The 57,671-nt window shown below is 71.5% G+C and carries 31 protein-coding genes and 1 pseudogene; 6 read left to right on the top strand and 26 right to left on the bottom strand.

Going from position 1 to position 57,671, the window contains the following annotated elements; all coding sequences use genetic code 11:
- Positions 1 to 990: 990 nt before the first annotated feature.
- The 3 genes from ACIRB1_RS36405 (at position 991) to mscL (ending at position 5,515) form a co-directional block, all read left to right on the top strand.
- Positions 991 to 1,878, top strand: a complete 888-nt coding sequence (locus tag ACIRB1_RS36405; RefSeq protein WP_403468519.1) for an RNA polymerase sigma factor — start codon at positions 991 to 993, stop codon at positions 1,876 to 1,878.
- A 479-nt stretch (positions 1,879 to 2,357) separates the two neighbouring features.
- On the top strand, positions 2,358 to 4,706 hold the full coding sequence (locus tag ACIRB1_RS36400; protein ID WP_403468518.1) for an ATP-binding protein: 2,349 nt from the start codon (positions 2,358 to 2,360) through the stop codon (positions 4,704 to 4,706).
- 362 nt (positions 4,707 to 5,068) lie between these two features.
- On the top strand, positions 5,069 to 5,515 hold the full coding sequence (gene mscL, locus ACIRB1_RS36395) for a large conductance mechanosensitive channel protein MscL (RefSeq protein ID WP_352178963.1): 447 nt from the start codon (positions 5,069 to 5,071) through the stop codon (positions 5,513 to 5,515).
- A gap of 426 nt (positions 5,516 to 5,941) precedes the next feature.
- On the opposite strand, the gene ACIRB1_RS36390 is transcribed toward mscL, so the two are convergent.
- The 14 genes from ACIRB1_RS36390 to eccCa all read right to left on the bottom strand — a co-directional run bounded on the left by ACIRB1_RS36390 (position 5,942) and on the right by eccCa (position 39,647).
- Positions 5,942 to 7,678 (bottom strand): AAA family ATPase, encoded by a 1,737-nt coding sequence (locus ACIRB1_RS36390; RefSeq protein ID WP_403468517.1) that lies wholly within the window; start codon positions 7,676 to 7,678, stop codon positions 5,942 to 5,944.
- A gap of 462 nt (positions 7,679 to 8,140) precedes the next feature.
- Positions 8,141 to 21,214: a hypothetical protein gene (locus ACIRB1_RS36385; RefSeq protein ID WP_403468516.1), complete on the bottom strand. Its 13,074-nt coding sequence runs from the start codon at positions 21,212 to 21,214 to the stop codon at positions 8,141 to 8,143.
- Positions 21,215 to 21,230: 16 nt separating this feature from the next.
- On the bottom strand, positions 21,231 to 22,655 hold the full coding sequence (locus ACIRB1_RS36380) for a hypothetical protein (RefSeq protein ID WP_403468515.1): 1,425 nt from the start codon (positions 22,653 to 22,655) through the stop codon (positions 21,231 to 21,233).
- A gap of 7 nt (positions 22,656 to 22,662) precedes the next feature.
- Positions 22,663 to 23,034 carry a WXG100 family type VII secretion target gene (locus ACIRB1_RS36375; protein ID WP_328826148.1) on the bottom strand — a complete coding sequence of 124 codons (372 nt, stop codon included), beginning with the start codon at positions 23,032 to 23,034 and terminating at the stop codon, positions 22,663 to 22,665.
- Positions 23,027 to 23,458: a YbaB/EbfC family nucleoid-associated protein gene (locus ACIRB1_RS36370; protein WP_403468514.1), complete on the bottom strand. Its 432-nt coding sequence runs from the start codon at positions 23,456 to 23,458 to the stop codon at positions 23,027 to 23,029. Before ACIRB1_RS36370 ends, ACIRB1_RS36375 begins: the two co-directional genes overlap by 8 nt.
- A gap of 47 nt (positions 23,459 to 23,505) precedes the next feature.
- Positions 23,506 to 25,752: a hypothetical protein gene (locus ACIRB1_RS36365; protein ID WP_403468513.1), complete on the bottom strand. Its 2,247-nt coding sequence runs from the start codon at positions 25,750 to 25,752 to the stop codon at positions 23,506 to 23,508.
- A 23-nt stretch (positions 25,753 to 25,775) separates the two neighbouring features.
- The gene (locus tag ACIRB1_RS36360) at positions 25,776 to 26,375 is read right to left on the bottom strand and encodes a hypothetical protein (protein ID WP_352178783.1); all 600 of its coding nucleotides are present in this window, start codon (positions 26,373 to 26,375) and stop codon (positions 25,776 to 25,778) included.
- Position 26,376: 1 nt separating this feature from the next.
- Positions 26,377 to 26,667: a WXG100 family type VII secretion target gene (locus ACIRB1_RS36355; RefSeq protein WP_403468512.1), complete on the bottom strand. Its 291-nt coding sequence runs from the start codon at positions 26,665 to 26,667 to the stop codon at positions 26,377 to 26,379.
- A gap of 41 nt (positions 26,668 to 26,708) precedes the next feature.
- Positions 26,709 to 27,044, bottom strand: a complete 336-nt coding sequence (locus tag ACIRB1_RS36350; RefSeq protein WP_328826151.1) for a WXG100 family type VII secretion target — start codon at positions 27,042 to 27,044, stop codon at positions 26,709 to 26,711.
- Positions 27,045 to 27,258: 214 nt separating this feature from the next.
- Positions 27,259 to 30,447: a right-handed parallel beta-helix repeat-containing protein gene (locus ACIRB1_RS36345; RefSeq protein ID WP_403468511.1), complete on the bottom strand. Its 3,189-nt coding sequence runs from the start codon at positions 30,445 to 30,447 to the stop codon at positions 27,259 to 27,261.
- Complete coding sequence (locus tag ACIRB1_RS36340) at positions 30,444 to 32,867, bottom strand: hypothetical protein (RefSeq protein ID WP_403468510.1); 2,424 nt, start codon at positions 32,865 to 32,867, stop codon at positions 30,444 to 30,446. Before ACIRB1_RS36340 ends, ACIRB1_RS36345 begins: the two co-directional genes overlap by 4 nt.
- Positions 32,868 to 32,872: 5 nt before the next feature.
- Complete coding sequence (gene eccB / locus ACIRB1_RS36335) at positions 32,873 to 34,210, bottom strand: type VII secretion protein EccB (protein WP_403468509.1); 1,338 nt, start codon at positions 34,208 to 34,210, stop codon at positions 32,873 to 32,875.
- A gap of 11 nt (positions 34,211 to 34,221) precedes the next feature.
- A complete protein-coding gene (gene eccD, locus ACIRB1_RS36330; protein WP_403468508.1) occupies positions 34,222 to 35,619 on the bottom strand; it encodes a type VII secretion integral membrane protein EccD in 1,398 nt (465 codons plus the stop codon).
- A complete protein-coding gene (eccCa, locus tag ACIRB1_RS36325; protein ID WP_403468507.1) occupies positions 35,616 to 39,647 on the bottom strand; it encodes a type VII secretion protein EccCa in 4,032 nt (1,343 codons plus the stop codon). The genes eccD and eccCa overlap by 4 nt, the downstream gene beginning before the upstream one ends.
- A gap of 250 nt (positions 39,648 to 39,897) precedes the next feature.
- On the opposite strand from eccCa, the gene ACIRB1_RS36320 reads away from it, so the two are divergent.
- Complete coding sequence (locus tag ACIRB1_RS36320; protein WP_403468506.1) at positions 39,898 to 40,530, top strand: response regulator transcription factor; 633 nt, start codon at positions 39,898 to 39,900, stop codon at positions 40,528 to 40,530.
- Positions 40,531 to 40,646: 116 nt separating this feature from the next.
- On the opposite strand, the gene ACIRB1_RS36315 is transcribed toward ACIRB1_RS36320, so the two are convergent.
- A complete protein-coding gene (locus ACIRB1_RS36315; protein ID WP_403468505.1) occupies positions 40,647 to 40,979 on the bottom strand; it encodes a hypothetical protein in 333 nt (110 codons plus the stop codon).
- Between the two features lie 316 nt (positions 40,980 to 41,295).
- On the opposite strand from ACIRB1_RS36315, the gene ACIRB1_RS36310 reads away from it, so the two are divergent.
- The gene (locus ACIRB1_RS36310) at positions 41,296 to 42,186 is read left to right on the top strand and encodes a ricin-type beta-trefoil lectin domain protein (protein WP_403468504.1); all 891 of its coding nucleotides are present in this window, start codon (positions 41,296 to 41,298) and stop codon (positions 42,184 to 42,186) included.
- Between the two features lie 17 nt (positions 42,187 to 42,203).
- Here ACIRB1_RS36310 and ACIRB1_RS36305 read toward each other — a convergent pair whose 3' ends face one another.
- The 3 genes from ACIRB1_RS36305 to ACIRB1_RS36295 form a co-directional block, all read right to left on the bottom strand.
- The gene (locus ACIRB1_RS36305; RefSeq protein WP_403468503.1) at positions 42,204 to 45,818 is read right to left on the bottom strand and encodes a BTAD domain-containing putative transcriptional regulator; all 3,615 of its coding nucleotides are present in this window, start codon (positions 45,816 to 45,818) and stop codon (positions 42,204 to 42,206) included.
- Positions 45,819 to 46,114: 296 nt separating this feature from the next.
- The gene (locus tag ACIRB1_RS36300; protein ID WP_403468502.1) at positions 46,115 to 46,360 is read right to left on the bottom strand and encodes a hypothetical protein; all 246 of its coding nucleotides are present in this window, start codon (positions 46,358 to 46,360) and stop codon (positions 46,115 to 46,117) included.
- A gap of 463 nt (positions 46,361 to 46,823) precedes the next feature.
- Complete coding sequence (locus tag ACIRB1_RS36295) at positions 46,824 to 47,537, bottom strand: TetR/AcrR family transcriptional regulator (protein ID WP_403468501.1); 714 nt, start codon at positions 47,535 to 47,537, stop codon at positions 46,824 to 46,826.
- 129 nt (positions 47,538 to 47,666) lie between these two features.
- Between ACIRB1_RS36295 and ACIRB1_RS36290 the strand changes: the two genes are divergently transcribed.
- A complete protein-coding gene (locus tag ACIRB1_RS36290; protein ID WP_403468500.1) occupies positions 47,667 to 48,341 on the top strand; it encodes an SDR family NAD(P)-dependent oxidoreductase in 675 nt (224 codons plus the stop codon).
- Between the two features lie 303 nt (positions 48,342 to 48,644).
- Here ACIRB1_RS36290 and ACIRB1_RS36285 read toward each other — a convergent pair whose 3' ends face one another.
- From ACIRB1_RS36285 to ACIRB1_RS36250, 8 genes and pseudogenes are all read right to left on the bottom strand, one after another.
- Positions 48,645 to 49,445, bottom strand: coding sequence for a hypothetical protein (locus ACIRB1_RS36285; RefSeq protein WP_403468499.1), 801 nt, complete (start codon positions 49,443 to 49,445; stop codon positions 48,645 to 48,647).
- 220 nt (positions 49,446 to 49,665) lie between these two features.
- A pseudogene (locus ACIRB1_RS36280) lies at positions 49,666 to 50,013 on the bottom strand (dihydrofolate reductase family protein); the annotation flags it as partial.
- Between the two features lie 256 nt (positions 50,014 to 50,269).
- Positions 50,270 to 50,968, bottom strand: coding sequence for a response regulator (locus ACIRB1_RS36275; RefSeq protein ID WP_403468498.1), 699 nt, complete (start codon positions 50,966 to 50,968; stop codon positions 50,270 to 50,272).
- Positions 50,965 to 52,170 carry a sensor histidine kinase gene (locus tag ACIRB1_RS36270; protein WP_403468497.1) on the bottom strand — a complete coding sequence of 402 codons (1,206 nt, stop codon included), beginning with the start codon at positions 52,168 to 52,170 and terminating at the stop codon, positions 50,965 to 50,967. Before ACIRB1_RS36270 ends, ACIRB1_RS36275 begins: the two co-directional genes overlap by 4 nt.
- An 89-nt stretch (positions 52,171 to 52,259) precedes the next feature.
- Positions 52,260 to 54,464 (bottom strand): MMPL family transporter, encoded by a 2,205-nt coding sequence (locus tag ACIRB1_RS36265; protein ID WP_403468496.1) that lies wholly within the window; start codon positions 54,462 to 54,464, stop codon positions 52,260 to 52,262.
- Positions 54,465 to 55,088: 624 nt separating this feature from the next.
- Positions 55,089 to 55,424: an STAS domain-containing protein gene (locus ACIRB1_RS36260; RefSeq protein WP_403468495.1), complete on the bottom strand. Its 336-nt coding sequence runs from the start codon at positions 55,422 to 55,424 to the stop codon at positions 55,089 to 55,091.
- Positions 55,425 to 55,435: 11 nt separating this feature from the next.
- Entirely contained in the window at positions 55,436 to 56,716 is a 1,281-nt protein-coding gene (locus tag ACIRB1_RS36255) for a PP2C family protein-serine/threonine phosphatase (protein WP_403468494.1), read from the bottom strand.
- On the bottom strand, positions 56,713 to 57,516 hold the full coding sequence (locus ACIRB1_RS36250; protein ID WP_352178761.1) for an alpha/beta hydrolase: 804 nt from the start codon (positions 57,514 to 57,516) through the stop codon (positions 56,713 to 56,715). Before ACIRB1_RS36250 ends, ACIRB1_RS36255 begins: the two co-directional genes overlap by 4 nt.
- Between the last annotated feature and the right edge of the window lie 155 nt (positions 57,517 to 57,671).

The raw sequence follows: 57,671 nt of genomic DNA, 5'->3' as shown, positions 1-57,671 counted from the left end.
CCGCAGTCGCCCCGTTCTTGCCCATGGCCGTCCGACAGCCGCTGTGCCCCGCATTCTCGCCCAGGCATACCGCTGACGCTGCCACCACGGTTCAGACGCAGGCAGAGTCAAACGCCTCGCTGCTGTGGTTGGCGGCATGGCTGCGCGCGGAGACCGAGCCGCTTGTGACACGCCAGTTCCGCGCACGGGCCTGGGCCGCCACCTTGTCGGCCGGTGATGAGGCGAGTGTGTGCCGTCGCGTCGCCCACGTCGAAGGCCTGCTGGCCCCGGGCGACCGTGACCTGCGTAGCGCAGCCAGACACTTCACAAAGGCAGCGAAAAGCATCCCGGCCTACGCCCCTTGCAGCCAACCGGCATCCGCCACTCTTGCCGCCCACGCCGCCCACGCCGCCCAAGTCCAGGTCAACCTCGCACTGGTAACAGCCGTGCGCGGCGGACTCCCTCCGGGGCCCTCAGCCCGCCCCCGTAACGACGTCTGGGCCGGACTGCTCATGGGGCACACGCGGACGGCCGTGAAGCACCAGCAGGGTCCTGTCGGCCGGGTCTGGAGGAGAACCCGCGGCACCCCGGCCGCCCTGGATAACAATCATGACCGAATGCCTCCTCCCCTGGGCCCACGCGAACGTTTGCGGCCTGGTCACCGACCTCTGTGCCGACGGCCTGGCCACGCGGCCCACAGCACGGAGCCTCCCTCATCTGTTCGTGCCGCGGGCAGCACCACCGCGCCACCACACGAGGCGACGCTCATGCCAGCCAGGTGTCGCATCTCTGCCAACTCGTCGGCTCATCGCCCAGAGAGTCCACACGCACTCGCTCACGGCTGATCTGAACAACAGAGGACATCCCTTCATGTACGGGAACCCACAGGGGACCTGGGACTGCCGCACCGCTACGTCGAGCACCTCGCGCCGGGCGATCCTGCGCGCGCTGGACCTGCCATGCGCCACCGCCGTATCTCGCAGCCTTCACGTGGCCGGTCCCCCTACAGCAGTGGCGCCGCCTCTGACCGCCGGCGCTGCATTCGACGCGCTCTACATCTATGCCGCCCCGTCCCTGGTTCAGCAGGCATATCTGCTGACAGGCTGCCGCCGACTGGCGTTCGAATCCACCGAGCACGCCTTCCGCCGAGCCTGGGAACACTGGCCCGAAGTGGCCCGCGACCCTGACCCCGTGGCGTGGGTACGGGAGCACGCCCACGAGTACGCCCTCTCCCCCTGGCACCGCTTCCGCCCGGCCGTCACCCAGCCGGTTCCGGGCTTCATCGATCCTCTTCTGCGCGCGCTGTCGCAGATTCCGCCCTTTGCGCGCCGCGCTGTCCTGCTCTGCGACGGAGTGGGTTTGAGCGTCTCCGAAGCCGCCGCCGAAACCCAGGCCAGCACCGCCGCCACCCAGAACAGACTGTTCAATGCCCGCACGATATTGGACGGTTGTCTTCCAGAGGGTGATCCCACGGCACGGGACCGGCTCAAGCAGCGTCTGGAGCCGGCGCAAACAGCCACCCTGGCGCGGCCTGCCTCCGTACGTGACGACAGCGAACGGCGGGTTCGCGCACTCACTCTTCTCGTTGCCGCCGTGACGGCAGCGCTTGTCGGCCTGATTGTCTTCACCGTGGCCACCAGCGCCGGGCACTACGAGGTCCCCGCCCGCCATGGCGCCGCGGCCAGCGGGCCGAGCCCCGTCGATACCTTTCGCCGTGCAAGTCATCCTGAGCAGCGCGGCATGCCGCACGTGACCAGGCGGCCGCTCGCCGCAGGACGGCCGTACGACCAAACAGCGTGCTGCCTCGTGGAGTTGGTGGACCGCGCCACACCAAGCACCGCTCTATCTCCGACCCTGCCATCCGCGAGCGGGGAGAGCCCGAGCGGCCCCGCGCACTGAACCGGAGCCGGAGTCAGGCCACCGGAGAAGTCGGAAGGGACAAAAGGGACTCCGCCAACACGCTGTCACCCGACGCAGATGCGCACTCTCGGGAACGGGGGCAGGAGGCGCGTGCGGCCTGCCTCCTGCACCCTTCAAGCCTCGTTGCGCTCCCCTCACTTCGGTTCGCCAGGATCCGGCACGACACGAGAGGGGCAGTGATGAGCACCACGGAGAAAAGGTTTCTTCAGATGCCCGATCGACAGCGACACGAAGGACGGCAGCATGCCTCGCCACGTCACCAGACCCAGCGCTGGGCTGAAACGATGGCTTTGCACGGAAATCGACCCCGCAGGCCCGCGGCCCCTGCAGGATGCACCGAGGAGTCAGGTCTCCCTTGCCGTCTCACACCCCTGCCGGGCCAGGGCCATGCCATGCTCCCGCTGCCGGAGGCGACAGGTCCCTCCGCGAGGGGACGTAGACCCAGCGCCTGCCTTGGCGTGCAGGGCGGCATCAATACACTGCTGTCGGAACAAGTGAATGCGGGGCAATCGGTGGGCTTCTTATCCTCATGGCGCCGACCAGGCCGTCTGCCGACGGAACTGACCAGTTTCGTCGGGCGGGAGTACGAACTGCGCCAACTGGCACAGTTGTTCAAGCAGACACGGCTCGTGACCCTTGTGGGACCCGGCGGCGTCGGTAAGACCCGTCTCGCCCTGCGTGCTGCGGCTCAGGCGGCACCGGGCTTCGCCGACGGAGTGCGGCTGGCCGAGCTGTCGGGGCTGCGCGGCCCGGAGCGGCTGCCCGAAGTCGTCGCCGATGCCCTCGAACTAGCGGATCGGACACGCCCTTTCGCCTTCGACGCCGTCGTGGACCATGTCGCCGACCGAGAGCTGCTGCTTGTGCTCGACACATGCGAGCACATGGTCGACACCTGCGCCCTGCTGGCCGACGCACTGCTGACCCGATCACCCCGGCTGAAGATCCTCACCACCAGCCGCCAACCCCTCGGTATCCCCGCGGAGTACGTCATGGCCGTACAGCCGCTCGACCTGGCAAAAGGCGAGAACAGCGAGGCGCTCCAACTCTTCGAGCATCGTGCGGCATCCGCCGTTCCCGGCCTGGTCCTCACGCCCGAAGAGCGCACCACGGCAGCGGCCCTCTGTCGCCGCCTCGACGGCGTTCCGCTGGCGATCGAGTTGGCCGCGGTCCGCCTGCGCGCGCTGCCCATCGCCACCCTGACCGCCCGGCTCACCGAGAGTTTCGCCGTACTCGGCACCGGCCGCGCGACCGCTCATGCACGCCATCAAAGCCTTGCCGCCACGATCGGTTGGAGCCACGACCTCTGCTCCCCAGACGAGCGACTGCTGTGGGCACGGCTGTCGGTTTTCGGCGGTGATTTCGACCTGGCCGCGATCGACGCCGTGTGCACGGACACCCGGCTGCCGACAGGGTCGGTACTGGAACCCATAGTCGGTCTGGTCGACAAGTCCGTGCTCCTCCGGGAAGGGGACCGGTACCGCTTCTTGGACGTCATCCGTGACTTCGGCGCCCAGCAGTTGGACAGGATCGGTGAAACGGTCCCGATACGACGCCGGCTGATCGACTACTTCCACACGCGGCTGAGCGACTTCGAGAAGAAGTTCTTCACCTCCGCGCAAGTGCCCTTGTACACAGCCCTGCTTTCCGACTACCGCAACCTCACCGCCGCCCTGGAGTATGCCGACGCCGACGGCACACTGCTCGCTCTGGCCGCTGCCGTGTGGCCATACAAACTCTGCGCCAGCCATTCGGCGCAGGCGCTCTATTGGATGAATCGTGCCCTCGCCCAACAGCCAGAGATCACCGAAGACCGCGTCAAGGCCCTGGTATGGGCCACCACCTTCGCCGTGATCCAGGGCGACGCGGAGGCCGCTTCACGACTCTCCGCCGTACTTCAGGAGCAGGCCGCACTACTCGCCGATCGCAGACTCAACGCCCTCGCCCTGATGTGTCACGGCATGGCCTACGGCGTCACCGGCGAACACCACAAAGCAGTGGAACAACTCCGTCTGGCCCTGGAACGGCTCAAGAAGGATGGAACCGACCTCGACGTAGCGCTGGCTAGTCTGCGGCTAGGCATCGTCTACGCCCTCCATGACCGGGCCGATGCGGCGCTCAGCGCGTTCGAGGAGGTTCTCCGCCTCCTCGGCAACGACAGCCGTGAGAGTTACGTCCAAGGGCACACCTACGGCTTCATGGCGGTCGCCCAGCTGCAAGCCGGTCGCGCCGACGCTGCCGAACGGGCCGCGCGCCAGGCCCTGGAACTGCATGACTGCCGGGGAGACATCCTGGGCGTGGCAGTCTGTCTCGACTTCCTTGCCTGGGCCACGACCGAGCGCGGGTGCCACCAGCGCGCCGCCATCATCCTCGGAGGCGCGGACGCACTGTTCCGGCTCCTGGGCCGGGGGCGGGCCATGGAAAATGCCCAATTGATCCGTGTCCACGAACTCACTCTCGACGAATTGGATCGATCTCTGGGTGCGGCTACGAGACAAGAGCTGCATCGGACAGGGGCGGCCCTGCCACACGAACGACTCATGGCTTTCGCACTGTCGGACGACAACGGACTGTCCGTGCAACCCGACCCCCCAGCCTCTGGCTGCCTCACCCGTCGCGAGCGCGAAGTCGCCTGCCTGATCACTGAAGGAATGACGAACAGGGAAATCGCCGAACGTCTTGTCATTTCAAAACGAACGGCCGACACCCATGTCGAACACATCCTCACAAAACTTGGCGTCTCCTCCCGAACGCAGGTCGCGGCACTCTTTCCAGCGGAACAGCAACGGGAAGCAGAGAAAAGGAATTGAGCGCCCTGGATTCCGACGGAGATACACCCCCCACACGATCGGCCCGGAACCCGGACAGAGCTCACTCACCTGATACATGAGACACCCCCCTGCAGCCCTTCTCTATGCAGTGAGCACGGTCCGGACCGTCGACCTGCCCACGTCAAAATTCGATGCATCCTCACAGCTCCGAGCAGATACATTCACAACTTCCCCTAAAGCACCGGGACATATCCGCCTCGAAGGTGCGGTACTTCACCTGTTTCACTTGAACGAGTGAGCAAATTGGACGCCGGGCAGGTCGCCCGGCAAAATTGTCCGCCGACGGCCACACGGCCGCCGCGACTTCAGTGCCTCGGCACGCGTTATATCAGGAGTTTTTGGTGTTCAAAGGATTTCGCTCGTTTCTTCTGCGTGGAAACGTCGTAGATCTCGCGGTCGGTATCGTTATCGGCGCCGCATTCACCGCTGTCGTCACCGGCTTCGTCACCGCCTTCCTCACGCCGCTCATCGGGGTGGCAACCGGAGCGGTCGGCGACTTCAGCAAGCAGAAATTCACGGTCGCGGGAACCGTTTTTCCCTACGGCGCCTTCCTGAACGCCCTCATCAGCTTCGTACTTGTCGCCGCCGTGATCTACTTCGTTGTCGTGCTGCCCGTCGGCCGACTCCAGGAGCGCTTCAACCCGGTCAAGGATCACCCCGTCGCCAAGGTCGACTGCCCGGACTGCCTGAGCAGCGTGCCCGCGGCTGCCGTACGGTGCGCCTTCTGCACTTCCGAACTCGCCGGCCGGCCCGGATTCCCCGCGCAAGCGACCGCGTCCCTCCGCTGACGAAGCCGAGGCACGGTCCGCAAGTCGACGCTGCCCCGCAGTGCTGCCCGGCAGAACCAAGAGGCAGGCTGGAGCGGTCCCCGCGCGTTGCCCAGCGCGCAGGGACCGCGCTTCGCGCGCGCCTGCTCACCTCCGTCGTGCCTGTCCCGTGGAAGTGGGTGACCAGCCCCTGCGGCGCGGACGCCCAAGAACCCTCCCAGCGCATCAAGTTGCTGATCGATCGACGCGGCAGCGCGGAGCAGGCGGGGCAGGCAGGGCAATCCACTGTTCAGGACCCTCGCAGTACCAGGACGTCGCGCCACAACCGGGCACAGATGTGACGGGCTCCCACCACGGACGACGCACTGCTCGACGAGCTTCCTGACCATGAGGAACGCGATCCGCACGCCGGTCAGCGACGCCTCGACGACCTCCGCAGAGGGAGGCTCATCGCGATGTCGGGCGGGTCAGCTCACGCGGGTAGCGTGGCGCGGGGAGTAGTCCGTTCAGGCGAGGCAACACCTGAGCCAGGGAGACAGACAGGTCACCCAACGCTTCGGACAGGTCGGCGAAGCCGTGATGCCGGACGGCTTCCAGTGCTGTGTGGCACGCCCTCCACGAAGCAGCAACCCGGCCGTGCGCTTGATGCCGGACGGCCTGAGCGTAGAGCAGGTGGGTATGGGCCCATGCGTCCCGCTCGGTGTCGGTGGCGTCCTGGGCCCGATCGGCCGCGTACGCGGCTGGTGCGAGGTGCCCGCTGCGGGTTAGTTCGGCGGCGAGGTGGGACCACCCTTGTCCGGTCGACGGGCCGGCGGTCCAGTCAAGGTCCGAGCTGCCGATCAACAGGTCGGCGGTACGCAGCAGTTGGCGTGCCTGATCCCAGTCCTTGCGGGCGGTGGCCTGATACGCGTGAATGGTCAGTGAGGCGCTGAAGAGCGAGTCTGAGCCGTGGGCAGTCGCCGCGTCCCAGGAGTCTTGTAGCAGAGTCCCGGAAGCCTCATCTCCGCAGGCGAAGGCGAGATGGGCCGCCAAGGTCACCGCCTCTGTGTACGCGATGGACAGTGGCTCGACGTGCGGAAGGTGACGGCGGATCAGGTTCAACCCTGTCGCACACTGAGCGTGCGTCGCCCACCAGAACCACAGATTTACGCAGGTGCCGAGTTGCTTCTCGCAGGAGTGCGCCTCAAGGCATGGTGTCTCCATCTGGGCCTCCAGCAGCGGCCAGTTGTCCTCCACCGTGTCCAGTGCCTGGCGCTGGTGGCCCTGGTGCCACAGCTTGCGTGCCTCGGCGGCGATGATCTGCGCGTGCAGATTCATCCGGTGCAGCGCTTCATCTCGCTCGCCGAGCTCCTGGAGATGGTGCATTCCCCAGATGCGAGGGGAGGAGGTGAGACGGAATCGTGGCGGCCGTACCGCGCCAGGGTCGTGATCGGCCGCCAGTACGGAGTGCTGAAGGAGAGTGGAGACAGCACCATCCACGTTGATCTTCGAGGCACGGCCGGCCTGAGCGGACACTGCATGCGCCGTGGCCAGATCGAACGACGCAGGCAGTACAGCCAGCCGTGCCCACACGGCTCGCTCGGTCTCCTTCAGTAGATGGGCGCCTGCGTCTTCCGCCTGGTACATCGAGGTGTGACGTTTCTGCATCCCGGTGAAGTCCGTCCCGGCGGCGAGGACGATCGCCAGGGGATTGTTGTCCAATGCCGTGCACAGCCCCGCTACGCCGGAATCGTCCTCCTCGTACTGACCGCTGGGTAGCCGCGACTGGTACAGCAGGACGGCGTCCTCGGTGGCCAGAGGCCCTAGTCGAAGGATCGTTTCCTCGCCGAGTCCGAGCGGCGCACGAGAGGTGGCGAGCACCTGGATCCGCGGTTGCACCATCAGTAGATGCTGTACCAGTCGCGCCACCGACGTCCGGCACGGGTCCACGTCGTCGAAGAGCAGTAAGGTCCGCTCCTGGCTCAGATACGCGCCGATGTCCTCCAGCGCTGTAGAGTCCGGCAGACCGGCCGCCTCGCACAGCCGCTGCCGGATGCCACGAGCGGAACCTGACTGCCAGCACTGGGCGATGATCAGCCGACCCTGCCACAGCCGGGCCGTATGCGTCAGGGTGTGCGCAGCGAGCATGCTCTTGCCGATTCCTGCGGGACCTGTGATGGTCGTCAGACGGCCCTCAGCCAGCATCCGTCGAAGGATTCTCTGTTCGGCCACCCGCCCGATCAACTGTTCCGGGTGTGCTGCCGCTGTATGTGTTCCGTGGCTCGTCATGGTTCCCCCGTGGACAGCTGTAGTACGAAAAGCGCAGGAATCAGCGGACACACCGCAGATGCGGTGCTCCGATGAGGGGCGCTGGCCGGTCCCTCTTTGAGCAACCTCACCCTGCCTACGCTTCGGTGGGCTTGATGTACGCCCGCCGGCCGAAGAACGGCTCCCTTCACATCAAGCAAACGAGCCGAACGCCCCTCCGTCCGAGGCCCTCAACGGTTCTTCACTGATCCTTTACGCCACGCGCGCATCCGCTGGTGGACGGGGCCAGGAAGCCACAGCGCGGGCATTTTTGTCCGGGAGGGGACGCGGCGATGCACGGAACGCCACACGAGTGAATCCCGTGAATCCTGGGCCGGTCACCGTTTTCCGCGTCCGGCTTCACCGGTCCTGAGACGCGGCGTCGTCGTCCTGGAGGTTGCGCCAGTGGTCGACCTCGAACGTGACCTGAGGGCTACGGGTCTGGTGGTCGGCGCGGTGGACGGCGGCGGCGATGTTGATCGTGAAGGCGTCGGCGGTGGTGGTCGCGCCACGGTCGTGGAGGAGGGTGGCGATGCGACTGCGCAGTTCGTCGCGGATCCTGCCGGCCATGGTGAGGTCACGGTCGAGGTTCGTCGCGCCGCCGCCGTGGCCAGCCAGCCTGACGGACGGCAGCCGCAGCCCGTGTGCCAGGTTCCAGAGGCCGGTGCGGACGATGTGCTCGGCGAGATGGTCGAGCTTGTAGCCCGCGCTGTCCGCCAGTGCGCCGGACTCCTCGAACGGGATGAAACGGTGCTCGGGCGCGGACACGGCGTGGCCGTGGAGGACGACCAAGGTGAGCGGATTCGCCTCGGCCGAGGCGTGGTCGTCGGAGAGCAGTTCCGCGTGGGACTCGTGCATCGACTCCCCGGGGCGTCTGCTGTACGAACGGAAGTACCACTGGTGCTTTCCGTCGATCATGGAGGCGGCCTGCGGCACGGCTCTGGCGGCCTGCTGGAACGTGCGGTTCTGCTCCTCCTCGGGGGCGCCCCGGTCGCGGGCCTCCCTCGCGGTGACCAACAACTCGGCGAGCCGGGCCCTGGACTTGAGTGCGTCCTGCCACGCCGGGTCCGCTCCCACCCGTTCGGCGAAGCGCGCGCGCTCGCGCAGCCGGGTGGCGAGCGCGCGCAGACGGGGAGCGGTGCTGCGCAGGTTCGCCTCGACGGCGGCGTTCATCTCCGCCTTGTTCCTGCTGACCCGGGCGTGGTTCTCCAGGGTGAGCTGGGACTGGCCGTCCTCGCTGGCCAGGACGACGGTCGCGAAGTGGTAGCCGAAGTGCGAGCTGTTGCTCGCGGTGGGCTTGGCGTAGTTGACCGCCAGGGTCGGCTTTCCCTCGGGGTCGGCCGCGCTGATCGACTGGACCAGGTAGCCCTCGCCGACCTCGGCCCAGGCTCCCTCGTTGATCCCGGTCTGCCGCGCCGCCCGCGTCACGGCGTCGCGGCGCGGGTCGTCGACGTACTCGTAGCTGAGCGCACTGCCGTACTCCCGTCCGGGCAGCGGTGCGCCGCCCTGACCGCCGACGCCCCGGTTGTCCCGGGCGATCTGCGCGGCCGCCCAGGAGGGGCCGGTGACGGCCGGGTCGGTCAGCCCGTCGGCGACCTCGGCCAGGGACTGGGCGAGGTGGTGTGTGCCGGTGACCTCGGCTGTGTCCAGGGCGCTGATCCGGCCGGTCGAGACTCGTCCCGGCACCCTGAACACCACGTGCGAGGCCCGGAGTTGGCCGGACACCATCTGCGCGAAGTCGCGGCAGGTCTCCTCCTCGGACTTCTTGGACCGGGTCAGGAACTGCGGGGTGACCTGAAGGAGCGGCGGAGTGGGCAGTGTGTCGCCCCGGGTGAAGGTGAGGGAGATCTCCGGATCGGCTTTCAGCCGCACGCTGCTGCCCGCGGCCGCCAGCTTGGCGTTGGCCTGGTCGACGGCCTGCTCGGTGGCGTACGCGTGCTGGCTGAGCCCGCCGGCGTCGATGGCCAGCGTGTGATCCTGCGAGACGTGGATCGTGGGAAAGTCCCTGACGGGGACCATGCCGAGTTCCTGGGTGGGCAGGTACAGCGGAGCCGCCCCGGAGTCGACAGGGTCGGCCGTGAACTGCGTCGCGGGCAGCCGGTGGAAGAGCACGGCCGCGTCGTCGGTGAACCGGACGGAGTAATCGTCGGTGGTCAGGCGCTGCGGCCGCAGGTGCGCGAAGGGGTCGGGGGCCGCCACCGAGGGGGTCGCGGCCCAGTGCGGGTCGCGGCCGGACAGTCGGAGACGCTCCATCTTCACCTTCCCGCTCACCACCCGGGTCAGGTCGACGTCCCCGCCCGACGGTGACCAGACTCGGTTGCCCGTGGCGGCGGAAACGGCTTCCGGAAGGCCGAAGCCGTCCGGTGAGAGGCCGCGCACGGCCAGCACGATGTCGGCCTCCGGCGGACGGTGCGGATCGTTCACCAACAGGTGGACGAAGTCCTCGACGTGCTCCAGCCGGAAGTTTCCGCCCGGGGTCTCCAGGGTGATGTGGCCGTTTCCGGCCCGGGCCAGGACGACGTAGGAGCCCTCGGCCCACGGCATGGCGTGCCGTGTCCGTTCCCCGCCGTCCTGCTGGACGTGGTAGTAGGTGGGGTCGAACGCGGGCCGCCCGATGCCCCGCCAGTTCCGGCCACCGCCGGTCAACTCGGTTGCCTCGCCCCAGACTTGACGGGTCAGCTCCCTGACCTCCGCGTCGGAGAGGCCGGCGAACGGCGCGGCGGCGGGGGGCCGGGCCGGGGCCGACGTATCTGTCTCCACCGCGAGCAGTGCCTCTCGGGCGGCGGCTCCGGTCAGCCCCGGCGCGGCGACGCCCAGCTTCCCGTCCTCGCCGGTGTACGGCAGGTCACGCAGGACCGGCCCCGATTCGGTGACCTCGGCGATCGTCCGAAGGTACGTGTCGGGTACGTCGATGGTGTCTATGTCCGCCATGAGGCCGGTCCGGTCGGTCTGCCCTTCGAGGCGGCGGAAGAGCGTGGTGACGTCGTGGTAGCGGTCGGGCAGACCGCTGTAGTGCAGTAGTTCGTGGAGGGCGCGGGCATCGTCCCGGACGCCTTCGTGATCGCCCAGCGGGAAGGTGAACTGGTCCCACGCGCTCAGCGGCGCTTCGCTCCGGCTGATCTCGACGGCCTCGGGATGGTCCGGGCGGTGCTCCAGGTCCACGTCGATGTGCAACTGGTCGCCCGAGCCGGGCAGTCGGCGCCCGTCGTTGACGTGGGTGTCGAGCAGCGACTGGAGCCGTTCGCGGTAGGAGGCCAGGTCAGCGGGGCCGAATCCGTGGCCGAAGCGCACCGGGAGGTGCAGGGAGAGGTTGCGGACCCAGCGGCCGTCGTCCGCCTGGATCCGGGCGACGGCCGCGCGGACCACGACGTCTCGTCCGGCCAGCAGCCCGGGACCGGGGCGGTCCGCCAGGGGGTCGCGGGCGGGGTCGTACTGCTCGGTCCTGAGCACGGCCCAGGCAGCTTGCGCGCGCCGGGCTCGCCACTGCTCGGGGCGCAGGGGCGGCCGTCCGTCTGCGGGCGGTGCGGCGGATGCGGGGGCCTGCGCCGCGCGGGACGGAACGGGGGACGCCGTGCCGTGGTCCGCCGGATGTTCGCCGGCGACGGACGGCTCGTGTTCCGTGGCCTGGGGGTGGGTGACCGTGATGACCGCCCGGCGGCGGGCCTCCGGAGTGTCCTGGTCCGTGCCGTGCGGGAGGTCCGGGCCACGGGACTCGGCGGTGATCGTGAACGCGTCCGACGTCAGCGGGGAGCCCAGGTCCCGCAGGTGGGCGTCGAGTCGCCGTGCGAAGAGGGCGCGGACGCTCTCGGCCCGCTCGGCGCCGACCTGGACCGCCCTGCCGAAGTGGGGCAGGCCGGATACGGATGCGGTGCCGTGCCCGGTGACCAGAACCGCCGGCAGGCCGAGCCCGCTCGCCACCCGCCGTACCGCATCGTCCGCCACCTCGGCGGCCAGCGCGCCGACGTGGGCGGTCTCGGCGGGGCCGGGCGTGGTGACGTCCTCGGCGGAGAACGCGATGCCGCGTGTGAGCGCGGGCGCGGCGGCAGGAGCCATTGGCTCGGTGTGGGCGGTGGCCGTGGGCTCGGTGTGGGAGGGGTGCGGTGCGGCTGGCACGGCACCGGGGCGGGGGGCGCGGGGGACGAACTCGGGAGAGCTGGCTTCGGCCGGACGAGACACACGGGAGGCCGATTCGGAAGAGGTGGCCTCTGTGGGGCGGGAGTTGGGCGGAGAGAGGCGGGAGGTTGGAGCGGCGGCGGGTGCGCGGCGGGGCGGGCCGAGGGGGGACGGGGTATCGGAGTTGTGCGTGGATCCGGAAGGAGACGGAGCGTCGAGACGGCGGGACGCGCCGAGAGGGGACGGAACACCGGGGCGGTGCAGGGAGCCGGCGTGGGACGAGGCGGCGGGACGGCGCGGTACGCCAAGGGGCAACCGGTCGACAGAACTTGAGGCCGACGAGGCAGCGGTACGGCGAGCCGATGCCGGAGTCGGCGGGACCACCGAGCTTGAAGCCGACGACGCGCCCGGACGGCGAGTCGACCCCGAAGCGAACGCGGTCGCCGAACCCGAACCCGACGCCGAGGCCGACGCCGACGCCGACGCCGACGCCGACGCCGACGGTGTGGCCCGGTCGCGGGGTGTCGTCCAGTGGAAGACGTGGCCGGTGACGGTGCGCGGGGTGCCGTAGGGGCCGGAGTCGTCGTGGGCTCGGACGGTGAATCTGACGGGCTGGCGCATCAGCGAGGCCGCGCCGGTGAGCTTGGCCTTGCCGGGTTCCGTGGCCGCGATGCCGTGCGGCGGCTCCACGTTGGGGGTGGGCCTGCTCGGTGTGCCGGGTGCACGGGTGACGGGGCGGGTGGAGTCGAAGGTCGCGTCCCGGGTCATGCGCGCGGTGGACAGGGGGATGCTGCCCACCGGGTCCTCGGTGAGGACGGCGAGGTCGAGCGGGGAGACGGACCAGTTGTAGGTGTTGGTGGCGGCGGTGGCGGACTCGCCCGTGACGGCGACGGAGAGTTCGTCGTCGGCGGTGTCACGGTGGCCGACCTCCTGCGGGGGCCCGATGGCCTCCATCGACAGGGCGACCGAGGTTCCGGGCACCCGGTACTCGGCGCCCGGCGTGTTGAGCCGGTGGAACAGGGCGGGCAGCGACTGCCCGGAGAACACCTGCCGGATCGCGAACTGCTCCTCCAGGGAGAGGCGTTGCTCCTGGCTCAGATCGTGCTCGTGTCCCAGCCGGGGATCGGCCGTGAAGGTGTCCACGAAGCGGGAGGCGGTGTCGGTCAGCTGCGCGGGCAGGGTGGAGCGAGCCGCCCACCGGGTCAGGTCCGCCCCTTGGGAGAGAGCCCACGAGTAGTACGAGCCCAGGTGTCCGAGCACTCCGTCGCCCCAGGGGCGTGGGGTCGCCTGGATCTGGACGGCGGTGTCGCGCAGGGACTTGGCGTTGTCGAAGCCGACCAGGTCGTGCCCCTCGCGCAGGGCGTTGTGCCAGCCGGCGCGCTCGGCCGGGCCCGTTCCGGGCCTCGGGTCGAGCTCGATGGCGAAGGGGTGCTCGGCCAAGGGGGCGGGGCGGGGGGCGTCGCCGGGGGCGTGCGGGTGGGGCGGGGCGGTCGCGCTCTCTGTGAGGGACTCGGGCACCCAGGCGCTCGCGCCGTAGGGACCGATGGTCCGCGGCTCCTCCGGGAGGTGGACGAAGCGGCCCGTCTCGGTGCGCCGGGTGACCGTCACCTCGTAGCTCAGGCCGGTGGTGAACCGGGCGTTGGTGTCGCCGTAGCCGGACGTCTTGTGGCCGACGGTGGTGGTCACGCCGGATTCGGCGCTGCTGCCCCGGCCGCCTTCGAGTCCGGCGGCGGGGGTGATGGAGATCGAGTTGAGGTGGGGCACCGCCGGGGGGCGCACGGAGGCCCTCAGGTTGGCCTCGACGCCGAGGCTGTTCTTGGCGCCGGCCTTGCCCTTGACGGTGTGGGCGGCGGTGACGTCACGGGTCAGGGGGCGATCCGAGCGGGAACCGTCGTCGCGCCAGCCGTCGGTGATCCCGCGCACCAGGACCTCGGTGACGACGTGTCCGGCGCGCGTCACCTCGACGTGCCGTTCCAGGATGCCGGGGCCGACGAGTTCGTCGTACCGGGCGGCGAGCGTGTCCGGTGAGTAGGTGTCGGCGAACGGGAGGGCCGAGAGCGGGACGGTGCCGGCGTCCGGCCCGCGCAACTGCCGGTCGATCTCCTGGAGGACGGCATCGGTGCCGGCCAGCTCCACCAGGGCGCCGCCCGAGATGCCGAGGTCCAGCAGGGTGGCACGGCGCTCCGGAGGCAGGGCGGCCGGGTCGGTGAGGGCCGCGCCGCGCAGGCGGGTCACGTCCTCGTCGGAGAGGAGGACGTGGAGGTCGTGGTGGTGACGGATCGGGCGGCCCACGTGCGAGGCTCCGGACGCCTCGGTGAGGCGTCCGGCGATGCTCACCTCGGCCGTGGCGCGGTAGACGTGCCAGGTTCCGGTGTGGCTGACCTTGCGTGTGGTGGCGGTCTGCTGCTTGAGGGTGTCGGCCTGGTCCCACTGGCGCCCGATCTTGCCCTTGCCGCCGCCGCGCACCTGGAACGTGGTGGTCAGCGCGCCGGTCGCGGTCTCGGGGAACAGACCGAAGTCGGGTCCGAGGCTGCCCTTGAGGGACGACGACGTCTGGTCGGCGACGGTGGTGGCTCCGCTCGCCTTCAGCTCCAGGTCGAGGGTGTTGTCCCCGGACAGCGTCTCCTCGTAGTGCAGGTCGATCAGCCTGGTGCGCACCGACAGGCCCACGGTGTCGGGGGCCCGCCCGGTGCCGACGTGCCGGTCGAGCGTGTTGGCCCAGCCGGAGTGCGAGGCGGACACCAGACCGGGCAGCTGGGCGCGGCCGGCCAGTGACGTCACGGTCTCGTCGAGTTCGGGGACCCGCGGTGGTTCGACATCGGGCTCACGGGACCGGTACGCGGCCTCCAGCGCGGCCCGCGCCTGCCGTTGGAAGCCGGCCTCGTCGGTGACATGGGTGACGGCGTGCGACTGCGGCAGCCGGGCAGGCCGCAGATGGCGGGGTGCGGAGGCCGACCGCTCCGACCGGCGCACCTCGACCCGCAGCCTGTCGTCGCCCGCGAGGGGCACCTCGCGCACGGTGTCCGGTCCCTGGCCGGGGGCCGGGCGTTCGGCGGGCAGGGTGCTGTGCGGGGTTCCCTCCCGGTGCGGGGCGACCAGGACCCGGTACGTCACGGGGTAACTGAAGGCGTCCGCGGGCCCCTTGTGCTGGAACGTCCGCTTGGCCTGGGTCTCACCGGACGCGACGGTCTGCCGGGACGGGCCGTAGGAGCCGTCGAAACCGAGGTTGCCGAACGCCCGGACGGTGTCCGGCGGGTTCAGCGCTCGGCGCAGATTGCCCGCGAAGCCCAGGGTGTGCTTGCTGCCCCGGGTCACCGCCTTGTCGGCGGCATGGCCGCGCACCACCGTGTCCTTCGCGGTGCCCGCCGCCCCGTCGTGGCGGCCCGCGCCGATGTCGGCCCGCACGACCACCTCGTACGTACGACCGGGCAGCCCCGGCAGGTGAGAGGTGTCCAGGGTGATGCGGAAGGTGCCGTCGAGGAGTTGTCCGCCGTCGGCGCGCAGCCCGGACCGGGAGAGGCGCTCGCGCAGCAGGCGCTGGTTCTCCATGGCCTGCGGAGTGATCCGTCCCGCCGCCGCGCCGTCGGGCGGTGGCAGGGTGCCGGGGGCCAGTTCGTGCAGCCGGTCGGTGATGTGCCGCTCCAACTGCCGGGCGCCGGGCAGGTCGACGAAGGCGGTGCGCGCGGCGGTCAGGGGTCGCCGCAGGCTGTCGGCGGCCGGGGCGGGAGTGCGGCTCCCGGGGGCGTCCGCGGCGGGTGCGGACGGGTGGTGAACGACCCGGACGACCGTGCCGGTGCGTGGGGCGGGCGGATTCTCCGCGTCGCGCGGGGCCTCGTCACGGGCGGGCGCGGGGGTGGGTTCCGCACGGACCGCGTGCAGGCCGTCGGTGCCCGGGGAGAGCCGCTCGCGGAGTACTTCGAGCCGGAACCGTACGTCCGTCCTGACCAGGTCGCCCGTGCCCTGGTGCTCCAGGCTCCGCTCCAGGGAGAAGGTCTGCTTGCCCTTCTCCTGGTGGGCCTGGCTGTACGCGTAGGAGTAGCCGCCGGTGGCCGTCAGCCAGGACGACTCCTTCGTCGTGCTGCTCTGCCACACCCGTCGTGCGCCGCCGCCGTTCAGACCGAGGCCCCAGCCGGAGGTGTCGGTGCGGCCCGTGGCGTGCTCGCCGGTCTCCGCGCTGGTGACGGTGTCCTTGTCGGCGACCGTGCCCTCGCGTGTCGACGCGCCGGGTTCCAGGGTGAGCCGGAGCCAGGCGTGTCCGCGGTCGCTGAGGTCGAGCCGTTTGGAGGTCAGACCCCAGCCGGCGGCGTGCTCGAATCCGTCGACGACGTTCTTCGGGGACAGGAACTCCAGGATGTCGTTGTGCGCGGTGCCGTTGGGGCCGCGCTCGTCGGGCAGAAAGCGGAAGACATCCTCGTGCAGTGCGTCCAGCCCGGTGATGTCGAGCGGGCTGCCCTGCGCACGGTCGGGGTGGTCGCTCTCCCAGCCGTTCCAGCGGGCGGCACGACCGTCCGCGGGGGCCGGGTCCGTGCGGGTGACCTCGGCGGTCACGTCGGCGATGAGCGGCGCGCCGGCGGGGCGAGGCCGCGGGCGGCCGTCGGGGCCGGTGACGGTCGACTCGTAGTGGAAGGCGGAGACATAGGTGTCGGTGGGGCCGGTGAGCGAGGTCTTGGTGCCCGTCTCGGTGCCAGTGTTCACCGAGGTGTCGGTCGCGTGGGTGCTGCCGCCCGCCTTGATGGAAGGGGTGATCAGGCCCAGCCGGTCGCCCCCGGAACCGTCCGGGAGGATCACGGTCGGTGCCAGGTCGAGGCCCGCCTTCGAGGTGGTCAGCGCGGTCTTCCTCGGCTCGGCCACGCGCTTGGCCCCGGCGGACCGGTCGAAGGTCTTTCCCTCCTTCTCCTCGGCCGGTGCCTGGTCCGCGCGCAGCAGCCAGGGTCCGGGGCGGGCCGTGAGGACCACGTCGTGCAGGGCGCCGCCCGCCCGGAGCTGGAAGCGCCAGCCGCCGTTGACCATCTGCTCGTGCCGGGTGCGGAAGGTGGCCGGATCGAACTCGACGTCGAGCTTCTGGACGACCTGGCGGTCGGTGCGGTGCGCGGCGGGCAGGGACGCCACCACCTGTGCGCGCAGGGCGTCGGGGCCGGGGGCGTCGGTGATCCGGATGCCGGCCAGCGACCGCTGGTGCCGGCCGCCCAGCCGAGCGGGCGGGCCAGGCGGCTCGGGCGGCGGCGCGGGAAGGTCCGCGGGCTCCGGGTCACCGGCCCGGTGCTGGTGGTCGACGGGCGGAGGCGGTGACAGCGGGTCTCCCTCCGGCTCCACGGTCTTCGGCTCCGCCTCCGCGGCCTTGACCGGAGCCGCGGGCTTGACCTGCTCAGCGGGCGGCTCCGTGTGAGGTTCCGCAAAAGGCTCTGCCAGGTGATCCGCGAGGGGGTCCCGGGCGGGCGGTGTCCCGGGCCGTACCTCGGGCAGCGCCTCGGGGTGGCCGAGGCGCGCACCGGGCGCCGGCTCGGACTCCGGTGCGCGCAGGGCGGGTTGTTCGACACGGGGGTGCGACGACGTGTGCGTGACCGGCGCGCCGGAGCGGACCAGCGAAGGCTCGGCGAGGGTGGTCGCGGACTCGGCGGCCGTGGACACGGACGGCCCGGCCGGTCGCGGAACGGATTCCTCGGCGGGCCGAAGGACGGAGCCGGAACGCGCGGGGGCGATGTCGGGGCGTGGGAGAGGCGAGCCGTCGTGCCGGGTGCCGGGCTCGTCGGGCCGCGCCGGTTGCGGGCCCTTGATGAGGAACTCCGCGGGGGCATGGACGAGTTCGGCGTCGTTGATGCCGGGACGGAAGCGCAGGAGGGGTTCGCCGCCCTCCTGGTGCGACTCCACGATCTTGCTGAAGATGCCCTTGCTGAAGGGCGTGGTCGGCTCCCAGTCCATGTGCGCGCCGTGCATGACGGCCATGTCGGTGGTCACCATGGTGTTGACGACCTCGTCGTACGGCTCCCCCGCCAGCCGGGTGCCGCCCGGCGTGTTGATGTCGAAGACGTCGTGATCGCCGGTGATCTCGGTCCACTCGTCCTGACCGTTCCGGCCGTACACCAGGCCGTCCTCGACCTTGAACCGGTCCTCGGCCACGAGGCGGGCCATCACCGGTGCCAGTGTCTCGAACTCCTCGGCGCGCTGCGCGAACCGTCTTTCGAGCCGCTCCCACGTCAGGTCGTCGAGGTTCCCGCGTTCGGGCCGGACCGGCTCGAAGTACCCGATCAGACCGCGGTGTTCGGCCTTCGCACCCAGCAGCACGTCCAGGTCGTTGACGGACTTCGCCTTGATGTCCTTGGGCTTCGGCAGCTTCCCCTGATCGAGCCATGCCGGGGCGGCCGTGTTCGTCGGCCGGACGTCGATGACGAGATTGCGCGTCCGCGCCAGATCCCTGAACCTGTCGAAGTTCTTCTCCGGCATCCCGTACTGCGACCGGGCCACGGACGGGGCCACCGTCCGCGAGGAGCCGGCTGCCAGGTCCGCGTCCGTGTCCGACGGCGCGTGCGCGGAGGGCGGTGCCTGATGCAGTGCCTGATGCGGCAGGGCGTCCGAAGAGCTCGACGGGCTCGTCCGGCGGCTGGTTCCGTCGGCCACCGGGGCACGGGGGACGAACTCGTCGGAGCGCGGAGCGGACGCCTCACGGGTCACGTTCAGCACGGGCGGCAGGTCCGTTCCGTAGAAGACGGCCTTCACATCGTCCGACATCGCGAGGAACTCGTTCTCGGTCTCGTACAGGAAGAGGGTGTGTTCGGGCTCGTCGGGGATCGGTGCCCTGCGCTGGAGGTACGTTCCGAAGACCTGGTGCAGCGGGATCTCCTGCGAGGTGACCCAGAACGCTCCCAGCGTGTGGTTCTCGGTGTCGTTCTGGTCCTTGTACGGTGCCAGCAGGCTGTACGAATCCGCGGGCCCGCGCCGCAGATTGATCTCGGCGCCGATGTCCGGCGGGTGCCCGTTGTTCGTTTCGTCGACGACGGATCGCTTGTCCAGGCGCAGGAGTCGGACGACGCCTCGCCCCGGGTCCACGTTCGGCATCTTCACCCGGTTGAGGATCTCGTGGGTGAAGACGTGCTGGGCCACGATGCTCCGCACGTATTCCGGGCCGAAGTTCAGTACCGGCATCGGGTCGTCCTGACCCGGGAAGTGGGCCTCGTCGTCCTTCACCCGCGGGCCGTCCAGGCGAGCCATGTAGAAGCCGCCCTCACCCCGTGCCGGACGGAAATGGCTCATCAGCACCTTGAAGCGCTGCGCCGGCCTGGTGTTGGAGCCTGCCGACTGGCCGGTGGCCCAGTCGGCGAGCCAGTCGCTGTCGCCGCCGTTCTCGTTCAGCCAGGTGTGGAACCGCGCCGACACGCCGTGCGGGCCACCCAGCGAACCGCCGATCCGTCCCATCGGATCGTCAGGGGAGACCAGGGCCCACGACGTGACGGCGTCCGCGTCGCCCCCGGTGCGGTCCCCCCATTGCTCGTTCACGACCAACTCCGGCGGCAGCTGGTCCAGGAAGTCGCTCTCCCCCATCAGCATCTGTACGCGGAGGAACTCGCTGCGGTACTCGGGCCTCCAACCGCCGCCCTTCAGGGACCTCTCGGTCTTCAGCAGGCGCACGGCGCGCTCTCGTTCCCGAACGCTCGTCTCCTTCGAGCCGATGACCTCCTGCGCGCGTTCGGTGATCAGGCGAAGCCGGTGGTCTGCCGCACGCGCCATGGCCTCATGGGCCCTGTTCCGGAATGCCCAGAGATCCTCGTTGCCTCTCTCGCCGTCCGTCGGGAGGCGCGTCGCATCGCCTTCGTGCGAGTAGGCCGCCGGCAACGTGACGATCTTCTGGGACCGGTCCTCGTGCACGACCAGCCCGAGGGGGAAGGAGGGCTCGTCGGACCACAGGGTGTGTGCCTCGAACGGCCCGGCGGGCAACGCCTCCAGCAGCGGTACGGACGGGGGCGGCACTGGCGCCTCGTCCGCCTCCGTCTGCTGTCCGGTGGCGTCGGTGTGACCCGTCAGCTCCTCGGGCTCGGGCGACGCGGAACGGTCCGGGCTCCCCGCCCAGGCGTCCGTCCCGTTGCCGTGCCCCGCCGTGTCGTGGGCCGGAGCCGGTGCGGGGGCCGCGCCCATCCAACGGGACGGTCCGGGCAGAGCGGTGGGGACACGCCTGGCCGGCGTGTCACTCTCCGCCTCGCTCCACTCCGACTCCACCTCCTCGTCGGAGTCCTGCTGCTGCCGCCTGTCCAGGGCGGCTTTGAGCGCACTGGCGAGGTCCGCCGCGGTCGTGGTGCGCGGTTCCACATCCGCCGACGCCTTCTCCCCGGGGCCGTCGAGCGGCTCATAGCGCGAGGGCTCGGAGACCGGGTCGACCCAGGTGTGAGCGCGCTTGTGGGGCGTCGCGGCGAGGCGCACCTGTTCCCATTCGGCGTCGTGCGAAAGTCCCGGGTGCTCAAGGCGGAGGTCACCGACGACGGCGGCGCTCAGCTGTAGATGGCGGTCACCCAGGCCGCCCCTGCGCAGCCCCTCGGGCGATGCGGTGTGGAAGTCGCCCATCAGACCGCCCTTGACATCGGGGCGGTGCGGCACAGCCTGGTCACGGTATTCGTCACGCAGGTTGAGCACCTGATGCCCCAGCTCGTGCGCGTACACGATGGGCTCCGCGTCCGTCCGCCATCTGCGCTGGTCCATGACCCCGTCGCCGTCGACGAGGTCGACCGTCAGGTGCGCCTCCTCGCCGGGCGTCGCACGCACCACGGTGACATGCAGCCGGTCACCGGTACCTGGACGGTGGTCCGGGCCGGGCAGGTGGTACTCCGGCGCGTTGAAGTACGCCTCGACACCGGCCGTCACCTTGGCCCAGACCGAGTCCGTGTCGTGCCTTGCACCGCCGTTCCGGAAGGCGATCCTGACCGTCAGATCGGTGACCGGCTCGCCCCGGTACAGGAACCGCCGGGCCTCGAAGGCGGACCGGACGACGATGCGCGGTGTGCGGTCGAGCTTCATCCGAGGGGGCGGCGCCGATCCGGCGGGGTGTCCGCCGGGGGGCGGGGTGGGGTCCGGGACAGGCGCGGCGGCCTCCTGGCGGGGTCGGCCGGCGGGCGCAGCGGTCTCCGACTCCCTTACGGGGGCGGCGGTTTCGTGCGCGGTGGCCCCGGCGCCCTCCTCGGGTTCCGTGACACTCGCGGTGGCGGTGGACTCCGTCGGCCCGGCAATTTCCGGTCCGGCGTGCGTGCGCGTGTCAGCGGCTGACGGAGTGCCGGATTCCGCGCGGACGGATGACGCCGGGCCGGTCGCGCCGGTGCCGCGGTCGGTGCTGGTGCTCACCGTCGACGGACGTGTATCAGCGGCCGACGGAGGGGCCGGACTCCGAACGGACAGACGGTGCCGGACCAGTGGCGCCGGTGGCGCGGTCGGTGCCCGTGCTCACCGTGGACGGACGTGCGGAAACGGTGGGGGTGGCGGTGCCGGAACCGCCGGTGGTCGTAGGACGGCCCACGTTCGCGGCCGTGGTGCCGGTGCCTACCGCGCTGCCGCCGCCCGTCGTGACGCGGGTCGGTGTGACGCCGCCCGTCCCGGTGCGGGTGACGGTCGAACCACCGGCGCTGGGCGTCGTGTTCGACGCGGAGATGACGGTGGTGGTGAATCCCGGCAGGCCGTTCTCGTGCCCGGCGGTGACCGGAGTGGACGCGGCATGGGTCGTCTCGTGCACGGCGGCGGAGCTGCCGGTGCGGAAGGCACCTTGCTCCATCCCGGCGGTGGCGGTGCCCGTGCTGGTCGTGGCCGCGGTACCGGTCGTGTGTCCGGTCCCGTTCGTGCCGGCCGTCGCCGTGCTCCCCGCCGGTTCCTTGAAGGTGTCCGTGCCGGGCAGGTCGGTCTTGGCGGCCGACACCACTCCGGGCAGGTCGATTTCCAGCGCCTTCGGCAGGTTCACGTGGACGGGGTCCACCGTCACCGTGTCGCCCTTGCCGCCGAACCGCCGTTTGCCTCCGCCGCCCAGCGCGCCCAGCGCACCCGCGCTGATGGACGTGCCGAACTCGTCCTCCCCGCTGTGGTAGACGCCGTACATGATCCCGGAGGTGCCGATGCCGGTGGCCGCGCCGAGGAGGCCCTTGCCGAGCAGCGAGTGCGCGAACTTCGGTGCGAGGACGCTGCCGACGCCGAAGAAGAGGCCGCCCACGGCGCCGCCGATGGCGCCCGACACCACGGCGGAGACGGTGTTGTCGGTGGACCACTCGGTGCGGTCGCCCTTGAGGAACTGGATGGTCTGGACGGCGACGTCGAGGCCGACGTTCATGGCGACGCCGGTCGCGACCGAGATGAGCAGCCGGCGCAGGATCATCTTCACCGCGACCCGTGCGGCGGTGATGGCCAGCGGGATGACCTCGGGCGCGAAGAAGATCCACTCCGCGATCTGCGCGGCCAGCAGGATGAGCTGGCCGATGATCATGTACTTGGAGTACTCGACCTGTACGGCGGTGTGCTTGCCGAGCTTGCCCAACTGGTTCGCGGACTCGGCCATCTCCGGGAGGCTGGACTCCAGTTGGGTCACGAAGGCCTGGAACTCGTCCGCGACCTGCCCGCCCACGCTCTCCAGGACCCCGTTGCCCGACGCGCCGATCTGCCCGCTGATGCCCTTGAGTTCCTGGGCCGCGTCGTTCCACGCCTGGCCGAGGGCGTGCAGGTTGTCCTCGTCGCCCTTGGGCCAGGCCTGACCGACGGCGAGCCGGGCGACCCAGGCCAGCTCGGGGGGCATCTCGACGCTCATACGGGGCTCAGCGCCGGGTGTGGTGCGACGACGAGCCGCTCGTCGTCACGGAGTCGGCCGCGGGTGTGACGGCGCGCAGGGTCTCCACGTTCTGTTCCTCGGTCCGCGCGAATCCCCTGGCCATGGTCCGGACGCCGTCGACGGTGCTGTCGAGCACGTTGCCCGCGCCGGTGATGCCGGCGCTGAGCTGCCGCTTGGGCTCGGCGTACTGCTCGAGGAACTGACGTCCGCTCTCGTCGTCGCCCCAGCACGCGCCGAGGGCCTCCAGGCGGCCGTCGAGCTTCGTCGCGATGGACCTGATGCGTCCGGCCAGCTCCTGCATCTGCGGGGCGGCCTGCTCAAGCCGTTCGGTGTCGACGGAGAAGGTGCCGTCACTCATCGGGGCCTCCCTTGAAGCCGTGGTCCACGTAGTCGCGTACGGAGTCCGGCATGGCCGGGTCTTCGGGCAGTACGGCGGCCGGGTCGACCCGGCCCTGGAGTAGGTCGGGCACGGTCACCCCGGGCGGCAGCCGGTCGGCGAGCACGCCGGAGACGCCCTCCAGCGCCTCGGCCCTGGCCTGCCGCAGGGTGGTGAGCAGCACGTCGGCCAGTTCCTTGGGCGCCATCCGCCGGTAGGCGCCGGTGGGGAACTCGATGGCGGTGACCTCCCCCTGGGCGCCGACGGTGATCTTCACCGTCTGCCGGGGGGCGGTCACGGTCGACGTCGTCTGGTTGATCCGGCGCCGGGTCTCGGCGGCCTCGTCGCGCTGGCGGCGGTACTGCTCCAGCAGGTCCTCGATCTGCTGGTCGTACGGACCGGGCATGTGAACTCCTCTCCTTTCAGGCAGTGTTGGGCAGACGCGTGGGCCGGTCAGAGGGTGGCGGCGGAGTCGCCGGGTGCGGTGCCCCAGGTGCTCTCCGGCTGGACCAGCAGGTCTGCGATGCCTCGGGGTGCCGACTCCTCCTCGGGCTCTTCGGGCTCCTCGGTCTCCTCCGACGACTCCTCCAACTCGGGGCCGCCGTCGCCGCAGAACGCCTCACCCAGGGCGCCGGTGCCCACTCCGGCCACCGCCACGGCGCCGGTGCGGTCCGGCTGCCACGTACTGCGCGGCTCAGCGGACTCGCCCGGCGCCGTCGCGACGTTCTCCGCCTCCCCCTCGTGATCTCCGCGCACTGCCCACAGCAGCGGTACGAACGCGCCCGCACCGGCCTCCCACGCGGAGAAGTCCTCCTCGCCGTCATCGGCCGACGGTTGCGGGGCTACGACGCTGTCGGGAGCCGGCAACGGCATGCCGTCGGACCCGACCGCGACCGGGGCCTCGGCCGTGGTCGCGCCGTGTTCCGCCGAGCCCTCTTCCGTCGTGCCTTCCTCCGCCGGGACCGCCTCTCCCGTCTCTCCCGTACGTTCGCCGCTCCGGGCGTCCGTGCGACGCGTCGCGGCGCCGCTCGTCCCGGGTCCGGCCGTACCGAATCCGGGCAGGAAGGGCACCCCGGGCAGAGCCCCTGTCTCCGAGCCCGCCTCGTCGTCGCCGGCCTCGTCGTCGCCGGTCCAGGGCTCGGTGCTCGGGTCGAGCAGCCCGGATGCGTCGGTACGTTCGTTCGTGCCGTCCCGGCCCGCGCCGGAGGCGCCCGCACCTCCCATTCCCGGCATATAGGGCATCCCGGCCGCGCCCAGGCCCTCGCCGCCGGCCGCCGTGCCCAGTTCCGAGCCGACCTCGTCGCCGCCGGGAATCTCCTCGCCGTCCCAGGGGTCCGCACTCGCGTCGAGCAGCCCGGAGGCGTCCGTCGGCTCGGCCGTCTGACCGCCTGCGCCGGCCCCTGAGCCGCCCATCCCCGGCATGTACGGCATCCCGGAAGACGTCGCGAGCTGTGAGGGCGCGAGCGAGCCGGCGGACAGGCCGTCGCCGAGGCCGCTGTCCAGTCCGCCGGTGAGGCCGTCGGCGATGCCGTCGCCGAGCCCGGTGTCACCGAAGGCGGCCGGGTCGGCCGTGGACAGGCCGCCGAGGGAACTCTCTCCCTCGGACCCCAGACCGCCGGTGCCGAGACCGGCCAGGCTGCCGAGTCCGGGGAAGGAGAGGGGGTTCAGCGCGCTGTCCATGGCCGACGGGTCCAGGCCGTCGAGGCCGAGGTCCCCGAGTCCCGTGCCGTCGAGGGCGGACGGGTCGAGGCCGGTCCCGCCGAGGTCGGAGAGGTCACCGGGAAAGGCGGTCGGGTCGGCGGACCCGTCCAGGCCTGCGAGGTCTCCGACGTCACCGATGCCGTCACCGGTACCGGCTCCGCTGTCCAGGCCCGTGTCGGGATAGCCGGACAGGTCCGACAGGCTTCCGGTGTCACCGATGCCGTCGCCGATCCCACCGTCGGACCCGCCGAGACCGGGATCGTTCACACCGGCGTTCGGGTCCGGGAGGCCTTCGTCGTTCCCCGACCCGTCCGGGTTGTTGGTCGGTGAGGTCACCGGGGTCGGGTTCACGATCGCGTCGGTCGTGACCTGGTAGGAGTGCGCCAGGCTCTTCAGCACGGCGCGCATGTCGTCGGTCATCATCGCGACCAGCTCGGGCTTCTGACTGATCGGGATCAGTCCGTCCGACATCGGGGTGACGCCCATCAGGACGGCCTGATGGGCGTACCAGACGTCGATCTCCGCGAGTTTGTTCTGCGCGCTCTGGAAGGCGATCGCGTTGTTGGCCAGTTGATGGGGGACGGAGTGGTCGCCGGTCGAACCCCCGGACAGGACATCGGCGTTGGCCTTCACCTGGCGGGAGAAGTTGGTCATCATCGTGAGGAAGGAGTCGGCCGCGCTGCCGCCCCAGGGCCCGTTGTCGCCGGCCAGGGCCTTGGCCTGGTCGACCAGGCTCTTCGTGACGCCCTCCAGGATGCGCTGGACGTGGAAGAAGGCGTTGGCCGCGTCGAGGAGCGACTGGGGGTTGGCAATGGACCGGGCGTGCGCCAGGTTGGCGTCGGTGCTGACTCCGGACGACATGCCGTAGACGGCCGCCTTGATCTGCTTCCAGTCCCAGTTGTCGTAGTCCGTGACGCTTCCGTTGGAGGAGCCGTCGGGGTTGCCGAAGATCGTCCCGTCTTCGCCCTGATGGAAGCCACCGCTGTTGTAGTCCGGCACTTTCGCTCTCCCGCGCAGCGCGCCTAGGTGGTGGTGGTGTTCGGGTTACCGGTACCGGTGTTGCCTGTCATGCCGGTACCGCCGTTCGACGTCATCACCGTGTTGAAGTCGGCCGTGGTGGTCGTGAAGGCGTCCGCGAGGTCCTGGGCCGTCATGCCGTTGGCGTCCTCGGTCGTGGCGTACTTGTGGCTGAGCCCATTGACCCCGTCCCGCAGGTCCGTCAGACCTCGGACCAGTGCCGCCAGAGCGTCGCCGTAACTCTTCTTGAGACCGGCGTCGGCGTTCGGTCCGTTGACCGACGTACGCATCACGTTGGCGTGGTAGAAGGCGCCCGGTGCGACCGAGACATCGGTCAGCGCGGTGGCCACGTCGCGTACCGGCTGGATCAGCAGGTCGATGTTGGAGGCGAACAGGTCGAGCGACGGGGTGCTGACCGAGGTCCCGTTGTGGCCGTCGCCGCCGGGCACCGGCGGGGGGACGAAGGGGTGCAGGTCGCTCAGGATGCCCGGGACGTGCAGGACGTCCGTGCCGCCGTGGTAGTGGTGGTCACCCGTGTTGCTGTCGCCCGTAGTGCCGTTTCCGGTGCTGTTGCTGTTGCTCTCGGCGCTTATGCCGTCCGTCATGTCACTGCTCCCAGAGGCTCACGCCGTGCCGCTCACCCGCGTAGTAGGACTCGTTGATGTGGCCGAGGGAGTTGGTCGCGTTCTGCGACTGGGTCACCATGTCGGCGGCGGCCGTGTCCCACTTGGCCTTGGCGACGTCGTAGGTGGCGCGGGCGTCGCTCGTCCACTCGCTCAGGTGCACCTTGGCGCTGTCGTCCAGGTCGGTCAATGCGGCCTGGATCTTCCCGCTGATCGCGGTCATCTCACCGACGACGTACTCGATCTGGTTCATGTTGACGGTGTACGTGGGCATGGCTCGCTCCTCGTGTGCGGGGTGGTCGGGGGTGGGGTGGCTCAGAAACCGGGCAGCGGGGTGGTCATGCTCTTGTGGAGCTGGGTCGCCGTGTCCGAGGTGGCCTGGTGCGTGGTGTCGTAACTCCCGGTGTTGGCCTGGAGCTTCTGGAGCATCAGCTCCAACTGCTGCTTGACGGTGCCGAAGTCGCTGAGCCAGGTGTCCATGGCGCCCTGGAAGGTGGTGGCGGCATCACCGGACCAGTTGCTGCGCAGCGTGTCGATCTGGCTCTGCATCTGCGTGTACGTGGCGTTGACCTCGTCCAGGGCGGTCTGGAAGCTGCCCTGGGCGATCTTCATGCCCGAGGTGTCGACTGATGTGTTCACGTTGCCGGCCATGCTGTTCCTCTCGTGACGGGTTCCTAGCGGTCCTCGTCCGTGATGGTGGTCCGGGCCGGCGCCCGCGACGGACCGGAACCGGACTCCCTGCCCCATCGACCGTGATTCTCTGTCCCTGCGACCCGCCCACCGGCCCCCGGCGTTGCCGGCCGAGGGAGTTCGGCGAGCGGATCGATCACCTCGGCCGGCCCGGGCGACGGTCCGCTACGACCGCTCACCCCGCCACCAGCGCGTCTCCCAGCGGGAGTTCGCCGGTCAGGTCGGCGGCGACCAGTACGGGGGCACCCGCACGCGCGGCGATGCGGTCCGCCAGTCGGTGCGCGCCGTACGCGCCCTCGGCCGGGTCCTGTGCGGCGAGCGCCGAAAGGACGTCGTCGGGCACCTCGAAGCCCTGCGCCGTGAGACGCCGCCGGGTCAGCTCGGCGAGACCCGTGCCGGTCCAGGCGGGCAGGCGCAGGTACTCGGCGAACGCACCGGCCAAGTCGGCGCGGGTGCGCAGCAGTTCGCCCAGGCTGGGGGCGCTGCCCGAGAGCACCAGGACGGTGTCGTACGGGTCGCGGGTCGCCGTCTCCGCGGCCAGCGCGTCGAGGACCGCGTCACGTTCGGCGTCCGGCCGGGCCACGAACGCCGGACCGGCCTCCAGCAGGAGCAGGCCGCCGGCCGCACGGCGGAACACGTCGGCGAGGAATGTGCCGGGCTGCGCCGCCCAGCGCGCCGGGACCTCCGAGAGCGAGACGCACGTGAGCGCGCCGGACGGCAGGATGCCCAGCTCCCCCAGGTCTCTGCCGTACGCGGCGGCCACGGCCCGTCGTCCGCTGCCCGGCGCGCCCTCCAGGACGACGTCCGCGAGCCCCGCGGTGCCCTGACCGAGCTTCACCAGCGTGTGCAGGCGCGCGGCCAGCGCCTCGGCCACCGGGCCAGGACCGCTGAGAGCGGCCAGGTGACGGGCGGCGGGAGGTGGGGGCGCCGAGGGTGCCTCGGGGGTCGGTGCGGGAGGCGGTGGGGTGGCATGGGCCGTGGGCGGCGGTGAGGGTTCGGGTGAGGGCGGCGGCGCCTGGGGAGCCGGGGTGACGTCGGCGGCGGTGAGCAGGCTCAGTTCGCTGTCGTGTCCCGGGGACTGGATGGCGAGCCGTGAGGCCTGGGCGCCGATCATCGACTCGAAGACCTGGCGGGCGACCCGGCCGTTGCCGAAGGTCGGTCCCTTGGGGACGGTTTCGAAGTAGCGGGACAGCGCGTCCACGGTGTCGTCGGACAGCTCGTAGTAGTGCTTGGCGCACAAGCCCCGGACGATGGTGACCAGTTCCTCCGGGGAGTAGTTGGGGAACTCGATCGTGCGGGCGAAACGGGACGCCATACCGGGGTTGGAGGCGAGGAACCGGTCCATGTGCTCGGAGTAGCCGGCCGCGATGACGACGATCTCGTCGCGGTGGTCCTCCATCATCTTCATCAGCGTCTCGACGGCCTCCTGCCCGAAGTCCGGTCCCGTGCCGCGGGACTGGTTGGTCAGGGTGTACGCCTCGTCGATGAAGAGGACCCCGCCCAGTGCCCGGTTGAAGACCTCCGTGGTCTTGATGGCGGTCCCGCCGATGATCTGGGCGACCAGGTCGGCGCGGGCTACCTCGACGATGTGGCCCTTGCCGAGGATGCCGAGTTCGGCCAGCACCGCGCCGTAGAGCCGGGCCACGGTCGTCTTGCCGGTACCGGGCGGCCCCGCGAAGACGAGATGGCGGCTCATGGGCGGCATCGGCAGGCCCATCTCGGTGCGCCGCTTGGTCACCTTGTTGAGGTTGATCAGTCCGGTGACCTCCAGCTTGACGCTCTCCAGACCGACCAGCGCCTCCAGTTCGGCCAGCGGCCCGGTCCCGGAGCGGGAGACGTCCCTGCCCGCCGCCGGTCCCGGGTCCCCTTCCTCTCCCCCGGTCGTGTCCCGGCCGGTCGACCCGGCCGCGCCGAAGCCCTCGCCGTCCCCGTCGAACCCGTACTCCGCCCGGTCGGCCGGAGGGTCGCCCGCGTTGTCCTGGAGCGCACAGTTGCTGAGATCGGTGCGGGCATCGGCGTGCGCGTTGACACCACGGCCGCGAGCCCCGGTCATCCGGCACCCGACCGCGGTGAACGAACCTCCCGCCCCGACCCGCACGGCGTCGCCCGGCGAACCGGTGAACTCGCAGTCGTGCGCGGTGAGTTCAGCGTCCGCACCGACCACCGCACCGCACTCGCGCAGCACGGAGCCGGACACGAACGCGCTCGCGGACCCGGCCAGAGCGAGTCCCGTCCCCCGGCCCGCTCCCTGGTCCGTCGGCCGGTCCCCGCCGCTCAACGCGATCTCGGCGCCCCGCAGGGTCACCCGTGCACCGCCCTCGGCCCGCACCCCGGCGCCGGTGGTGCCGGCGACGGTGAGCCGCTCCAGTTCCGCCGTACCGGAGTCGGCGGCCTGCACCGCGGTGGTCGAGGCGTCCCGCACGACGAGCCCGGTGGCGGTGACGAGGGTCGCCGCGCCGGTGACATGGAGGCCCACCGGGGTGCCGGTGACCGTGCAGTCCTCCAACCGGGGCCGGGCGCCACCGGTGGCCTGGATGCCGCTGCGGGCCGCGCCGCTGACCGCGCAGCCGCGCAGGTGCGGTGCGGCGCCCTCGGCGATGTGCACGGACTGTCCGCCGGAGCCGGAGAACGCGCAGTCGGTGAGCGTGGTCTCGCCCCGGCTGGTCAGATACGCGTCCAGCGCGCTGCTGCCTGTCACGGTGACCCGGAGCAGCGTGGCGCGCGCCTCCTGCTCCACGGCGACGGCGGGTTTGCCGCTGCCGGTGATCAAGGTGGCCTCGACGGTCGCCGAGGCGTTGCCGTTGACGCAGACGCCGTTGCCCCGGGGTCGGTCGAGACGGCAGTCCCGTATGTCGAGACGGCCGTGCTCGGCGACCACGACCGCTGAGGATCCTGCCTCGGTGACTTCGGTGTCGGCCAGTACGTTGTCGCCGTGCGAGGTGACCACCACCCCGGCGCCGCGCGGGTTGGTGACCCGGCAGCCACGGGCGACGAGGGTGCCCTCGTGCCAAGCCAGTACCGCCGTCCACGCCTCGCCCTCGATCCGGCAGCCGTCCAGCGCCGACTGCCCGCGCCGCAGGTCGAGGACCGGTGCCTCCCGGTCGGCGCCGGAGAGGACGAGCCCGGACAGCTGGACCGCCTCGGCGTCCACCACGACCGTGCTGCCCGCGGACGCGTGGACCTGCACGGTCCCGGCGCCGCCCTCCGCGGCCAGGGTCACGGGCCGGACGATCTCCAGCGACTCCTCGTAGCGGCCGGGGGCGACCGTGATCAGCGCTCCCTCGGCGGCCTCGGCCAGCGCCTGCGCGATCGTACGGTGGGCGCCCGGTCGGTCCGGGGAGACCAGCAAGACCTGCCTGCTCACGGCTTGGCTCCTTCTGTGCGGTCCGCACGGGGGGTCACGATCAGTCCGGGCGGATCGGCGCTCTCGGCGGCGGCGTCGGTGCCGGCCCGCTCCAGCGCGTCGAGGATCTTCTCCAGTCCCTTGACGGCGATCTCGTCGAACTTGGCGGGTACATCGCGCTGACCGCCTTGGCTGCCGGTGTTGTTCGGGCCGTCCTGGGTGGTGCGGCTGTCCTGAGTGGTCTCGGACGGCGACAGCTCCCGCATCAGCACGACGGAACCCTCGGCGCGCAGCACCTTGAAGGCCGTGCCGGGCACGAACAGCACCCGATCGGGGACGGCGGGGTCCAGCGAACTGGTCCGCCGGGCGGTCATCGACCAGATCAGCACGTCGGTGGCGCCGCTGCCCCGAGGGCCCGGGTGCAACGACGTACGGGCGTGGCAGAACGCCCACTCGGTGGCCAGCCTGCCTTCGCGGTACCACGCACGCTCCGCGTCACCGAGGCGAGTGCGCAGCAGGGCCGGCCCACGGTAGGAAGGCAGCCGCCGCAGTCCCGCCGTGACACACCGCGCCAACGGCACGTGCGGCCCGGCCACCGCCTCGCGGACGACCGCGTCGGCCTGACGACTGTCACCGGACAGGTACAGGCGTACGGCGACCAGATCGGTCAGCGCGTCCGCCACCTCGCTCCGGGACCCGCCACGCAGGCCCGGTGACTCCGACATCACCCGCGAGACGGAACCGGCCACGGCGTTGTACTGCTCGCTCAACGTCCGCCGCAGCCACTCCCGCTCCTGCGCGATCCCCCGCTCCGGCGGCAGCGCACAGGCCGCGGCCCGTGGCACGGGTTGCACCCGGACACCTGGCCCAGCGCCCGCACCACCGATGACGGGGGTGGTGCCGGGCGCCGGGCCGGTGCCCGTGGCGGCGGCCGGGGTGTCCGCGGCCACGGAGGTGCCCACGTCTCCGGCCACCGAGGGCTCCGGCTCGGGGGCGCCGGACTCCAGCCGAAAACGGGGAGCGATGGGCGGGGCGAGCCGCTGGGCGGGGGCAGGAGAAGGGGTGGGTGCGGGGGCGGAGTCGGGCTGTGGGATCGGCGATGCGGCGAGGGCCGGGGTCAGGACAGGGGCCGGGGGCGTTACCGGGGCCTCAGCCGTAATCGGGTTCGGGGTCGGGATCGAGGTCGCAACAGGGGCCGGCGTTCGCGGAGGCTCGGATTCCGGCTCGGGTACTCGTGCGGGGTCGGCCGCCGGCGCCGGTGTCGGGTCCGGGGTCTTGCCGGCCCTGGTCCGGCGGGTGTTCCGGATCGTGGGGGCTTCTTCCAGATCTGCCGCGCCGTCGGAGGTGGGCTCCGGGGCAGGCAGCTGCGTCTCGACGTCGTTGCGGACGGTGGGCGCCTCCGAGAGATCCGAGTCGTCGGAGTCGGCGGAGTCGGCGGTTTCGTCGGGGCTGGTGCGAGCCTCGGGGAGATCCGTGGTGCCGGTTCCCCCGTGCGGCGCGCCGACGCCGGACTCCGTGCGAATGGGCGGCGGGGACTGCGGGGACGGCACGCCGGGGGCCGGTTCCCGCTGCGGCGCCGAACCCGGCGTGGGTGTCCCGGAGGGCAGGTAGGTGGACTCGGCCGGGACGGGCCGGCCCTCGGGCTCCGCGTAGGGCAGGGCGTCGTACAGGGTGACTTGGTGGTTGAGAACGTCGGCGAGGGTCTGGCCCGGTGCCTGGTCGTCAGGGGTGTCGAGGCTGCCGTGGAGGACGAACCGGGCTGCGGGGCGGACGCCGGGGAGCACGGTGTCCCAGAACCGCGCCACGTCGTCGAGGGCGAGCGGTGGGGTGCCGGGGCTGCCGAGGACGATCAGGAAGAGGTGCGGGTCGGTGGGGACGGCCTCGACCGCGCGACGGTGACGGGCGGCCAGGGGGTCGTGGTCGGTGTGGCGCAACCACACGCCCGCGGGCACCGGTTGGGCGACGGTGTGTGCGCCGGCCGGGCCGGTGCGGGTCGGCGCGGTGAACTCCCAGTGCGGTTTGGGGTAGCGCTGTGCCACTGGCTCGGGGTCGCGGCCCGGCCGGAATCGCAGCCAGGCGGCGCCGTCGTCACCCGGTACGAACAACCCGCCGGTGACGGTCGGGACGAGGTCGCCGTCGGGGGCGAGCACCTCGCGTTCGAGCCGTTCGGCGAGGAGGCGGCAGGCGGTGCGGATGTCGTCGCCGGTGCCCCGGCCGAAGACCAGGCGCGGGCTGCCGTGCCGGGGGGACGACAGCAGCCGGGCCACCCCCTCCCACTCCGTGGCGAGGGCGTCGGCGGGCAGATCCACCACGACGAGGGTGTGGAGCGGGTCCTCGGCGATGCCTGAGGCGAACGCGGCGGCCCGGTCGTCGTATCTGCCCTTGGGATGGATGAGCAGGACGTCGCCCACGGGTGTCGAGCGAAGGCGGAGCCGGGCCATCGGGTTCAGTCCTTCGCGGCGGCGGCGCGGCTGAGTACCGGACCGTCCGGGACGAGAGCGAGGACGCCCGCCGGCAGCGTGAGCCGGTGCTTGGTGTCGCCGAACCCGAGGGCCCGCGCGGCGTCGGTGTCGGCGATGCGGTACTTCAGGCCCTGCTCGGTGATCAGGTACTCGGTCCGCCCGCTGTCCGGGACGGCCAGTACGCCGCCGCCGGGCGGCAGGACGATTCCGCCGGTCTCCGAGGCGGCCACGGTGATCCGGGCCCGGTCGTCGGCGAGATCGGTCACGCAGACGGTGCCGCCTCCCAGCGGACGGACACGGGTCAGGTCCGGCACCCGGCCGGTCGTGGCGTGTTCCGCCGAGACCGGGGCCACGGCGATGTCCGCCTGCCCGACCTGACGTGGAGCGGGGGCACCGGGGCGGGCGGCGAGCAGGGCGTACTCGGTGGCGTTGACGAGGGCGAGCCCGTCGGAGCGCATCACGTAGTAGTGCTCGGTGCTGCCCGTAGTGGTGCGGAAGACCTGTCCGACCTCGGTGCTCTGCCCGGCGACCTTGGCGGCGGCCTTGCCCGCGCCGGACGGCACGGGCGCGGCGAGGGCGGTGCCGGTGGGGACGGCGGCGAGCCAGTCGGCGGTGGCGGGGAGGGCCGTCTCGTCGTCCAGGCCGAGGGCGATCAGCGTCGGGGTGCCGGGGACCGGGTACTTGACGCCGTTGAGCAGCAGATACCTGGTCTTGCCCGGCCCGCGGAGCAGTACCTGTCGATCGGCTGGCAGCGCGGCGAGCGCCGTCGCGGAGCTGCCGAAGACGAGGCTCTGCCCCTGGCCGGCGGAGCCCTTGGCCTTGGCCCCCGTCGTCGTGGCCGCGGTGCTGTCCGCTCCCTGACCCGGCAGGCAGCGCGCCCAGGCTCCGGTCGCCAGTGCGGACGCGTCCGGCACGGTGTCCGGCGCGCCCTGGATGCCGACGGGGGTGCCGTGCGGAACTCCGGCCAGGGACGTGGCGGACACCGTCTCGGGTGCGGTCCGCGCCCCCGCGATGAGCAGTGCGGAGGCGTAGTTGCGCACAGGGCGCAGCTCGCCGTTCGCGTAGACGTAGCGGTTGCCGGTGTCCTTCTCCAGGACGATCGTGCCGTCCTTGCGCCAGTCGTCCTTGGCGACGGGTGAGATCAGGCCGTACACCCCGTACCCGGCGCACAGCAGGACGACCAGGCCCACTCCGAAGACCGAGCCGAGCGCGGAGCGCCGGGTGGGGCTGTCGCCCCGGCCCGGGTCGCCGCTGACGAGGGCGGAGGCGAGGCGCCCCATGGCGAACTGGTAGGCCTGCACGTGATCGCGTCGTGTCTGCATGGGTGCCGCTCCTAGCCCGCGAGACCGCGGAAGTAGGCGTAGGCGTGCAGCACTTGGAGGAGCAGCGGCAGCAGGGCGATCGCCGTGACCGTCTCCAGCAGGTCGCCGAGGTGTCCCCACACCGGCAGCAGCCGGGCCCGCGGGAGCCGCCAGGCGCCGACGAGCAGCAGCAGCGCGGCGGCCAGCAGTGCCGCGAGGACGGAGGCCCGGCCGATGGGGCCGGTGGGCGCGACCCGGACGATGAGCACGAGCCCCAGGCCGTAGGCGCCGGCCAGCACGGCCGGGACCCGCTGGAGGGTGCCGTTGGTGCCTCGTGCGCGGAGCAGGACGGCGAGGCTGAGGCAGAGGGGAAGGAGCCAGCCGGTCCAGCCGTGTTCGCGGTCGGCGAGCAGCCACAGGGCCACCGCCCACACCAGCGCGGAGGAGATGCCGATCGTGTCGAGGCAGGCGGTGGCGACGGTGACGCGGCCGGTGACCCGCTCGCCGGGTTCGGGCTCGATGTCCTGCTGGAGTTCCTCGGCGTCGTGCGGGAGTTGGGGCACGCGCAGCCGTGCGGTGCGCAGGGCCAGCCGGGGGGCGAGGTGGCCGAGGACGAACAGGCCCACGGCGACCACCGAGGCGGCCTGGAAGCCGTGCAGTCCGGCGGTCTCGGCGAGGCCGGCCCCGACGGCGGCGGCGACCGCCGTGAGCAGGACGGTCCCGGGTACGACCAGGGGCAGTGCTCCGAGTGCCAGCAGCCCGCCGGCCAGGGTGACGACGCATCCGGCGGCCACGAGGATTCCGGTGGTGCCGGGGGCGAAGCCGCCGGCCGGACCCTCGCGCAGGGTCGTCCCGGCCAGTGCGGCGAAGCCGAACGCGCCGACGCCGGCGACGAGGATCGCGCCCGGGACGGCGTGCATGCGGGCGGCGCTCGCACAGGCCGCGGCCAGGACCAGCGCGATCACTCCGGCGGTCACGGCGGTGAGCGGGCCGGGGCCCGCGCCGAGCAGGGCGGCGGCGAGCGCGGCCAGCGCCAGGCAGGCCAGGGCGAGGCCGAGTTTGCGGGTGAGTTCGGGGCGCCAGCGGCCGGGTCCTGTGCCGACGGTGTGGGCGACGCCGTCGGAGACGTCGTCGAAGTGCAGGGCGGGCAGCGCCGCCTCGGCCGGACGCAGGTGCAGGACGTCTCCGTCGCGCAGCCCGGCGCTCTCGGGGGTCGCCTCGGGGTCGAGGGGGTCTTCGCCGAGCCGTTGCAGGGTCCAGGGGGTGCCCTGGGTGTCGGGTCCCGCGGCGGTGTGGCGCAGCAGCACCGGCAGCAGGGCGGAGACGGGGGTGGTGACGGGGACGGCGAGGTCGGCGCGGCCGTCCGGTGCCTCCACGGTGAGGCGGCAGACCTCGGCGGTCCGGGCGGGCAGGGGTACGGCGGTGGTCATCGTGCTCCTGTGGGGAGGGGGGCCGCCGACACCAGGCCGGTCTGGACGAGCTGGACGGTGCGGCGGGTGACGAGCTGGGCGCGGCCCGCGGGCAGGGTGCGGGGCTTGGCCTCGCCGATGAACTTGCCCTCCTCCTTGGGGTAGGAGAACAGCAGCGCGGGGTTGCCCAGCTCCCACATCCGGCGGATCAGCGGGTCCATGACGGACCGCATGGCGCCGGAGGTGGAGCGGGCGACGACCATGTGCAGTCCGATGTGCGCGCCCTGCGCGAGGAGCGGCACCAGCGGCAGCATCGGTGACGGGGTGCCGGGCGCGCCGGAGAAGAGGTCGTAGTCGTCGACGAGGACGAACAGCAGGGGTCCGGTCCACCAGTCGCGCTTCTCCAGCTGCTCCGGGGAGACATCGGTGCCGGGCTGTCGTTTGGCGACGGACACGGCGGCGCTGTCGGCGAGTTTGCCGAGCGCGTCGCTGTCGACGACGTATCCGACGCGGTACTCCTCCGGTACGTCCTTGAGGAGTCCGCGGCCGGGGTCGGCCAGCAGGATCCTGGCCTCCTCGGGCCGGTAGCGGGTGGTGATGGCTCGGATGGCCAGCCGCAGCGCGTTGGTCTTGCCGGTCTCGCCGTCGCCGTAGACCAGCAGGTGCGGGGTGGCGCCGAAGTCGTGCCAGACGGGGGCGAGGCGTTGCTCGTCCCAGCCGACGCAGAACTTCAGGTCGCGCGTGTCGGCCGGTGCGGGCAGCCTGCGGGCGTCGAGTCTCGTCGGCAGCAGGCGTACGCCGGGAGCGCGGGGGCCGGTCCAGAAGGTGTCGATCTCGGCGACCGCGGCCTTGGTGGCGGCCGTCAGGTCGTCGGTGCGCGAGGAGCTGTCGAGGCGGGGCAGCGCGGACAGGAAGTGGTGTCCGGAGCTGGTCAGTCCGCGTCCCGGCCGGTGCGGTACGCCGGCCGCCGCGCGGGAGCCGACTTCGGACTCCATCGAGTCGCCGAGCCGCAGTTCGAGTTTGGTGCCGAGCATGTCCCGCAGCCGGGGCCGTACTTCGGACCAGCGCACCGCGGAGGCGATGATGTGCAGCCCGAACGACAGGCCGCGCGCGGCGAGTTCCATGATCCGCTGTTCGAGGTCCTCGTAGTCCTGGCGGAGCGTGGCCCAGCCGTCGACCACGAGGAACACGTCGCCGAAGGGGTCGTCGATCGTGCCGTCCGCGCGCAGCGCCCGGTAGGCGGCCATCGACTCCAGGCCCCGGGAGGTGAACAACTGCTCGCGCTGTTCGAGGAGTTGGGTGAGTTCCTCGACGGTGCGCAGGACCCGGTCGCGTTCCAGTCGGGTGGCCACGGAGCCGACGTGCGGGAGTCCTGCGGTGGAGACGAGGCCGCCGCCGCCGAAGTCGAGGCAGTAGAACTGAACTTCGGCGGGCGTGTGGGTCAGGGCCAGCGACAGCATCAGGGTGCGCAGCAGGGTGGACTTGCCGGTCTGCGGTGCGCCCACCAGGCCGAGATGGCCGTCGGCGCCGAACAGGTCGGCGACGAGCAGTTCGCGGAGCTGCTCGAACGGGCGGTCCACCATGCCCAACGGGACGCGCAGCGCGCCCTGGACGCGGGGGTCGGCGGCGCCCATGCCGCGGTCCGGGTCGGGCACGATGCCGGGCAGCAGCTGGTCGAGGCCGGGCGACTCGGACAGCGGGGAGAGCCAGACCTGCCGGGCGGGCGGACCACTGTCCTCCAGCCGCCCGACGAAGACCTCCAGCAGGCTGTCCTCGCCGCCGTCACCGCCGTCCTGCTCGGGTCCGGCGCCGGCGCCCTGGTCGCGCAGGGCCTCCTCGGCGAGCGAGACGAGCCGGGCGGCCTCCTCCGTCTCGCGGTCCGCGGCCGGCGGCCCGTGCCGCTCCAGCCCGAAGGCGGTCACCTCACGGGCCGCAGCCGTCCGGTGCGCCGTCTCCTCGGGACCGGCCGGCGCGGGCGCCGCTCCGGAGACGTAGGCGGCCTTGAACCGGACGAGGTTGGTGGTGTCGACCTTGAGGTAGCCGTTGCCGGGGGCGGACGGCAGTTCGTAGGCGCTGGAGGTGCCGATCACGCTGCGCGACTCCATCGAGGAGAAGGTGCGCAGGGCGAGCCGGTACGAGAGGTGGCCCTCGACGCGGTGAATGCGAGACTCGTCCAACCGCTGGGAGGCCAGCAGGAGATGGACGCCCAGGCTGCGGCCGAGCCGGCCGATGGAGACGAACAGTTCCACGAACTCCGGTTTGCTGGCGAGCAGTTCGGAGAACTCGTCGACGATCACCAGCAGCGAGGGCAGCGGAGCCAGGGTGCTCGCGCCGGCGGCGCGCGCCTTCTCGTACTCGAAGAGCGAGGCGTATCCGGCTTCCCGCAGCAGTTCCTGACGGCGGATCATCTCGCCGTTGATGGAGTCCCGCATGCGGTCGACGAGGTGGAGTTCGTCGGCGAGGTTGGTGATGACGGCGGAGGTGTGCGGCAGCCGGTCCATGTTGAGGAAGGTGGCGCCGCCCTTGAAGTCCACCAGGACCAGGTTCAGGATCTCGGAGGAGTGGGTGGCGGCCAGGCCGGTCACGAGGGTGCGCAGCAGTTCGCTCTTGCCGGAGCCGGTGGCGCCGATCAGCAGGCCGTGCGGGCCCATGCCGCCCTGCGCGGACTCCTTGAGGTCCAGCTCGACGATCTCGCCGTCCTCGGTGACGCCGATCGGCACCTTGAGCCGGGCGTCCTGGGCCAGCCGGGGACGCCACTTGGCCGCGACGTCGAAGGCGCGTACGTCCCGGATGCCGAGCATGGTGGCCAGGTCGAAGTCGGACTCCAGGGGCCGGTCGACCAGGTCGACGCCGCCGCCGGTGCGCATCGGGGCGAGGGCCCGGGCCAGTTGCTCGGCCTCGACGGGACCGAGCCGGTCGGCACGGCCGCTGACGTTCTCGGTGCCGCTGGGGAAGCCCACCTCGCCGGCGCGGACGGTGAGCCGCAGCACCTTGGGTCCGCCGGGCATCGCGCCGGTGAGGTCGAGCAGCACCACCCCGCGTATCCCGGCGCCCAACAGCCTTGACGCCGGGGGCAGTTGTACGCCCTGGGCGACGATGACCGTGAAGGGCTCGGCGACGCTGGGCGAGGAGGTGACGTCGTGGTCGGGACGGTCGCGGACATCCGGCCCGAGCAGATCGAGGAGTTCGTCGTGATCGCCGGCGGCCAGCCGCACCGCTCCGGCCGCGTCCTCCTCCGCCGGATGGGCGTTGTGCGGCAGCCACTTGAGCCAGTCCCAGTCATGGTGGGCCGCCTCGTCTCCGAGGACCGCCACCCGCAGTTCGTCCGGGGAATGGAGAACCGCCAACTGGCCGAGCATCGCGCGGACGAGAGCCACCGCCTCGTCGATGTCCCCGGTGAACTCGACGCTGGTGAAGCGCTGGAGGGAGACCGGCACCGGCAGCAGGGGCACGGTTTGGTGGGCCTTGGTGAACCGGCGCAGCGAGATCGCGCACAGCGGTTCCAGGTCCTCCACCGGCTTGGTCTGCGGCGGCAGGAACTCCAGTGCGGCGCGACGGGTCGCGAGACCGATGCGGATCCGGCCGAAGTCCTCGTGCCCGGGCCGGCGTTCCCACAGGCGGGGGCCGGCCGCGAGCGCCCACAGGTCGGACGGGTCGGGGTTGTCCCACAGCAGCGCGGCCCGCTGGTCGTCGGCCGCCTGGCGGGCCTGCACGCGCTTCTGGGCGAGGTAGCGCAGATAGTCCCGGCGTTCGGCGCGCATACGGCGGCGCCGGTCCGCGCCGGGTCTGCCGACCTGGGTCAGCGTCATGCTGATCATGGCGACGCCCATCATCCCGGTCATCATGTACATGGACGTACCGCCGCTGCCGACCGAGTACATCAGCACCATGGCGCCTGCACCCAGGCCCATCGGCAGGTACGTCATCACCGAGCCGAAGTCGGCGGTGGCCGGTTCGCCGAGCACCGGAGGCTCGGCGAGTTCCACCTGGCCCTCCGGCATCGGGGGACCTTCGGCACGCGGCGAGCGCTTGGCGACGACGGTGCTCAACGTGCTCTCTTCTCTGCTTCTGCCGGCATTCCCGCAACGGGATCCACGACCGGATCCGCGCGTGGAGCGTAGGCAGAGGGCCGCCCGCGACCGCGGCGTACGGCCGGATGTCCGCCCGCGCGGGCAGCGAAGCCTGGCCGCAGGGGCAGCTTCGCCAAGTACACGCCAAGTCGGCCTTAAGGCCGCCCGGTGACGATCGCCGCCCGCCCTTCCAGGGCGACGGTCCACGCCCGGAAGGAAAGCAAGAACGTTGGGAACGATCTCGATAGCAGTCCTCGCCAGTGACCCGATCACCGGTGAGGGGGCCGTCTGGTGCCTGCGCAGGTATCCGGATCTGACGGTGCTGCCGCAGGAGGAACACCGGAACGCGGACGTGGCGCTCCTGATCACACCGGAGGTCACCGAGGACACCATGCTGCTGATGGAGTCGGTGGCCGAGCGCTCGACCCGTCCCGGCCCGGCGATCGTGCTGGTCACCGGGCACATCGGGGAGGCCCATCTGCTGCGGGCGGTCCGGTTCGGCCTGCGCGGGGTGATGTGGCGTCAGAACACCACGTACGACAAGGTCGTGGAGTCCGTGCGCGCGGTGGCCGAGGGCGGGGCGGCGCTGCCGCACCCGGTCCAGGGGCAGCTCCTCGACCACCTCATGACGGTCGAGCGCGATGTGCTGGGGCCGTTGGGGCTGACCGCGTCCGGCCTGGAGACCCGTGAGGTCGATGTGCTGCGGCTGCTGGCCGAGGGGCTGGAGACGACCGAGATCGCCCAGAAGCTGAACTACTCGGAGCGGACCATCAAAAGCATCGTCAGCGTCATGATGAACCGGCTCGGCCTGCGCAACCGCACCCACGCGGTCGCGTACGCGCTCCGCACGGGGACGCTGTAGCCGGTGGCGCACCTCGCGGGGGTACGACACCCCGGTCGCCCCGCCCGCAGGGGAAGGGTTTGCGGTCCTCCGGGGCAGAACCGGCGCCTCCCGGCGGGTGTCCGCGACCGGCGCCCCTAACGTCGCCCGCCGGGGAACATCGAGTACGCAGACGGGCAGGCAGACATGGAGCACACAGCGGGGCAGCCGGAGACACCGGAGGAGCCGGCCCTCTGGGAACGGCCACTGCCGTGGCTTCGGGAGACCGAGCCGACGTCCGAGCCGGGGGACGCGTCGGCGGAGGAGCCCGCGTCGCCCTCCGAGGACGGCTCCGCCCCGGACGGCGAGACCACGCCCGACGGCACACCGGCGACCACGACGGCTTCCGGCCCCGCGCCGGGGACGGACGAGACCTCCTCCGCGCCGGGCACGTTGTTCCGGCCGAGGACGAGGCGGTCAGACGATCCCACGCCATCGTCCGCTCCGGCCTCCAGCCCCGCGGCCGAGCCCGCCGCACCGGGCGGACTGTTCCGCCCAAGGGCAGCACGGCCGGACAGCCCGACGCCCGCTCCGGCATCCACCGCACCCGAACCCGCGGCACCCGGCGGACTGTTCCGTCCCCGGGCGGCACGGTCGGACAACCCCGCATCGGCATCGGCATCCACCACCGCATCCGAACCCGCCGCGCCCGGCGGGCTGTTCCGCTCCGGGGCGGCACGGTCGACCGATCCCACACCCGCGTCGGCATCGGCGGCCACCACTGCGGCCGAGCCCCGTACCCCGGAAGTGTCCGCCGCGCCGGGCTCGCTGTTCCGGCCGCGCACGACGGGGTCGGGTGACTCCGGCGGACAGCGCGGGACGGGTGCCGGGGACGCACGCCCGGAGCGGAGCGCGCGTGCGGTCGGAGTCGCGGTCGCCGGCTGTGCCCTGCTGGTCATCGGCATCGGCAGCGCCGCGTTCATCGCGATGCCGGACCACGACGACTCCGCTCCGCGAGCGGCGAACGTCGGCGACGGCGCCGTCCCCCAGCTCACGGCGGGCGCCTCGGTGGGACAGACCGGCTCCCCCTCGGGCAGCGGCCGGCCGACCCACCGTGCGAAGGGGTCGAAGGCCGGTACGGACAAGGGCCCGCACGCGGAGGGGAGTTCGTCCCCGGTCGCGGACGCCGCCCACCCCGACAAGGCGTCCGGCACCAAGGCGGCCCACGCCGCCAACGCCGACGCACAGAGCGGAACCGGATCGGGCGGCACGACGACGAAGACCCCGACATCGAAGCCGGCCGCTGCCGCCGCTGCCGGTGACGAGATCGTCGGCTACGGATCGTCGAAGTGCATCGAGGTGAGCGCCCATTCCGGTGTGGACGGCTCCCCGCTGCGGCTGTGGGGATGTGACGGCGACGCCTGGCAGAAGTGGGTGTTCAAGTCCGACGGCAGCGTGCGGTCCATGGGCCTGTGCCTGGACATCGCGAACGCCTCGGAGTCCGACGGCGCGGCCATCCAGCTGGCGACCTGCAACGGCGGCTGGGCCCAGCGCTTCAACCTCAACGGCTCCCACGACCTGGTCAACACGGTGATCGGCAAGTGTGTGGACGCCAAGGACTCGGGGACCGGCAACGGCACCCGGCTCCAGCTGTGGAGCTGCGGCGGGACGTCCAACCAGAAGTGGCACCTGGGCTGACCCCGGCCGCCGTCACGTCACCTCCGGGCCGCCCGCTCCTGCGAGGCGGCCCGCGCCGCCTCCGCCAGGTGTCGCGAGCCCCAGCGCCGCGCCACGTCCTCGGCCTGGGCGAACTGCCGTAGCGCCTCGTCCTCGTCGCCCAGAAGCCGGTGCAACTCGCCCAGGGAGTGGGCGAAGGGGCGGGTGGCGAAGGAGATGCTGGCGGCGCCGGCCAGCTGGGTGCGCAGCGGCAGCAGGAGCGGGATCAACTCCCGCGCGGTGGTCATGTCGCCCAGCAGGAAGGCGAGTTCGGCCCGGAGGGACAGGGCGATGCCGTACAGGTGGTCGGGTACGACGGGGACGACCGTCGGAGTGTGCCGGCCCAGCAGGTGGGCCTGTTCGCGCTCGCCCTGCCGGGCGAGAACGACACCGAGGGCGAGTTCGGCGATGGGCACCGATCCCGGCAGCAGGGTCCGCAGCAGGGGCTCGGCCTCACTCGGGCGGTCCTGGCCGAGCCTTACCGATGTCAGCCCCACGACGTACACGAAGTCGCCGAACGGTGAGCCGTGGTAGCGCAACCGGTCGCGTACTTCCGTGTAACGGGCCTCCGACTCGGCGAAGCGGCCCTCGACGTTTGCCAGCATGGCGAGGGTCAGCAGGTTGATCGCCTCGGCCTCGACCAGGCGGTGCCGGCCGGCGATCGCCCGCCCGTGCCCGGTGTGCCGGCGAACCTGCTCGACGTCGTTGCGGGCCCCGGCCGCCATGGCCCCGGTGTGCTCGCGCACCCAGTTGTTGGCGGGCAGGTCGTGTGCGTAGCCGAGGACACGCAACTCCGATGCGAGCAACGCGCGGCGGTCCGAGAACCCCTCCGGCTTTACGGCTGCCGCCACCGTCAGCGCGCAGGAGAGCAGCAGCGGATCTCCCACGGCCCGGGCCACGACCAGGCGGCGATCGGCCTCGGACCTCTCCTCCGCCGTTCTTTCACCCCACGCGTCCACCCCACCCGCCGACGGCGCGCCGCGATGCGCGAGCCGCGGCCCGGTGGCCTCCGTCCCGGCTTCGGCACGTAGGGCATCGTGGCCTACGGCGGGTGCGCCACCTGCCGTGCGGCCGGTCCGGTCGTCCGCGGGGGCCGGCGGCAGGATGCCGAGGACGGCCGGGTCCAGGTCTGCGCGGGCCGTCAGGACGTCGACGAACGCGTCGATCGCCGCCGGTTCGGCGAGTCCCTGCGGCCCGCTCAGGGCGGGCCCCTGTCCGCCCCACACACCGAGCGCCGCCGCGGCCAACTCGTCGTGGCCGACACCCTCGGCCGCCTCCAGGGCGCGCTGCCGGGTGTGCCGTGCGGCAACGATCGCCCCGGCCCGTATCTCGGCCCGCAACAGGCGGCCGAGCAGCGCCACCAGCCGTCCGGAGCGGCCGTTCACCGTGGCGCCGTCCGCGTCGGCGGGGATCAGGGCGAAGGACTCGATGGCCTGCGTGAGCAACTGGACCGCGGTGTCATGGGCGTAGCGGCGCTCGGCCTGGTCGGCCGCGCCGAGCGAGTACGCGACGGCGAGCGACGCGGTCTGCTTGCTCGCGGCCCGGGCGAAGTGGTGCGCGAGGGCCGCGAGGTCGTCCGGGCGGCGCCTGCGCAGCACCTCGGCGAGCCGGGCGTGCAGTCGGGCCCGGCGCACGCCGACGAGGTCGGTGTAGAGGGTGTCGCGGACCAGCGCGTGCGCGAACCGGACCACGCCGGGCGCCGGTTCGGTCAGCAGCCCGGCCACCACACCCGCCTCGACGGCGTCGAGCACGGCGTGCTCGTCGTGCCGGACGGGGTCCGCGGCCTCCACGAGCACGCAGATCTCTATCTCGCGGCCCACCACGGAGGCCAGTTGGAGGACGGCCAGCGCACCCTCGGGCAGCTGCCGCAGCCGACGCCGCAGCACGTCACGCACGCCCTGCGGGACCTCGGACACCGCCACGAGGGCGCCCTCGCTGGCGAGCAGCCGCGCGCTCTCCCGGACGTAGAAGGGGTTGCCGTCGGTCCGGTCGGCGAGCGCGCCGACGGTCGCCGCGTCGACCTCTTTCCCGCACACCGCCCTGACCAGGGCGTCCACATCAGGTAAGGGCAGTCCGCCGAGCGCCAGCCGGTACGGCGAACGGTGGGCGAGTTCGGCGAGCGTCTTCGTCAGCCTCTCCCCCGCGTCGGCCGGGCGGTACGCGGCGATCGCCAGTACCGGCGATCCGATCAGCTCGGCGGTCCTTTCCAGCAGGGCCAGCGTCTCTCCGTCGGCCCGGTGCAGATCGTCCACGACCACGGCCAGGGGCGCGTCCGCGGCGGCCTCCCGCAGCCAGGTGCTGAACGCCCGGTGCAGCCGGAACCGTCCGACGGACGATGTGTCGTCCCGTCCCGGGAACCCCTCCGCCATGCCCCCGCCGGTCGCGTCCTCGCCCTCTTGCCGCTCGCCGTAGCCGGCCTCCTGGAGCAGGGCGTCGAGCGCGGCGGGGTCGGTGGGAGGGGTCCGGCGGGCGAGCGCGCCGAGCGCCTCCACCCAGGCCCAGGCGGAAGGGGCGCCGTCGAACTCGGGGCAACGGCCGACCACCACGGTCCACCCCTGCTCCCGCAACCGCCGTTGGTACCGGCCGAGCAGCGCCGACTTTCCGGCGCCGGCGTCACCGGTCACCAGGACCACACCGCCGCCCCGCCGGGCCTCGCGTGCCACTTTCTCCAAGGCCCGCAGTTCGTCGTCCCGGCCCACGAACAGGTCGTCGTCCGGCAGGACGACGACCGCCGAGTCCCCAACTCCGCCGGACGGCACGCCCCGATCCGACGCCGATGCCCAACTCCCCCGCGCCGACAGGTCGGTTGCCAGCGGTTCCACCGCTCCCGGCACCGCGGGCTCCGCCGGGACCGCCGCGCGCAGGAACTCGGTGCGCCCCGCCAGCACGGCCCTCTCCAGCTCGGCCAGCGCGCCGCCGAAGCCCAGACCGAGTTCTTCGGCCAACACACCGGCAGCCCGCCGCAGTTCGGCCACCGCGTCGGCGCGGCGTCCACTGGCCCACAGCCCGAGGGCCAGCAGCCGCCAGCCCTCCTCCCGCAGCGGATGCTTGCGTACGAGTGCCTCGGCGGCCGGCACCGCCTCCCGCGCGGCTCCCGTGGCGAGGGTCGCGGTGATGGCCATCTCCCGTGCCGTCAGGTGCAGTTCATTCAACCTGGCGGCCTCGGCCGACGCCCACTCCTCGTCCGCCCACTCGCCGTACGCAGCTCCGTGCCACCACCCGAGCGCCTCCTCCAGCAGGTGCCGGGCCTCGGCGCCCGGTGCCGTGCGGGCCCGCCGTACCGCCGCCTCGAACCGCCAGGCGTCGACCGCGTCCTCGGACAGCCGCAGCGCGTACCCGGGCGGGGCACTGACCAGGACGCCGGCCGGGGTGCGGGGCGGTCGGCCGGGTTCGAGCGCGCGCCGCAGGTTGGACACGTAGACGTGCAGGGAGGCCGGCGCCTTCTCCGGGGGCCGCCCCCGCCACAGACGGTCGATGAGTCCGTCGACGGACACCACACGACCGCGGCCGGCCAGCAGGAGGGCGAGGACGGCCCGCTGCCGGGGACCTCCCAGGTTGACCGGCGCACCGTCGATGTCCGCGCCGATGGTTCCCAGGACCTTAACGTTGAGCATGACCCGTCAATCTACAGCGCGAACTCCTTACCTTCGGAGGAGCTCCGTCGCGTGTCAGAGGCGGAAAACAGGCCACAGCCGGAGGCGTCCGCACCCCTCACAACGGGACGATCCAGGACCCCAGCCGAACGGCCGCCCGCCCGCCGATGCCGATGCCGATGCCGATGCCGATGCCGATGCCGATGATTGTCCGGCGCCTCAGCCCGTGCCCGTCAACTTACGGCTGCCCGCCGAGCCGACGGATTGTCACGACCCGGACGCCCGTGCGGCAACGCGGAAGCCTCCCGTGAGCCCTGCTACGGCAATCGCCTGAGCCACACCATGGCAAGGCCGTGGGCGACGGCCGACACAGCGAATCCCGCGAGGACCGTAGCGGTGTACGCCCGGTCGGGCAGCGCCTGCCTGAAGAACCCGAACGTGGCGTCGCGGGTGATGAGAAACGCTGCGACCGCGGCGAACATCGCGCCCGCCGACTGCCGGGTCCACCGTCCCGGCTTCGACGCGACGCGATCTTCCGGGCGAGGGGCAAGAGGCTCTGTCACTCGTCCCTTGTACCGGTCCCGATGCGACTCATCAATCGCGGAGCGCAACCGACCCGCGCGCCTCCGCGCGAAGGGTGAGCGCGGACCGCCCTGCCGCTGCTGTCGCACTCACCGCGTACCTCGTACTGTCGGAGGCCGCCTGGCTCGCGTATGCCCTGGCCTTTGTGAACGTGGCGGTTCTTGCCTACTCCACGCCAAGCCAGGAAGTCTTCCAGCATCAGACCACCCTTGCCGGCTTCGTTCCCGGCGCGTGGCTGCACTGGTCTCGGGTATCCAGTGCCTACGTGTTTTTCGCTTCTCCTGGGACCTCATGTTCGCGTATGGTGCGCCGTTGCATGGCTTTCAGCCTGCGAGCCGACGTGATGCTGGCGGTCGGGAGCGCCAAGGCCGCTCGGTCTCGGAGCCCGCATTCAACGGCGGCCTCGCCGCGGTCGCTCGTCACTCGGTCCCGCCGATCGCTGATTCAGCGTCGCTTTCCGGTCTCGGGGGCGGTGACGCTCTGGCTGGCGCGACGCATGGCCTCGTACAGCGCGGCGTCGTCCGGCGGGTCCGGCAGCTGTCCGCGGGCCGGGGCCTGGAAGGACTGGATCATCCAGGCGACCAGGCGGCGCCAGGCGTCCGGGGCGGCGTCGCCGGTGGCGCTGAGGACTCCGGCGTTGGCCATCAGCAGCAGCACGAGATCGCGGCTGGTGAAGTCCTCGCGCAGTTGCCCGCTCTCCTTGGCGCGGCCGATGAGTTCGAGGAAGCCCTCGTACGCCCGGGCGTGGTGCTGTTCCAGTTCCGGGACGCCGGGGAAACTCATGGTCAGGACGTCGGCGAAACCGCGGTCGGCGGCCTGCATCGCGCAGACGGCCTCGATGTAGCCGGTGAAGCCGTTCCACGGGTCGGGGTCGACCAAGGCCTCGGTGGTGGCCTGTGCGTACGCCTTCATACGGTCCGCGAAGACCGCGGCGACGAGATCTTCCTTGCGGGGGAAGTGGCGGAAGAGGGTGGCGATCCCGACCCCGGTCTCCCGCGCGACCGAGGCCATCGACGCGTTCAGCCCGTCGCGCCCGAAGACCGTGCGCGCGGCGGCGATGATCCGCCCCCGGTTGCGCTCCGCGTCGCTGCGCTTGGACTGACCTGCGGAATCGGCCGTGCCGACGTCGGCGTCGGCGTGGGGATCTCGGGGGCTCATACCGGCCAGACTAGCAAACCGGAATGACCTATCCAGTTCCCGTGTTACGGTGGACAGCGAAACGGAAAGGGCTTTCCGCATCAGAAGCGGATAGCCCTATCCGCCGATACTTCCCCGAAAGGTTCTCCCATGCCCACCATCGCCATCGTCGGCGCCGGCCCTCAGCTCGGCCTCGCCATCGCCCGCACCTACGGCACTCACGGCTACAACGTCGCACTGACCGCCCGCAACCGGGCCAGGCTCGAAGATCTGGTCGGCGAGCTGACCGCAGAGGGCATCAGCGCCGACGCGTTCCCCGCCGACGTCCTCGACCGCGCCGCGCTCACCCAGGCACTCAAGGACGCTGCGGCACACTTCGGCGGCATCGACGTTCTGGAGTACTCCCCGGTCGCCGGCCTCCAGACCGTCATGACCACCCCGGCCGCGACCGAACCGGCCGACGTGCAGCACGAGATGGACTTCCAGCTCTACGGAGCCATCGCCGCCACCCGCGCGGTGCTGCCCGCCATGCGTGAGGCCGGCGCGGGCACCCTGCTGTTCACCACCGGCGCCGGGTCCGTCGACCCCGTGCCACAGGTCGCCAACGTCAACGCCGCCGCCGCGGCGCTGCGCAACTGGGTGATCAACCTGCACAAGGAGCTGGACGGCACCGGTGTCCAGGCCGCGCACGTCGCCATCGACGTGTCGATCGGCACGCCGGCGATCCCCGGATTCCCGGCCGCCCAGCCCGAGGAGATCTCCCCGGTCTACTGGGACCTCCACACCACCAAGCGCGACGAGGCCGAACTCGTCTTCAGCCTCTGACGTCCGTCAGCCACCCGCCTTCCTGTTCTCCCGGCTTCCCGGTGTCCACGCCGCGCACGTCGCCGTCAACACCTGACTCGGGAGGGGGCATCGGCGGCCACCCTGGTCCCTCGCCAGCGAGGGACCCTGGTCGCCGTGCACTACGGGCGCGACAAGCAGGCCGCCCAAGAGGCCGGCGGCCTCATCGCAACGTCGGCGTCCTGACGCCACTGGCCGCTGTCGGCACTGGCCCGATGGCATGAATCTCCGACGCGGGCGGCCATCAAAGTGGCCGCCCGCGCTGTCCGCGCTCGTGCCGTCGGGTCAGGCGGTGCGGCTGTTGCCGTTGGCGGTGCAGGGGAGTTCGGTGGTGGGGTGGTTGGCGGTGAAGTCGCGGGTGGCCTCGTGTTCGGCGTCGGCGATCGCTGTGGGGGCGACGTTGATGATGCCGCCGAAGGGCCGGTCGACGTCACGGATGATGCACAGCGTGGTGGTGAGCAGCGCGGTGATCACGACGAGGGTGATCAGCTGGCCTCGGTTGTTCCTGCGGGGGATGCAGGTGCCCAGCGCGATCACGGTGATGGCGAGGGTGGCCAGGAGGAACCAGAGGATGGCGCTGGGGATGCTGGCCGTGGCCTGGGTGAGGCGTTCCTCGCGCTCGTCGGAGCGCTTGTTGTCGGCGGCGATCAGCATGCCGAAGACGGACTTGCCCTCCAGGGCGCGAAACGTCCGGCGGAAGCTGGTCGACCAGACGCTGGGCGCGGATGATCCGTGGCCGTCGGCCATGGCGGGCCATTCCTGGGTGCGTACCGCACGGGCATAGCAGACAGCGGCGCCCTGGATCTCGGCCCGCTGCGCTGTGGGCGCGTACTCGGCGGTCTCCACGAGCTGGTCCAGGGCGCGGGCCTCACCGCGGGAGGAGACCTCGGCCTTGCCGTAGGAGCCGTTGGCGGTGACCAGGACGAAGGCGAGCAGCAGGACGGTCAGGGTCAGCAGGGGGCCGACGAGGTCCTTGACGGCCATGCCGCTGTCGTCGTCCTCACTCAGCAGCCGGGGTCGTAGGAAACGGTTGGCCGCGAGTCCGGCGAGGAGGGCGAGGACGGCGACGACGATGACGAGGATCACGGGCGCGCGCCTCCGACGACGGAGGAGGGAAGCAGTACTGAGGACATGCCACGTTCCTTCCTGCCCGTCGCCGCATCAACAACAGCGGAAACGTTCGCTCGCCTCCGTACGGAGGATTCGCCTTGCTCCAAACGGCACCAGGCGTCCCCGTACGGAGCACGGCCCCCCAACACGGTCCGGGCCGGCGGTCGAGTCGCGTGCGTGAGGTGCGCGAAGTGCCTCGTCTCGTACGCGGTCGGGTCGTGCCGCCTGGAAACGTCCGTGTCTCTACGAGGTTCAGGTTCACCCAGCTGTCCGGCGCGGCGAAGAACGGTGTGCCGCCGCCCACCAGGACCGGCGCGGTCGTCAGCACCTACTAGTCGTCGATCAGCCCGCCCCGCACAGCCGTCCCGGCGAGGGCCGCGCCGCCGGTGTCCATCGGGCCGCCGTCCTCGGCCTTGAGCCGGGTGATCTCGGCGACCGCTTCGCCGCTTACCAGGCGGGTGTTCCAGTCGACCTTGTCGACCGTCGAGGTGAACACCACCTTCGACAGGTCCCGCCAGCGGCACGCGAAATCGATCCCCCCGGGGTAGCGCCGATCTGCACCGTCTCGATGTCGGTGCATGGCCCGGTCCGGGCCGGGTGGGGCGCAGTTGTGCGGTACGGCGTCACCCGGGCTGCACTCCGTGGTCACCGGCTCACGTTGGGGTCGTCGAACACGGCATCGCGCACATCGTCCCCCGCGAGAACGCGACCGGTTCCGGACGCTGACGTCCGGGGCCCGGTTGGAGGACCCGCTGGGTATCCGGGTCCCCGGTGAGCACTCGCCCTTCTCATCAGGTCGGTCAGGGAGGGCCTGCCGGGCCCTGTGCCGGTGACTGGGGTTGCACCAGTCCGCTCTGGTATGCGATCACCACGAGCTGGGCGCGGTCGCGGGCGTCGAGTTTGGTCATGGCTCGTTGGATGTGGCTGCGCACGGTGAGCGGACTCAGGACCAGTCGCTCGGCGATCTGGGCGTTGGACCACCCGTGCGCGGCCAGGGTCACGACCTCGCGTTCGCGGTCGGTCAGGGCCTTGACCGCCTCGGGAAGGGCGAGCAGGTCGTCGGTGTCCGGGGTGGCAAGGAAACGGGTGATCAGAGCCCGGGTGGCAGCCTGCGAGAGCAGGGCCTCGCCCACCGCGACGGTACGGATGCCCGACAGCAGGGTCTCGGGGCTGACGCCCTTGCCGAGGAAGCCGCTCGCGCCGGCGCGCAAGGCCTTGGCGACGTTCTCGTCGTTCTCGAAGGTGGTGAGGACGAGGATGTGAGTGTCCGCCAGCTCCGGCCGGGAGCAGATCGCGGCGGTGGCCGCGACGCCGTCGAGGTGCGGCATCCGGATGTCCATGACGACCACGTCGGGCCGCTGTTCCTCGGTGGCCTCGACGGCCTCCCGCCCGTCGGCAGCCTCTGCGATCACCGTCATGTCGTCCTCCGAGTCGATGAGGATGCGGAAGGTGGCCCGGAGGAGGGCTTGGTCGTCGGCGAGCAGGACGCGGATGGTCATGGGGCGGTGCTTTCGTCGGGGCTGTCGAGGGGCATGTCCAGCGGCAGGGTGCAGACGACCTGGAATCCGCCTCGCGTGCGGTGTCCCGCATGGAAGGTACCGCCCACCGACGTGGCACGCTCACGCATGCTGATCAGGCCGAACCCGCCTTCCGGGCCCGGTGGTACGGGGGCGCGGTCGGGTGCGGTGTCGTTGGTGACCGTCAGGGTGAGCCGCCGGAACGTGTAGGCGAGCCGTACCTCGGCGGTGCGCCCGGCGCCGTGCTTCGTGACGTTGGTGAGCGCTTCCTGGAGGACCCGGTAGGCCGTCAGGTCGAGTACGGGCGTGAGCGGGCATCGCTCCCCCTCGACCGTGACGTCGACCTGGAGGCCGGTCGCCGCGCAGGAGTCGACGAGGTCGGGCACTCGGTCCAGTCCCGGCGCGGGGGCCAGGTCGTCGGCGGTGTCGGTGTCCTGCCGCAGGAGACCCACCGCGGACTTGAGTTCGCGCAAGGCGGCGGCCGTCGTCTCCGGAAGCCTGTCGATGATCTCCTGGGCCCGGTCGGGACGGGTCCGCAGGAGGTGTTTCACGGCTCCGGCCTGGGCGTCGGCCAGGGTGAGGTGGTGGGCGACCACGTCGTGCAGTTCACGCGCGATCCGCATGCGCTCCTGGACGACCCGGTGCCTTGCCTCCTCCTCACGCTGCCGGTCGGCGTGCTCGGCGCGGGCCACGGCGTACTCGCGGCGCACCCTCCGGTAGCCGCCGAGGGCCGCGCAGAGCAGGATCCACGCCGTGGGGTTGACGACGGCGAAGACCACCGAGTCCAGGAAGGAGGGGAAGACCAGGCCGCTGACCACCACGCAGCCGGTGACGATCAGGGCACTGTTCCATCCGGTGCGCCGGGGCATGCGCAGGCTCGTCGCGTACTGCGCGACCAGCAGCGGGCCCATCAGCAAAAGCGTCAGGAGGTAGCCCAGGGCGCCCACGGTGATCGCGCACGACGCGGTGAACGCGAGGACGGGCAGAGGGTGGTTCCGTCGCCAGTGCAGGGCGGCGCAGGCAACGGCGGACAGGGCGATGCCCGGCCACAGCGCCAGCGGGCCGGATGCGAGTGCCCAAGTGGTCAGGACGCCGGCGACGGTGACCGCGAACAGCAGGACCAGCACCGCGAGGTCCAGAGCCTTCGGGTGGGTCGCCGCCCGGTGCCGCCAGCTGGTACTCATCACGCTCCGAAACACTTCAGGGAACAGCCATGCTCACACAACGGGTGGGTCGCGGCGCCGTGGTGTCCGGTGCCGCGACCCACGATCCGTCAGACCCGTATGGGCTCCTGCGGCACGGCCTCGCCGCCCGCCACCGGCGGCGGGGTCGTGAGCCCGGCCCCCTCCACGTCGACGCGGGGCAGCAGCCTGTCCAACCACTTCGGCAGCCACCACGCCTTGTCACCGAGCAAGGCCAGCACGGCGGGCACCAGCGCCATCCGTACGACGAAGGCGTCGAACAGCACCGCCACCGCGAGCCCGAACCCGATCGTCTTGACCATCGACTCGCCGGAGCCGATGAACCCGGAGAAGACCGCGATCATGATCACCGCGGCGGCGACCACCACCCGGGCGCTGTGCCGGAATCCCGAGACGACGGCGTCGGGGGCGCGGTCGCCGTGGACGTACGCCTCCCGCATCCGGGCGAGCAGGAACACCTCGTAGTCCATCGCCAGTCCGAACACGATGCCCACCAGGAAGATCGGCATCAGGCTCATGATCGGTCCGGCCTGCTCCACGCCCAGCAACTCCGCGCCCCAGCCCCACTGGAAGACCGCCACGACCGAACCGAGGGCGGCCAGCACCGACAGCAGGAACCCGAACGCCGCCTTGACCGGTACGAGCACCGAACGGAAGACGACCAGGAGCAGAAGCAGAGCGAGTACGACGATGACGGCCAGGTAGGGCACCAGTGCCGCCTGGAGGGCTTCGGCGATGTCGATGTTCATCGCGGTGCTGCCGGTGACCTCGAAGGTCGCTCCCGTCCCACGCTCCAGGTCGGCGCGTTCCGCGCGGATGGCGCGGACGAGGTCCTTGGTGTGCTCGTCGTTCGGGCCGGTGGCCGGGACCGCCGAGAACAGGGCGGTGTCGCCCGCCTTGTTGAACTGCGCCGAGGAGACGGACACCACCCCGTCGGTGGCGCCGATCTCCTTGGCGATCCCCTTCACAGCCGCCTTGACGTCGGCCGCGCCCTTGGCGTCGACGACGATGGTCAGGGGTCCGTTGAAGCCGGCGCCGAAGCCGTCCGCGAGCGCGTCGTAGGCCCGTCGTTCCGTCGAGGAGACCGGCTTGGACTCGGCCCCCGGCATGCCCATCTCCAGGCTCGCAGCGGGCAGAGCCAGCACGCCCAGGCCCGCGACGGAAGCGACCAGCACGGCCACCGGGCGGCGCAGCACGAAGCGCGCCCAGCGGGTTCCGCCGTTGTCGGCCGCCGCGCGGACCGGCCGGGCCTTGCGCGTACGGCGGGACAGCACCGCGTTGGGCCACATGCCCAACAGGGCCGGTACGAGGGTCAGGGCGACCAGGACGCCGACGACCACGGCGCCCGCCGCGCACAGGCCCATCTTGGTCAGCATCGGCACGCCCACCACGGTCAGGCCCGCCAGCGCGATGACGACGGTGAGACCGGCGAAGACCACGGCGGAGCCCGCCGTACCGACGGCGAGCCCGGCCGCCTCGTTCGGCGCGTGGCCGTTCGCCCGCTCCTCCCGGTAGCGGGAGACCACGAAGAGGGCGTAGTCGATGCCGACCGCGAGTCCGAGCATCGAGGCGAGCGTGCCCGTGGTGAGGGAGAGGCCGAAGACGCTGCCCAGGGCCATGATCGCGGCCATGCTGGTGCCGACGCCGATCACGGCGGTGAGCAGGGGCAGTCCGGCGGCCGCGAGGGAGCCGAAGGTGATGAGCAGGATCACTGCGGCGAGGCCGATGCCGATGGCCTCCTCGCTGCCGGCCGCGGCGGGCTGCTCGGCGAGAGCGGTGCCGCCGACCTCGACCGTGAGACCGGAGGCGCGCGCTTCGCCGATGGCCTTTTCCATGGCGGCCTTGTCGGCGTCGGTGAGGTCGTCGGCCTTCACCTTGTAGTTCACGGTGGCGTACGCGGTGGAGCCGTCCTTGCTCACAGCGCCCGCGGTGAAGGGGCTCACGGCGTTCAGGACCTTCGGCTCGTCGGCCGCCTCCGTCACGAGCGCGTCAATGGCGGCCCGGTTTCCGGCGGCGGTCACCTTCTCGCCGTCGGGCGAGACGAACACGATGCGTGCGGTGGCGCCGTTGGCGTCCGAGCCGGGGAAGCGCTCCCCGATCAGGTCGAACGCCTTCTGCGCCTCGATGCCGGGCATGAACGACGTGCCGTCGTCGGAGGCGGCCGGAGCAGTGACGGCGCCGGCCCCGGCACCGCCGAGGATCACCGCCCACAGCAGCACGACGAGCCAGCGGCGCCGGAAGGCCGTGCGGCCCAGACGGTAGAGCAGGGTAGCCACAGAAACGGGTCTCCAGGTCAGGTCTCGGGTGGATGGCCAGCCTGACGGGACAAGGGGTGCCGGGACATCGTGCGGGTGCTCGCAATCCGCCTTGGTGCCCCTGCATGAGCCACCGCGCCGCTGTCATCCTCCGGGAGGAGGAGCGGTTACGGCCCCGGGATGAATCCGCGTACTGATCCTGCGCGACGAACGGGGGTGAGCTGGAGCGGTGGTGTCCGGCTGGATGGGCGCTGCACGACCCCGTGGCGGTCCGTGCTGGCGGGGCTGGACCTGGAGATGCCCGGCCCCTCCCCCCAGAACACGCGGCGTGGACGCCGTACGCGACGGCGAGTTGGTCACGCCCCGCTATGAGGCCAGCAGCGGCTCGCACCTCAAGCCGACCCGGCTCGACAACGCCCCTGACGCGATGCGGGAGTTGGCAGCTCACGGCACCGGGCGCCGCCGAAGTCCACTCACAAGCCGCGGCCAACGACTGACACACCATCAAGAAGGCAGCAGGAGTCAGCCAGCGGACTGCCACAGCTACCGCACACGGCCACACCCTGGAATCGGCGCCTCACACACTCCAAGCTCTCAGCCCGACCCCGCATACGACCTGCGCCTGCCCGCACCGGCACGCGCGGGTCAGGCGGTTGCCGCGTCGCTGTCGGAGCTGATGACGAAGATCTGGTCCAGGCCGACCGTGCGCAGCACGCGCCGGGTATGGGCGGGGACTGCCCTCAGGACGAGGCCGGCGCCGACGGCCTGGGTGTGATTGTGGGCGATGATCAGGGCGGTGAGACCGCTGGAGTCGCAGAAGGACATGCCGCCCAGGTCCAGGACAAGGTGCTCGCCGGATTGGAGCGTCAGACTCGTGATCAGTTCCCGCAGTTCGGAGGCGGTGGCGTAGTCGAGCTCGCCGACGACCTCGATGACGGTACTGGTCGCGGCTGCATGCACGGTGAGGTTCAGGGGACTCATGGGTACGGGCTTCACTCCTGTGGCTGAGGGGCGGGCACGCCGAGTGCGAGCAGGGCTGTGTCGTCTTCCAGTCCGTCCGCGAAGTCGTCCAGCAGCCCGATCAGTGCCTCTACGACGGCCTGGGCAGGCCGGCCGGCGTGGCGGGCGGTGAAGCTGCGCAGGGCCTCGTCTCCGAAGAGGGTGGTGCGGTCCTCGCCAGTGCGGGCCTCGGTCAGACCGTCGGTGTAGAGCAGGAGGGTGTCGCCGGGGTCGAGGGTGGCGGTGGCGGTGGCGAAGTGCGGCGACGGAAGGATGCCGACGAGGAGACCTCCCGGGGTGGGCAGGAAGTCGGCGGTGCCGTCGGCACGCAGGACGAGCGCTGGAGGGTGGCCGCCCGAGGCGAGGTGGATGGTGGCCTGTCCGGTGACGAGGTCGGGTTCGATGGTGCCGAAGATGGTGGTGCAGTAGCGCGGGTCCCCGGTGGTGTAGCGCTCGTAGACCGCCTGGTTGAGGGTGGACAGCGCGGAGATGGGATCGGGGTCGTGCAAGGCGGCGGCGCGCAGGGTGTAGCGGGCCAAGGAAGTGACCGCGGCGGCCTGGGGGCCCTTGCCGCACACGTCACCGAGGAAGAAGCCGAAGCGTTTGCCGTCGATCGGGAAGAGATCGTAGAAGTCCCCGCCGAGGTGGTCGGGGGAAGCGGTGCGGTAGTGGACGGCTGTCTCCACACCGGGTACCGGGGGCAGTCGGTCCGGCAGGAGGGACTGCTGGAGCGCGGCGAGGGCGTCCTGGAGGCGGACACGGTCGGCCTCGGCCTGACGGTGGGCGGTTTCGGCCGCCTTGCGGGCGCGCAGGAGTTCCTCTTCGTAGGCGCGGCGGTCGCGGGCGTCGAAGACGGTGGTGCGGATCAGCAGGGGCCCGCCGGTGGCGCCGTGTTTGACGACGGAGGAGACCAGGACCGGCATCCGGCCGCCGCCGGCTTGTTTGATCTCCAGGGCGATGCCTCCTATCTCCCCGCGCATCTGTAGGAGCGGCGCGAAGTGCGTCTCGTGGTAGAGCCTGCCGCCCACGGTGAGCAGGTCGGTGAACCGCATGCGGCCCACGACATCATCCTCCGCCAGGCCGAGCCATTCGAGGAGCCTCGTGTTGATCTTGGCGATGGTGCCGTCCATCAGGGTGGACAGATATCCGCACGGGGCGCTTTCGTACAGCTCCTCGACGCTGTCCTCAAGGAGCGCCGCGAATGCCACGTTGGAGGTCTGCTCGTCTCCGCTGAACTGCTGGGGGTCGGGCTCCTGGTCGGTTCGGCACGTCATCGCAGGCCGTCCAGGAAACTCAGGATCGCCTGGTTGGTGGCCTCGGGGGCGGACAGGTGCGGGCAGTGTCCGGTCGCTTCCAGGGTGACGAGGGTCGAGCCCGGGATCGCCTGGTGGACGAAGGCTCCGACGTCGCGGGGAGCGATGGCATCCTGGCTGCTCTCCAGCACCAGCGTCGGCACCTGCACGCTCTTCAGCTCGGCGCGCGAGTCGGACAGGAACGTGGTGCGGGCGAAAACGCTCGCCATCTCAGGGTCGGTGGCACAGAAGCTCTGGACCAACTCCTGCCCCAGTTCGGGCTGTTCCGCGTTGCCCATGATCACCGGAGCCATCGCGGCCGACCAGCCCAGATAGTTCGAATCGAGCGACTCCAGGAGTTCGTCGATGTCCTCGGCGCTGAATCCGCCGCGATAGCCGTCGTCGTCGATGTAGCGGGGGGACGGAGCGACCATCACCAGTGCCCCGATGCGCTCTGGGACGCGGGCGGCGGCCAGGACGCCGATCATGGCGCTGACGGAGTGGCCCACGAACACCGCGTCCCGCAGGTCGAGCGCCTCGCAGATCTCCTCCACGTCCTGGGCGTAGCCCTCCAGGGAGGAGTAGCGGGCCTCGGAGAAGGCGGAGAGGTCGGAGCGGCCCGCGCCTACGTAGTCGTAGAGCACCACCCGGTAGTCCGGGGCCAGGGCCGGCACTGTCAGCCGCCACATGTTCTGGTCACAGCCGAAACCGTGCGCCAGCACCACCGTGCGCCCCTCGGGGTTCCCGGTGATGGTGACGTTGTTCCTGTGACCGATGTCCATGCCCACCACTTTCTCAAAGCACGCTCGCCCATTCCGGCACAGCGGCGGTCACGTTCGCCTACCCCCACAACGCCCTCACAAGTGCGGGCGTCCGATTCTCCCGCTATCCCACCCAAACGGCTGTTGTCGGCCGCACCGGTGTTCCCCTCTCGCAC

The sequence above is a fragment of the Streptomyces sp. NPDC096013 genome (genome assembly GCF_044763565.1).
GTDB lineage: Bacteria > Actinomycetota > Actinomycetes > Streptomycetales > Streptomycetaceae > Streptomyces.
The sequence above is the reverse complement of the archived record's forward strand: the minus strand, read 5'-3'. Positions and strand labels throughout refer to the sequence as shown.

What these genes read in the sequence shown, in the direction of transcription:
- ACIRB1_RS36390 (WP_403468517.1), bottom strand. Translation starts at nt 7,678, where the DNA reads ATGCTGGCTGAGGGCCGTCTGACGACCATCACAGGTCCCGCAGGAATC.
- ACIRB1_RS36380 (WP_403468515.1), bottom strand. Translation starts at nt 22,655, where the DNA reads ATGAGCGTCGAGATGCCCCCCGAGCTGGCCTGGGTCGCCCGGCTCGCC.
- ACIRB1_RS36375 (WP_328826148.1), bottom strand. Translation starts at nt 23,034, where the DNA reads ATGAGTGACGGCACCTTCTCCGTCGACACCGAACGGCTTGAGCAGGCC.
- ACIRB1_RS36370 (WP_403468514.1), bottom strand. Translation starts at nt 23,458, where the DNA reads ATGCCCGGTCCGTACGACCAGCAGATCGAGGACCTGCTGGAGCAGTAC.
- ACIRB1_RS36360 (WP_352178783.1), bottom strand. Translation starts at nt 26,375, where the DNA reads ATGACGGACGGCATAAGCGCCGAGAGCAACAGCAACAGCACCGGAAAC.
- ACIRB1_RS36355 (WP_403468512.1), bottom strand. Translation starts at nt 26,667, where the DNA reads ATGCCCACGTACACCGTCAACATGAACCAGATCGAGTACGTCGTCGGT.
- ACIRB1_RS36350 (WP_328826151.1), bottom strand. Translation starts at nt 27,044, where the DNA reads ATGGCCGGCAACGTGAACACATCAGTCGACACCTCGGGCATGAAGATC.
- ACIRB1_RS36340 (WP_403468510.1), bottom strand. Translation starts at nt 32,867, where the DNA reads ATGGCCCGGCTCCGCCTTCGCTCGACACCCGTGGGCGACGTCCTGCTC.
- eccB (WP_403468509.1), bottom strand. Translation starts at nt 34,210, where the DNA reads ATGCAGACACGACGCGATCACGTGCAGGCCTACCAGTTCGCCATGGGG.
- eccD (WP_403468508.1), bottom strand. Translation starts at nt 35,619, where the DNA reads ATGACCACCGCCGTACCCCTGCCCGCCCGGACCGCCGAGGTCTGCCGC.
- ACIRB1_RS36305 (WP_403468503.1), bottom strand. Translation starts at nt 45,818, where the DNA reads ATGCTCAACGTTAAGGTCCTGGGAACCATCGGCGCGGACATCGACGGT.
- ACIRB1_RS36295 (WP_403468501.1), bottom strand. Translation starts at nt 47,537, where the DNA reads ATGAGCCCCCGAGATCCCCACGCCGACGCCGACGTCGGCACGGCCGAT.
- ACIRB1_RS36290 (WP_403468500.1), top strand. Translation starts at nt 47,667, where the DNA reads ATGCCCACCATCGCCATCGTCGGCGCCGGCCCTCAGCTCGGCCTCGCC.
- ACIRB1_RS36275 (WP_403468498.1), bottom strand. Translation starts at nt 50,968, where the DNA reads ATGACCATCCGCGTCCTGCTCGCCGACGACCAAGCCCTCCTCCGGGCC.
- ACIRB1_RS36270 (WP_403468497.1), bottom strand. Translation starts at nt 52,170, where the DNA reads ATGAGTACCAGCTGGCGGCACCGGGCGGCGACCCACCCGAAGGCTCTG.
- ACIRB1_RS36260 (WP_403468495.1), bottom strand. Translation starts at nt 55,424, where the DNA reads ATGAGTCCCCTGAACCTCACCGTGCATGCAGCCGCGACCAGTACCGTC.
- ACIRB1_RS36255 (WP_403468494.1), bottom strand. Translation starts at nt 56,716, where the DNA reads ATGACGTGCCGAACCGACCAGGAGCCCGACCCCCAGCAGTTCAGCGGA.
- ACIRB1_RS36250 (WP_352178761.1), bottom strand. Translation starts at nt 57,516, where the DNA reads ATGGACATCGGTCACAGGAACAACGTCACCATCACCGGGAACCCCGAG.